The organism is Methylobacterium sp. P3_A11, from assembly GCF_056403155.1.
Genome location: NZ_JBFUGA010000054.1, coordinates 18,855 through 59,642, shown reverse-complemented (window position 1 = coordinate 59,642; position 40,788 = coordinate 18,855). Strand labels below are relative to the sequence as shown.

The window sequence follows — 40,788 nt, the reverse complement described above, 5'->3', positions numbered from 1 at the left end:
TCCTCGCGCAGGCCGATGCCCGCGACGCCGAGCGCGAGGCGCAGGCCGTCGAGGTGGCGATGCTCATCGCCCGCAAGGTGGCGGGCGACGCCCTGGACGCCGCCCCGCTCGCCGGCATCGGCGAGGCGGCCCGGGCGGCGCTCCAGCACCTGCGGGGCGTGCCCCACTTGGTGGTGCGGGTGCACGATAGCCTCGTCGAGGCGGCCGAAACCCTGGTGAAGCGCCTCGCGCGCGAGCGCGGCTACGAGGGCCGCCTCGTGGTGCTCGGCGATCCCGAGATGCCGGCGGGCGACGCCCGCATCGAATGGGCCGACGGCGGCATCGTGCGGGAGCGCGCCCGCATCGAGGCGGCGGTCCTGGACGCCCTCGGCCTGCAGACGCGCCCGTAGAGGAACCCGGATGTCCGACGATTTCAGCCTGCCCCAGCTCGGCGAGCACGACACCGACTACGCGGCGAACTCGATCCGCGACGCGCCCACGACGCCGAAGACCGCCGCGGACCTCGAGCAGCTGTTCGACGTGCCCGTGATGGTCTCGGCGGTGCTCGGCTCCGCCCGGATGCCGATCGGCGACCTGCTCCGGCTGGCGCCGGGCGCCGTCCTCGAACTCGACCGGAAGGTTGGCGAGGCGATCGACGTCTTCGTCAACAACCGGCTCGTCGCCCGCGGTGAGGTGGTCCTCGTCGAGGATCGGCTTGGCGTGACGATGACCGAGATCGTCAAGGGCGAGTGATCGGGGCGCATGACCCCGACGCGTGAGATTTTCGCGGAGGCGCCGGTGACGGCGGCCCGCTCCGGGATGCTTGAAAGGGACGAACCATGCGGCTCCTGATGATCGGGCGGCTCAACGGAGAGCTGATCACCGCCTCGAAGATCGCCATGCAGCGGGGCGCGTCCGTGACGCAGGCCGATGCCGTGCCGCAGGGTCTCAACGTCCTGCGCGCCCGGGGCGCCGACCTGATCATGATCGATGTCGGCCTGCCGATCCGCGACCTCGTCTCGGCCCTGGAGGCGGAGCGAATCCGCACCCCTGTGGTCGCCTGCGGGGTCTCGGCCGACGCGCAGACCGCCGTGGCGGCAATCCGGGCCGGTGCCAAGGAATACATCCCGCTCCCACCCGATCCCGAGATGATCGCCGCGGTGCTGGAGGCGGTCGCCACCGACCGCGCCGCCTTCGTCTGGCGCGATCCGTCCATGGAGCGGGTGGTCAAGCTCGCCGAGCAGGTCGCCCGGTCCGAGGCCTCGGTGCTGATCACCGGCGAGAGCGGCACCGGCAAGGAGGTTCTGGCCCGCCACGTCCACCAGAAGTCCAACCGGGCGGGCAAGCCGTTCGTGTCGGTCAACTGTGCGGCGATCCCCGAGGCTCTGCTCGAATCCGAGCTGTTCGGCCACGAGAAGGGCGCGTTCACGGGCGCGGTCGCCCGGCGGATCGGCCGGTTCGAGGAGGCCAACGGCGGCACGCTGCTCCTCGACGAGATCTCCGAGATGGACGTGCGCCTGCAGGCGAAGCTGCTGCGCGCCCTCCAGGAGCGCGTGATCGACCGGGTCGGCGGCACCGCCCCGGTGCGGGTCGATATCCGCGTGCTCGCCACCTCGAACCGCAACCTCGCCGAGGAGGTCCGCAAGGGCACGTTCCGCGAGGACCTGCTGTACCGGCTCAACGTCGTCGCCCTGCGGCTCCCGCCCCTGCGCGAGCGCCCGGCCGACATCCTGGAACTCGCGACCCATTTCGCCCGGAAATACGCGGCGGTGAACGGTGTGCCGGTGCGCCCGCTCTCCGCGGAAGCCCAGGCGCTGGTGGTGAAGAACCCGTGGCGCGGCAACGTCCGCGAACTGGAGAACACCCTGCACCGGGCGGTGTTGCTCGCTTCCGGCGACACGATCGGCCCGGAGGCGATCCTCTCGCCGGACGGAGAGACCTTCGCCGCCGAGGGGCCGGCGGCGCGCGCCGCGCAGGTCGCGGAGGCCGCCACCCGCGGCTTGGTGGGACGGACCGTGGCGCAGGTCGAGTGCGACCTGATCCTCGACACCCTCGATCATTGCCTCGGCAACCGCACGCACGCGGCCAAGATCCTGGGCATCTCGATCCGGACCCTGCGCAACAAGCTCAACGAGTACGTCTCGGCGGGCCTCGACGTGGCCGAGCCAGGCGGCGTCCGGGCGAACGTCGCCTGCGGCTGACGCGATCGGTCGGGCGCCCCTCACGGGCGCTCGCACCCGGCCCCGTCGCGTGGCGCTGCCTGGACGAGTCAGAACGTCATCCCGGAATGTCATCCGCCCCGGGCACCCGCGAGGGCGGCGCTCGGTGGACGCCGCTCAGCGCCGCCCGCTCTGGGCCGCCTTGTGGGCCTCGGTCTGGGCCGCGAAGGCGGCGTCCAGCTTGCGCAGCGACTCGAAGCGGGCAACGTCGCCTTCGACGTCGCGGATCGTCTCCTCGACGAGGTGACGCTGGAGGGCGACGCGCGGATCGTCCGGCGGAAACGCCTCCCGCTCCTGCAGCCGGAGCACGGCCTGCCGCACCACCGTGTAGACCGCCTCGCGCTCCTCACGGGTCATCGACGGCTGGATCGCCTTCGCGACGAGATCGGAAAAATCCGACATGGATCGTTAGACTTCGCTCATCCCGGGGCGCCCGGTTCGCCGGGCCGCCTCCCTCTACAGACCGCGCCGCGCGGGATCCAGATCCCGGGGACTGCGGCTACATCCTCTGGTCGCGGATGCCCGCGATCAGCAGCGCGGACGAACTCCAGATCACCAGGAAGCAGAAGAACGCCACCAGCAGGCTGTGGCCGCGCTCGGGATAGAGACTGTCCGTGGGCAGGACCGGCGGCACGAAGGTGGCCAGGAAGATGTGCTGCTTGCTGGCCGAGACCCGGGCGCGGTCCAGCAGGGTATGGGCGGATTCCTCCAGCTTCTCGGCGATGGTCCGCTCCACGAGCAGACCCTCGTACTGGAGCAGCGCCTCGGTCAGGTTCTGGCCGCCCGAACCCGCCGTGGCGCTCGTCAGTTCGTCCTGGAGCGTCTTCATCTGCTGGTCGATGGCCGCGATGTTGGCCACCAGCGTCTGGATCGAGCGCGAGCGCTCGTCCAGGTTGGAGCTGCGCAGGACCTGCAGGTCGTTCTCGGCCTTGAGCTTGTCCTTCCGCAGGAGCGTCAGTGTTGTCAGCGTCCCCTCGGCTGTCTTGATGGGATCGATCACCCCCCACTGATTGCGGAAGGATTGCAGGCCGAGATGCGCCTTGCGCAGACGGTCCTGCGCGACCTTGGCGTCGGTCTCGGCCTGGGCGACCATGTCGGACTGGGCGCGCTTCGAAATGTCGTTGATCAGCGCCTCCGAGCGCCTGACCACCTCGTTGGCGATGGTCAGAGCGTCCTGCGGCGTGAAGGCGCGCACGGACAGGCGGATCACGCCCGAGATCGAGTCGATATGCGCCTCGACGTGCTTGCGCCAGTATTTGGTCAGGTCCTCGATCGGGTCTGAAGGATCGAAGCGCGCCCAGAAATCCGCCTCGGTCCGGGAGAACATCTTGGAGATGCCGATGCTCTTCTCGAGGGCCTCAACTAGAGTCTGGCTGCTGATGTAGTCGCGGACGATGAAGCTGTCCTGGCTGTTGTGCTTCTGGATCAGGTTCGTGTACTGGCCGAGCGAGATGTTCTCCATCGGCTCGACGTTGCCGCGGACCGCGAACTGGGCCTCCGCGACGTACTGGTTGGACGCGAACGCGAACAGGTACAGGCCGACCACGAGGGTCGGCAGCAGCACGAAGAAGCTGACGCGGCGGATGATGCGGCCGCCATAGCTCGACGTGTCCTCCTCGCGCGGGCGCAGGCCCGGCAGCCGGGTCCAGTCCAGGCGCTCGCGGACCGAGGCGACCAGCGCCCGGCTCGTGCGCTTCTCCGGGACCGGCCGAATGGTCTCGGCGCTCCGCCGCAGCTCGGTCATCGTCGGTGCGGCGAACGTCACGATCTCGCCTTCGCGCGTGTCGTCCTTGACCTCGTCGAAGCTCATCCGCTCATTGTTCCTGGGTCTGCGCCGGTTCCGCTGCCGCGGCGCCGGCCGATGGGCGGCCCGTGCGCGGCTTCGGGAATCCCGTTCTTTTAGGCCCTTTTTATGGCGCCCCACCCGGACGCCCGCCGGCTGCTGCGCCGCGACGACGGGCGGCGTGGCGCCGAACGGGTATCGCGTCCTACAGTCTCTGAATGATGACAGAAGCGCGTGTCCTGGGCGGCGACGACCGCCCGACCGGCCGTTCGGCCAAGACGAACTCGGCCAAGACGAGTTCGGCCAAGACCAAGCTGACCGACATCGTGGTCGTGTGCTCCAAATGCGCCAAGCGGCAGGGGCTGCGCGGGCGCGACCTGCGCGGCCTGCTGAAGAAGGGCGCCAAGCAGGTCGCGCGGGATGGGGGGGCCGGCCGACGGCGGAAGCTCTGCATCGTCGAATCGGGCTGCCTCGGCCCCTGCCCGAAGCGGGCGGTGGCGATCGCCACCGGGGCGAGCCTTGCCGCGGGCCGCGTCGTCCTGCTCGATCCCGCCGCCGGACCGGCCGAGGCTCTCGCCGCCGTGCTCGATCCGGTCCTGTCCCGCCGTCGCCCCCCGAATTCGGCCCCAATAGCACTCTAGCCGCGGAGCCACCCGACGAATCGCCGCCGGCACGCTGACCGGCCCAACCTGGAGCGCGCTCTTGCCCGCCTCTCGACGCGAGGCCCGCACACCGTGACCGGCGACCGCGTTTCCCGGAAGCGGCGTATGGCCCAGGCCGTGCTGCGTCGCCTGCCCCTGTTCGGCACACTGATCGGCCTGGGCCTCGCGGTCTGGCTCGTGGCGACCAACGATCTCGCCGCCGTGGCCGCGGCCTTCGGGCGGATCGGCGTCGCGGGCTTCGCCGGCGTGACCCTGGTGCGGATCCTGGTGGTCCTGATCTGCGGCCTCGCCTGGGCGCGCATCCTCGACGGGCTGATGCCGGGGACGGCCGCGGCCTGCCTGATCCTGCGCTTCGTCCGCGAAGGCATCAACGTGCTGCTGCCCGTGGCGTCGGTGGGCGGGGACGTCCTCGGGGCGCGCCTCCTGACCTTCTGGGGCGTGGCCGGCTCCCTGGCGGCGGCCTCCGTCCTGGCCGACATGCTGTTCCAGGTCGGAACGCTCGCCCTCTTCGCCGGCCTCGGTGCCGGTCTCCTGAGCCGGGTCGACGGCGCCGAGGCGGCGGCCCTCGCCAGCTGGACGCTGCGGACGCTCGCAGTGGCCGGACTGGCGGTGGCGGCGTTCTTCGCCCTCCAGCGCACCGGCATCGTGCGGCAGATCGAGGCGCGGCTCGCCGCCCTCGGCCGGCGCTTCGTGCGCGAGACCGAGGCACGCCCCGAGCCGACCCCACGGATCCAGGGTGCCCTCGACACGGTCTGGGCATCGAGCCGCCGGGGACACCTCGGCCAATCCCTCGCGCTGCACGCGCTGGCCTGGCTGCTCGGCACGGCCGAGGTCGCCGTCGTCCTCGCCTGCATCGGCGTGGATCATGTCGGCCTGGCGGACATCCTGGTGATCGAGGCGCTCAGTCAGGCGATCAAGGCCGCCGCCTTCCTGGTTCCGAGCGGCCTCGGCGTCCAGGAAGGCGGCCTCGTCCTGGTCTGCGGCCTGTTCGGCATCGACGCCGGCACCGCGCTCGCCCTCTCGCTGGCCCGCCGCGTGCCCGACGTGGTGCTCGGCCTGCCGGCTCTCCTCGTCTGGCAGAATCTCGAGGCGCGCCGGGCCGGCGTCAGCCCGGCCACCCCCAGCTGCGACCGCCCGTGACCCGAACGCATCCCGCGCCGACCCGCCCGACGGGCATCGTCCCGAAGCTGCCTCTCCGGCGGCTCGCCCTCTCCGGACTCGCCGGCACGCTCCTCGCCGCCGGTCCGGCACTCGCCCAGAGCGTCACCCTGGATCTCGGAGCCGGGGGCACCACCGAGCGCGCCCTGCAGCTCGTCGCGCTGATCACCGTCCTGGCGGTGGCCCCGTCCGTGCTGGTCATGGCCACGGCCTTCACCCGCATCGTGGTGGTGCTGTCGATCCTGCGTTCGGCCCTGGGAACCCAGACGGCCCCGCCGACCGCGGTGCTCGTCAGCCTCGCCCTGTTCCTGACCGCCTTCGTGATGGCCCCGACGGGCCGCGCCGCCTACAGCGCCGGGATCGAGCCGCTGATCGCCGGCCGGATCACGCAGGCGCAGGCGTTCGAGCGTGCCTCGGCACCGTTCAAGACCTTCATGCTGCGCAATGTGCGTGAGAAGGATCTGAAGCTGTTCCTCGACCTCGCCAAGGTGCCGGCGCCGAAAGGGCCGGAGGATGTCGGCCTCGAGATCGTGACCCCGGCCTTCATGATCTCGGAACTGCGCAGGGCCTTCGAGATCGGCTTCCTGCTGTTCATCCCGTTCCTGATCATCGACCTCGTAGTCGCCTCGGTGCTGATGGCCGTCGGCATGATGATGGTCCCGCCGGCGACGGTGGCGCTGCCGTTCAAGCTGATCTTCTTCGTGCTGGTCGATGGCTGGACCCTGGTCGCCGGCTCCCTGGTCCAGAGCTACGGCGGATGATCGCGGCCCGGTTGCGGGCCGGCGTGGGACGTCGCATCGACGATCCGGACCTCCGCGAAGCCTTCCGCGCACGACGGCGGCTCGAACAGGTGCTCGACGGAGCGGATGCTGGCCTCGGGAACCTGCCGGTCGGCGGGGCGGCGCCGGTTCCGTTCGACGGCAACCGCGAGCGGCGCGCGGATCCAGACGGCTTCTGCGGGGACGCCGCAGGATCGCGCGATGGCGAGGATCGGTGCGCGGTGCCGCCGGCCGGGCAAAGCGGCATCGACGTAGACGTGGCCGGCCTGCGGCCGCTGCCGGGCAATCCAAGTGGACTTGCCACCGCCCTGCAGGCCGCACACGAGCACGAGCCGCTTGGCCGATGGCGCGGTGAGCGCAGCGCGCAGCGCCGCGAAGGCCAGGCGCCACGCCTCGGCATTCCGGTCGGGCGTCCAGACGCGGCCCGTCTCGGTCTCGAGGAAGGCGTCCGGATCGATGACGACCGGCCCGCTCACCCCGGAGGCGTGCCGGGGGTTTCGGCGCTGCTCTGCTGCTGACCACCCTGCGGCGCCTCGCCATTCGTGCCCGGCGCCACGGGCCGGCCACGATCGGGTGCGGCGGCGTCCGGGTACCGCTTGCGATACTCGGCCAGGAAGGCCGATAGGGTCTGGGCCTTCGTGGCGCGGGCGGCGATGTCCCGGAAGCCGGGCGTCCGGGTCGGGTCCGTGCCCGTGAGGAGGGCGAAGGTGCGGGCGTCCGGGCTCGCCGCCATCGCCTCGGAGAACTTCGCCTTCAGCCGCTCGAGGCCGATCGCCTCACGGGCGAGGTCGTAGGCGATCGCCGCGCGCACGACGTCGGCGCGCGCCTGATCGTCCAGGGGCTGGCCGGATCGCCACGCCTCGCCGAGCAGGCCCTCGTGGGCTTCGCCGGCCTCGCGCCAGCGGCGGGCACCCCAGTAGATGTCGGCCCGCAGGCGCTCGATATCCGGGCCGCTCTCGCCCTCGATCGTCTCCAGGGCGAGGTCGGTGCGCGTCAGGTCCGACAGGGCACGGGCTCGGATGAGGCCCCGGGCGCGCTTGAGTTCGCCCGGGAGTTCGGGGAGATCGGTGGCGTCGAGGACCTTCAGCGCCTCCATCGGCTTGTCGTCCATCAGCCGCACGGTGGCGAGGCGCGCGGCCACAGCCGAGCGTGCCGGGCCGGTGAGGCGGTTGTCGATCTGGTACTGCAGGAGGTCGGCTGCGGAATCGAGGAGGTCGAGACCCACGAGGCGGTCGGCCAGCCGGCGCACCACCTCGTCGCCGCGCCGCCCGATCGGGCTCAACTCGCGGAAATCGAAGAAGAGGGCGACGGCCTCGACCCCGGACAGCGCATCCCCCTTGTCGGTGAGGTAGAGATTCTCGAAGGCGGCTTGCGCGTCCCGGGCCAGGGCCGCCGTCGCGGGAGCGTTGGGCGCGAAGGCGTTGGCCCGGCGCACCGCCGTGAAGGCATCGCGCCACCGGCCGGCTCCGAGGTAGAGGCGCGCGAGTCCGACCGTGATGCCGTCCTCGACCGGGCCGCCGTGCCAGGTCAGCGCCAGCCGCTCGAGCCGCTCCATCGCGGCGTCGGCGGTCATCTTGCCGGCGGCCCGGGCGAGGAGAGCGCCCCTGAGGGCGGCCTCGGCCGAGACCGGCCGCACCGCCGACTGGTCCAGGCGGGCATAGGCGTCCAGGGCCGCCTCGATCTGGCCGGTCGCCTCGGCCACCCGGGCACGGACCAGGGCCAGCCGGTCGCGGATCCAGGGCTGCAGATCGCGCTCGGCCTCCGCCCGGGCGGCGGCGGTCTCGGCATCACCGTTCTCGATCGCCGATTCCGCCGCGCTGGCGCGGATCGTCTGCGCCAGATCCGCGGGATAGCCTTTGGCCAGCGGCAGGACCTTGAGAAAGCCGGCCTCCGCCACCTTCCAGTCGCCCGACCCGGCCGCCGCCATCGCCCGCCACAGGGCGGCCTCGGGATCGTCGGTGAGGAGCGGCACGCTGAGGGCCTTCAGCGCCTCGGCGCTCCGGCCGATCCGCACCAGAGCCATGCCCCGGAGAAGGGCGGTGTCGCGCTGCGCGGCGAGGAGCGGATCGTCGCTGGCCGCGGTCTCGAGCGCCGTCAGGCCCTCGTAATCCAGGCCGTTGGCGAGATCCGCGCGGGCCAGGGCCAGCCGTGCCGGCCCGCGCTCGGAGGGCGTCGCGGCGACCACCGCGGCGAAGAGGCCGCGCAGGGTGTCGCGCACGTTCCCCATCCGGGCGCGCTCCCAGGATTCCTTCGCGATCGCGAGGGCACCCGCCTCGGCGAGCACCGCGTCCGGCTTGCGGGCCGCCACAGAGGCCGCGAGACCGCCCTCGCGGCCGATCGAGACGGCCTCCAGTTCGGGGCGCACCGCCAGGTCGTCGGCGCCGGCGAGCACCGCGAGGCCGTGCCGGCTCGGCAGGATCTCGAAATCGACGAAGCGGCGGCTCTTCGGATTGCCGACCGGGCGCTGCGCGGTCGAGGTGACCACCGCGATCCGCTCGTCATCGAGGGTGAGCCACGTCGCCGAACCGGGATGCGGCAGGGCCAGCGCCACGGCGATGCGACCGGACGGATCGGGCTTGCGGACCGGATCCAGGATGTCGCTCGGGCTCAGGGCGTCGCCCGCCGAGAGTTCCCAGGCCGGGCCGGCGTCGGTGGTGACGGCGTTGAGATCGACGAGGCGGCCGGGCGGGATCGGAAAGCGCAGGACCGTAAGCGGTCCCGTGCGGGCCGGCGGTCCCATCGGCGCGAGCCCCTGGCGCTCCGACGGTATGGCCACCGGCTCTGCGGTCTCGAAGGCCAGCGTGGCGACGCCGCCGCGCTCGAACAGGACCGCCGGCGGCAAGGACTGGAACGGAAAGACCAAGCCGGCGCCGGCGTGGCGCCGCGGCGGCACCTCGGGCGGACGCGCCTGGGCGGCCGGCGCCTCGGCAGGGCGCGGCGACACCGGCAGCGACGGCGGCGGCTGGGCAACGGCGGGGCCCGGCACGTCGACGGCGGCCGTCGCCGGCTCCGGCGGCTTCCGCCGGACGACGTCCACGAACAGGGCTCCGTCCTCGCGCTCGGTGCCGATGGCGAAGCCGTCCTCGGGCGTGACGAGGAGGCTCGCCGAGGTCGCGTCGACCTCCGTCGCCAGCTTGGCGATGCCGGGCCGCGGCCGGCCGCGGGTTTCACCCGCATCGATCGTCCAGGCGCCGATCACCCGCACCCGGGTCGCGGGGCCTTCTGCAGTCACGGTGGTGACGGCCTCCGCGGGCAGGCGCAGCGACAGCCGCGTGAGCGTCGGCAGCCGCGCGAGTTCGAGCGGGAGGGGCCGGCGGACCGGGACCGGCAGGCGCGCCTTGAGTGCCTCCTCGGCGGCCCGGGCTCGGCGAGCGAGGTCGGCGACCACCTCGGCCGGAAGCGGCGGCGGCAGGCCGGACCAGCCCTCCGGCAGCAGGTCGACGAACACGCGCTCCCCGGCCGACTGGACGTTGATCCGATAGGGCCGCTGCAGGGCAAGCCGAAGGCCGGTGCCGTCGGGATCGCGGCGCACGCTGGCGACGAAGGCCGGCATCTCGTCGGCCAAATGCTCGGGTCCGGGCGCGATCCGCTCGCCGTAACCGACGAGGAGCACGCCGCCGGCGAGCTTGGCCTTGACCGCGACCGGCTTGTCGAAGGTGAGCACGATCCGGCCGTAGCCGCCGGCGCCGCCGCCGATCTCGTTGCCCTTCGCGCCGATCAGCCGGGCGGCCAGGGCCGGATCGACCGCCGCCAGAAAGGCGAGCAGCGCCAGCGGCGCGGCCAGCAGCCGCGCACAACGCCCTCGACCGACCCGGGGTCGCCCGCCCACCGATCCCATCGCCTCGCCGATCCGAACCCGGCGCGCGGCCCGGACGGGGCCGCGGCGCGCGGCGCCACATCTCGGCGGGATCCTGGGGCAGCGCGGCTAACGCTGGCTTAACCGTAACCGGAAAAGGCCGCCGACCGCCGCAGGCCTCAGCCGCTGAGGGCGACGGCCCGGTCGAAGGCCTGCGGAAAGCCCGTCAGGGGAACGGTGATCGTGGCCGGATCCGTACCGCCGGTCTTCTGGCCGGTGACGGTCAGCGTCTTGGCGTTGCGCATCCCGTCGAGTGCGAGCGTCGGGAAGCTGATCGGAACGATGCAGCCCTCGGCGCTGCAGGTCATGTAGGGCGCACCCTTGCCGAGGGTCTGCTCGTCGAGCTTGAAGGACACACCCGGCTCGATGGCGAGGCCGAAGGGCATCAGCACGACCCCCTCGGAGCGGCCGTTCGCGGGCGTCTGCAGCTCGAAGCCGAACTTGCGCCGACCGGTCTGCGAATCGCCCTGCGCCTGGGCCACGATGCAGGTGACCTTGTCGTTCGGTCGGGTGCAGGTCATCGTCCAGTCGCCGTAGCTCTCGCTGACGGTGCTGGCGCCGGCAGGCCAGACGGCGTGGGCCGGCGTCGCCGGGTGCGCGTCGCTGTCCGCCGACTTTGCTGCCTCCGCGGGTTTGGCAGCCTTGGGCGCGGCCGGCTTCGGCCGAGGCTTCGGCTTGGCCTTGGAGGGCACCTCGGTGGCCGGAGCGGCCTCGGGCTCCGCATCCTGGGCGCGCGATGCCGGGATCGGGACCGCCAGAAGCGCCGTCGCGATCAGGCTGAGTCGCAGGAGCGCGCGAAGTGTCGGCATGGAATCACGAGTCCCCGAGGCCATCAGACGGGAATGCCGCCTAAAGCCCTAGCCGGGGCGACGCAATCGCCCGGCACGCCGCCGTGCGACGAGGCTGCCCTCAGAACGGATTCGGCCCGCCGACGGCGCGGGCGAGCGCGCAGCGGCGCGCGAAGGAGGTCTCGACACCATTCCGCAGGGCGCGGCTGACGGCGAAGACGAGGGTGAGGAAGCCGGGATCACGGTCGGCGGTCTCGACGACCGGGCCGGGGATCCGGGAGGTGATGAGCGCGAGCATGGTGGACTCCGAGGGCGAGATCCCGGGCGTTCCGACGCTCCCCAGTTTTCACAGCCGTCTCCGCGGCCTTGCTGCAGCGCACTATGAGCCCTGCGCCGAAGGCCTGCCACTTGCGTCGAGACAGGGGCCGCATGCGCCAGGATCATACTTGGGCGTGTTTTCGCGCAAGGGTGTGTTAAGGAAGGTTCCGACAGGCGCGGTTGACCGGCGACGGTCGAGCCGCCATTGAGCGCGTTTCCGGCGACTCGGCCCCCGGACCGCACCGGCACCGCACCCACGGCGCGGGCCTGTCGCCGCACTGTCACACGCGCGCCATAACCCGCCCGCGAGCCAGACGCGCGGACGCTCCCGGCATCCGCCCTACTGAGGATCTCCCGCATGACCGATCAGCCGACCCGTCACCCGATCCATGGCCGCATCACCGGCCCTATCGTGATGATCGGCTTCGGCTCGATCGGCCGGGGCACCCTGCCCCTCATCGAGCGTCACTTCGAGTACGACCGCGCCCGCTTCACCGTGATCGACCCGGTCGACACCCATCGGGCGCTCGCCGAGAAGCACGGCCTGCGCTTCGAGAAGGTCGCGCTGACCCAGGAGAACTATCGCGACGTGCTGACCCCGCTCCTCACCGAGGGTGGCGGACAGGGCTTCTGCGTCAACCTCTCGGTCGACACCTCCTCGCGCGCCATCCTGGAACTCTGCCGCGAACTGGGCGCCCTCTACATCGACACGGTGGCGGAGCCCTGGCCGGGCTTCTATTTCGACAAGACCAAGAGCCAGGGCGACCGCACCAACTACGCGCTCCGCCAGGACATCCTCGACGCCCGCGCACAGAAGCCCGGCGGCACCACGGCGGTCTCCTGCTGCGGCGCCAATCCCGGCATGGTGTCATGGTTCGTCAAGCAGGCACTCCTGAACATCGCGCAAGATACCGGCCTGCAGCGGCCGGAGCCCAAGACCAAGGCCGAGTGGGCCGCGCTGATGAAGGATCTGGGCGTGAAGGGTGTCCACATCGCCGAGCGGGACACCCAGCGCGCCAAGACCCCGAAGCCGCGCGGCGTCTTCGTCAACACCTGGTCGGTGGAGGGCTTCGTCTCCGAGGGCAACCAGCCGGCGGAGCTGGGCTGGGGCACGCACGAGACCTGGAAGCCCGCCAATGCCCGCGAGCAGGAGAAGGGCTCGCGCTGCGCGATCTACCTGCTGCAGCCGGGGGCCGATACCCGGGTGCGCACCTGGGTGCCGACCGCCGGCGCGCAGTTCGGCTTCCTCGTGACCCACAACGAGGCGGTCTCGATCGCCGACTACTACACGGTGCGCGAAGGCGACGAGCCGGTCTTCCGGCCGACCTGTCACTACGCCTACCACCCGGCCGACGACGCGGTTCTGTCGCTCCACGAGATGTTCGGCAACGCCGCCAAGGTCCAGGAGCAGCAGCACATCCTCGACGAGACCGAGATCGTCGACGGCATCGACGAGTTGGGCGTGCTGGTCTACGGCCACGCGAAGAACGCCTACTGGTACGGCTCGCAGCTGTCCATCGAGGAGACCCGGCGGATCGCCCCCTACCAGAACGCCACCGGCCTGCAGGTAACCTCGGCGGTGCTCGCCGGCATGGTCTGGGCGCTGGAGAACCCGGAGGCGGGCATCGTCGAGGCCGACGAGATGGATTTCCGCCGCTGCCTGGAGGTCCAGACCCCGTATCTCGGCCCGGTCGTGGGCGTGTACACCGACTGGACGCCGCTGACCGACCGCCCGGGCCTATTCCCGGAGGACATCGACACCAGCGATCCCTGGCAGTTCCGCAACGTGCTGGTGCACGGCTGAGGCGCCGGCGCGGCCCGGCGAGCTCGCATCCCCCATCGGGGCGGCGAGCAGCGCCGATGGGGGAGGCCCCGCGGCGACGGGCTACTCGGCCTGCCGCCGGGTCACGAGGGTGCGGTTCGGCTCGACCTCGCCCTTGTCCTGGTACAGCGGGACGATGGCGCGCAGCCAGCCGCGGACCTCGCGGCCGCCGTAATTGCGCTCGACCACGTCGCGCGTGACGTAGGCCTGCAGGTTAACGGGACCGAAATTGTACCCGACGAGGCCGCCCACCGCGATCTGGCCCTGGGGCCGGCCGCTCGCCACCGCGGTCGGCAGGTCGCTCGACCCGAACGCGACCGCGCCGACCTGCCACCTGCCGAACTTCTTCGTCATGGTCAGGTCGAGATTCAGGTAATCCGGATACAGGACACCGGACGGCGAGCGCGTGTCGAGGAAGACGCCGTGGAGCAGGTTCGCCGTGAGGTTCCAGTCCTGGCCCGTGTAGCTCACCGCGAAGCGGTGCGTCAGCGAGGCGGACTGGGTCAGGAAGCGCGTCTGGATCGGCAGGTAGCCGCCGAACAGGTAGCTGACGCCCACGTCGTGTCCGAGATCCCAGGCGAGCTGGGCGGCCAGCAATTGCTGGCCGACGCCGCTCTGATAGGGCGCTCCCTGGCTTCTCGCCGCCGCGATCGGCTGCGTGAAGAAGAACTGGAGGCGCCCGCCCGCGACGTCCCAGGGGGTCGCCCAGGCGAAGGTCGGCAGGTTGACGTTCGTCGCCGAGTCGCGGGGTCGCGTCCCGCGGACGCCGAAGCTCGACAGGTTCACGAAGTACAATCCGACAGGCAGCTGCGCGCCGACCGGCAGACCGACCGTCTGGCCGGGCTGGGCCGCGGACGCCGCCCGCGCGGTCGTCGCCGCCGAGGTGACGGCGATGGGAATGGTGACGGCGAGAGACGCCGCCGCGACCCCGCGTGACGTCAGGCTGAATCCGACCATGGGAACCCCGAACCGAGGCCCCGGGATCCGGGGCCGATCGAGATGGGACGGGTGTTCGCGCGGCCGGCATCCCGCCCTCAGGGCCAAGTCGTGTGCAACAGCACGGAGCCGATGGTTCGAGGCCTGCGAGCCGGGATTGGATCAGGGGCCGGCGACGTCCAGGACCAGATCACTGCGATAGGTCGTCCCCTCCACCGGGTTCGAGACCCAGCGGCAACGCCCGACCGCCATGTCGTGGCCCGCGTGGAAATGGCCCGAAATCCACAGCTCCGGCCGCTCGGGATCGGCGAGATCGTCGAGGGCGGTGCTGGCGTAGAAGGCCGGCACCCACCAGGGGACGCCGGGCGCGTCCCGGAACCGGTCCGCCGCCAGCGGGCTCGCCGGGTGATGGGTCACCACGACGGTCGGACCGTCGTGCGGGATCCGGAGCGCCGCGTGCAGGGCCGCCCGCTCGATCCGGTGCTCCGCCATCGCGTCCGCGGGCTGCCAGGAGCTGCCGTCGGCCTTGCGGATCGCGCCGAGATACTCCCGCGAGCCCGTCACCGGATCGGTCATGCGGGCGGCCGCATAGGCCACCGGATCGGCGGGGCGGTCCGGTGCGTCGGGCGCGAGCCAGCGCCCGGCGAGGGTCCAGTCGCTCCACAGGGTCGTGCCGACGAAGCGCACGCCGTCGATGACGCGGCTCTGCGACCGCTGGAGCAGGTGGATCCGGGCGCCGAGCGCGTTCAACCGCGCGACCTCGGCTTCCAGGGCGGCCAGGAGTTCCACGGCGGTCCGCCCGTCTCCAGTCGGGGCGTAGCGCTCGTGGTTGCCCGGCACCAGCACGACGGGCCGGGCCTGTGCGAGGTGCAGCAGGGCCGCGAGCCCCCGCTCGGGATGCCCCTCGTGGAGGTCGCCGGGGCAGACGAGCAGGTCGAACGGTGCCGCGGGCGGCGCGATCAGGTCGAGCCGGCGCCGCTCCAGGTGCAGGTCCGAGACCGGGAAGATGCGCATGGCTGTCGCTGCTCGGAGGGCCGTTATCGCGCGGCTCTGCGCTCGGCCGCCGCGGCCCGGAGGATGTCGGCGGCCGCGTCGGCGTTGAGGATCGCGATTCCCGCCGCCACGACGAGGTCCGGCCAGGGGGATGGATCGAGCGCGGTCACGAGACCGGCGGCGATGATCGCCAGATTGGCGACGGCATCGTTGCGCGCCGAGAGATAGGCGGCCCGGGTCAGGCTGCCGGACCCGGAGCGATGCTTGGCGAGCATGAGCGCGCAGGTCAGGTTGACGGCGAGCGCCCCGAGGCCCGCGAGGGTCAGCGGCAGCGCGGCGGGGGCGGTGAAGTCGGCGATCTTGCCGTAGGCCGCCCAGGCACCCGCGAACGCCGGCAGGAGCAGGATGCCGGCCATGGCGGTCCCCAGGCGTGCGCGGTTGCGCGCGCTCCAGCCGAGACCCGCGAAGATCAACAGGTTGATCGCCGCGTCCTCCAGGAAATCGAGGCTGTCGGCGATCAGCGCCACCGAGCCGATGGCGAGCGCCACCGCGATCTCGATGCCGAAATAGCCGAGGTTCAGCGCCGCCACGCGGGCGACGACCGAACGGAGGGCGGGCGGCGCGGGCCTGGGCGTTTCATCGGCGATCACGGGACGCCTCATCGCCGACACGCGGGTCGCTGTCGAGCGGCTGTTGAGAAATCCATGGCCGCGGCTCAAGAAAGTTCGACGGCCTTACGCCTTTGTCCGGGTGGATTCGGCGCCGCGATCGTGCGACGCCGTTGTCGGAGCCGGCCGCACCCGATGAGAGACCGGCCGGAACCGGAGGTCTGCCGCGTCATGCTGCCCGAACTGCGCGTGCTCTATTTCGAGGATCTCGAGGTCGGACTGTCGGAGACACTGTCGAAGACCATCGCCTCCTCCGACGTGGTGGGCTTCGCCGAGATCACAGGCGACCGCAACCCGATCCATCTCTCCGAGCACTTCGCCGCGCGCACGCCGTTCGGCACCCGCATCGCCCACGGCCTGTACACCGCCGGGCTGATCTCCGCGGTGCTCGGCACCCGCCTGCCCGGGCCGGGCGCCGTCTACATCTCGCAGACCCTGAACTTCCGTGCCCCGGTGCGGATCGGCGACGTCGTCGACGTCACCGTGACGGTGGCCGAACTGATGCCCGAGCGGCGACGCGCGCGCCTCGCCTGCCGGTGCTCCGTGGGCGGCGAGACCGTCCTCGACGGCGAGGCGCTGGTGAAGGTCCCGACCAAGGCCGAGGCCGACCCGCTCGTGAGCCGCACCGAGCGGTCCCAGGGCTGAGGTGATCCCGGAACCGGAAACCCTCACCGACCCGGACGACCCCCGCCTCGAGCCCTACACCCGGATGCGCGAGCGCGATCTCGTCGGCCGCGCCGGGTGCTTCATCGTCGAGGGAGAGGTGACCCTGCGGCTGCTCCTCGGCCGCCGCAGCCGGTTCCGCGCCGCATCGATCCTGATCGCGCCGGAGCGCTGGCCGGGTCTGGCCTCCGCCGTCGCCGCCTGTCCGGAACCGCCGCCGGTGTTTCGCGCCGGCAAGGGCGTGATGAGCGCGGTTGCCGGCTTTCCGATCCATCGCGGCGTCCTCGCGGTCGGCCTGCGCGGCGCGGAGCCCGATCCCGCCGGGCTCGTCCCGCCCTCGCCCGCGCCGGCCATGGTGCTCGGGCTCGCAGGCCTCACCAACCACGACAATGTCGGCGCCGCCTTCCGCAACGCCGCCGCCTTCGGGTCCGATGCGGTGCTGCTGGACGGGGCGAGCTGCGATCCGCTCTACCGCAAGAGCATCCGGGTCTCGGCCGGGGCCGCCCTGATCCAGCCCTTCGCCCGGCTCCCGGCGGCGCAGGATTGGCTGCAATGCGCAGAGGCCCTCGACCTTCAGCCGTTGGCCTTCAGCCCGGGGGCGAGCGAGACCCTGGATGCACTCGCCGTCCCGAAGCGGGCGCTCCTGATCCTCGGCACCGAGGGGCCCGGCCTCGACGCGGCGACCCTGACCCGGGCACGGCCGATCCGCATCGCGATGGCCGCCGGCTTCGACTCGCTGAACGTCGCCACGGCCGCGGGCATCGCCCTGCACGCCATCGCCCGCGGTCAGGGACGGCTCGGCCTGGCGTGACGGTTGCTGGGCCGTGCAGCCGGAACCGGTCGCACGGCTTCCGAGCGCGTCCTGCCCGTGCGTCCTGCCCGTGCGTCCTGCCCGTGCGTCCTGCCGCCTGCGTCCCGCACGCGATACCGGCCGGCCCCCGGTGGGGCCGGCATGGCGCGGACATCAATCATCGCAGTGCCGGCGCCGGGGAATAGGCGCCCTCCGCACTGTTCCGCATGCATAACGCCAACCGATCGACGTTTCGCGCACGCGCCTTTCAAGTAGGATCGATGGATCCGCAGGACGGACGCTGCGCTGCACCGCATGTCGATCATTCCGACCCTTCACTTCAACACGGATACGCTCGATCCGGCGCAGGCCTTCGCGGCCTGGCGCGATCTGATGGCGCCGATCATCCGCGTCGAGCAGGTCCCGGATGGCCCAACGCCGCGAGGAAACCTGTCCTGCACGATGCTGGGCGACATCCTCGCCAGCCGGATGGTCTTCTCCGCCCAGCGCATGATCCGCGACCGCCGCCATGCTGCGGCGACCCCGGATCACTTCACCTTCATGCTGTACGTCTCCGGGGGGCTGTCCGGGGAGATCGCGGGCTGCACGGTGGTGCAGCAGAGAAACCGGATCATGGCGGCCAACATGGGGCGCGAACTCGATGCCCATGGCGTGCGGTCCAGCGCGATCGGGTTGACGATCCCGCGTCGCTTGCTGGACGACCTCGTGATCGAGCGCATCCCGACCTTCCTGGACCGGGAGAGGAACCGGCTGCTGATCGCCCGGCTGCACGCCCTCTATCGCCGGCTTCCGACGACGGGGGCCGACGAGGAGCAAGCGCTTGCGCGGGAGCTGACGGCCTTCGTCCGACGCCTGTTCGACCCGTCCTCCGCCCCGGACGTGCTGCACGGTCCGGAACTCGATGTCGGCCTCATCGCCCTGGCCGAACGCGTCATGGACCTCCATCTCGGCGCGCCCGACCTCTCGCCGCAATGGCTGGCCGATGGCACGGGCGTCTCACGCACGGTGCTGTACCGGGCGTTCCGTGACACGGGCGGCGTGATGCATCGCGTCTGGGAGAAGCGGCTGGAGGCGACGCGGCTCGCTTTGGAGGATCCGCTCGAGACCCGGCCGCTGACGCGCCTGGCGAGCGAACACGGCTTCAGGACGCCGGCGCATCTGAGCCACGCGTTCCGAGCCCGGTTCGGCGTGGCGCCGCGGGAGTGGCGCCGGATCCATGCATCGCCCTCCGCCCGGCGGTTCGAACCATCGCCGGCCCAAGCCCACGCTTGGTACGAGCGGCTCGGTCAGCGATGATCGGTCAGCGATGACTTGCCCCCGGTCTCGACGGCCGCGCGCAGGCCGCCGATCCGGATGCGTGGCCGGCGGGCTCGACCTACCACCGCCCGCCGAGCGCGCACGAACCTTGCGATCACGTTTCGACGGCAGGATCGGGTATGGTGTTCTGCGCGCGACAAACGGCTGCAATTGCCTCGCGCGGTTGCCAAGCTAGCTTGGCCGCATGGGGTATTGGGATTCTGTGAGGAGTCGAGGACGTTGCTTCAGTCAGGGGATGGGTTGCGGGCGCTGACCGGACGCCGGGTGGCCGTGGTCGGGGCCGGTCCAGGTGGACTCGCGGCCGCACTTCTACTGGCGCGGGCTGGCATCCACGTCACCGTCTTCGAGAAGGATGCGCAGGTCGGCGGCCGGACCAAGACCGTGGAGGCGCCGGGCGGGTATCGGTTCGATATCGGCCCCACCTTCTTCCTGTATCCACAGATTCTCGCCGACATCTTCGCGAGCTGCGGCGAGCGCCTCGAAGACCACGTCACGCTCGAACGCCTCGATCCGCAATATCACCTCGTCTTCGAGGGGAAGAACGGCATCTCGGGGACGATCCGCGCAACCGGCGACGTCGAGCGCCTGGAGCGCGAGATCGCCAGCGTCGCACCGGACGACGCCAAGAACGTCAAAGCCTTCTTCGCGGAGAACCGGACGAAGCTGCGCTACTTCAAGCCGGTGCTCGAACAGGCCTTCCATACCCTGCGCAGCATGGCGAGCCCCGCGATGCTGGCGGCCCTGCCCTACCTGCATCCCGGCCGGAGCGTGGACCGCGACCTCAAGCGCCATTTCGCCGACCCGCGGGTGCGCCTCGCCTTCTCGTTTCAGACGAAGTACCTGGGCATGTCGCCGTTCCGGTGCCCGAGCCTGTTCACGATCCTGTCGTTCCTTGAATACGAGCACGGGGTCTACCACCCGGTCGGCGGCTGCGGCGCAGTGTCGGACGCCATGGCCGGGCTCGCCGGCCGCATGGGCGTCGATCTCCGGCTCAACACCAACGTCGAGCGGGTGCTGTTCGAGGGCAAGCGCGCGAGCGGGGTGGTGGCGAACGGCGAGACGTTCAACGCCGACGCGGTGCTGATCAACGGCGACTTCGCCAAGGTCGTGCGTGCCCTCGTGCCGGAACGCCAGAGGCCGCGCTGGCGCGATGCCAAGATCGCCAAGGCCCGGCTCTCGTGCTCGACCTTCATGCTCTATCTCGGCATCGACGGAAAAATGCCCGACAGCCTCGGGCACCACACCATCCTGCTGGCGGACGGCTACGAGAAGAACATCCAGGAGATCACCGAGGGGACGCTGCCGATGCAGCCCTCCCTCTACGTGCAGCATGCCGGCTACACGGATGGCGGCATGGCGCCGCCAGGCCAGACCGCCCTCTACGTGCTGGTGCCGGTGCCGAACCTGAAGGCCGGCATCGACTGGCCGTCGACGCGGGCGACCTACCGCGCCCTGATCCTGGAACGGCTGAAGCTCCTCGGGCTCGGCGATATCGAATCCCGGATCCGGTACGAGCGGATCATCGATCCCACGCAGTGGGAAGAGGATTTCGCCGTCCACGAAGGCGCCACCTTCAACCTCTCCCACGACCTGATGCAGATGCTCTACTTCCGGCCGCATAACCGGTTCGGTCCCGGTCTCTACATCGTCGGCGGCGGCACCCATCCGGGCTCGGGCCTGCCGGTGATCTACGAGGGCGCCCGCATCTCCGCCCGGCTGCTGATCGAGGAGTTGGCCGGCGCTCGCGCCGCCGCCTCGGCGGGGATCCCCGAGACGGCCCCCCTGGCCACCTCCGGCGAGGCCTCGTGAGCGGGGCGCCGAACCGGAGACGCGGCCGCCGCCACACGGGCCGCGGTCCGATCGCGCTGGCGACCTGGCTCTGCCTCATCACCCTGCCCGCCTCGGCCGCAACCGTGCAGGTCGAGGTCGACGGGATCGAGCCGGGGGGCGGCCAGGTGCGCGTCGCCCTGTGCCAAGGGGGGCTCTCCGAGGGGTCGTGCGTCCGGGGCGACGATGCCCCGGCCTCCGCCGATCGGGGGCTGTTCACTTTCCCGGGCGTGAGCCCGGGAACCTACGCGGTGGCGGCCTACCAGGATGCCAACGGCAACGGCCGCCTGGACCGCACCGGCCTCGGCCTTCCGCTGGAGCCCTACGGCTTCTCGGGCGCCGCCGGGCGTCGGGAACGGCCCGACTTCACCGCGGCTGCCTTCGTGCTGCGAGAACCCGGTGCCGCCGTGCGGGTACGCCTCGCCCGCGCGCTTCCGAGGCGGTGAAGCGATGGACGATCCCCTCGTCCGGATCGCGGATGTCGGCCTCGACCTCCGCGGACGGCGGGTCTTGGATCGGGTCGACCTCGACCTCGCGGCCGGCGAGACCCTGGCGCTGCTCGGGCCGAACGGAGCCGGCAAGTCCTCGCTGATGCGCCTCGTGGCCGGACGGCTCAACCCGAGCGCGGGGTCGGTACGCGTGGCCGGAGCGGACCCCTACCGCGAAGGACGCGTCCGCCGCGCCATCGGCTGGGTGCCGCAGGAGATCGCCCTCTACCCACGGCTGACCGTTTCGGAGAATCTCGGCGTGTTTGGCCAGCTGGCCGGCGTGTCCCGGCGCGATCGGAGGGCTGCCGTCGACGCGGCCCTGGCGATGGCCGACATCGCCGACGTGGCCCGGCGCCCGGTCGGGGTCCTGTCGGGGGGGTACCGCCGCCGGGTCAACATCGCGGCGAGCCTCATGAACCGTCCCAGGCTGGTGCTCCTCGATGAGCCGACCAGCGGCGTCGACCTCGCCGCCCGGGCGGCGATCCACGGTGTCCTCGATCGGCTGAAGTCCGCCGGGACCGCGATCCTGATCGCCACCCACGATTTTGCCGAAGCGGAGCGTCTGGCCACCCAGGTGGCGTTCCTGGCGCAGGGCCACATCGTGCGGGCCGGCCGGCTCGGCGATCTGCTGGCGCAGTTGCGCACAGGCGCCCCCGAACGGGAACTCAGCCTCGCCGTTCCGGTGGCGGGCCAGGCCGAGGGTGTGCTGCGCCGAGCCGGCTTCGCGCCGGCCGAGCCGGGCGGTCTGGTCTGGCGCTCGGTGGAGCGATCGGGGCTCGACGGCGCGGCTCTGCTCGGCGCCCTGCGTGCCCAGGGTGTTCCGGTGGCCGAGATCCGGGTTCGGGCGCCGCGGCTCGAGACGCTCTATCTCGATGCGCTCCGCCCGCGCGGCGTGGCGGATCCCGAGCCCCCTCCGCTCCGGGCTGGAGCGGCCGGATGATCGGCGCCGCGTTCCGCGTGATGCTCCTCACGCTCCTGCGCGACCGGGCCGCGCTGGTGATGGCCTTCGTGCTGCCGACTGTGATCTTCTCGATCTTCGCGGCGATCTTTTCCGGTGCGGTCGGCGACCGGATCCGGATCCATCTCGGCTTGGCGGATCTCGCCCGCACCGCGGCCACCGAGCGGCTCGCCGATGCCCTCGCGGCCGATGCCTCCCTGCGGGTCACGCGGCTCCCCGCGACCGACATCGCGACCGTGGCGCAGGCGGTGCGGTCGGGCGAGGTCGACGTGGCGCTGGTCCTGCGCGGCGACCTGATCGCCGCGCCTTCGGACGGTGCGCCCGGCCCCGCCGATCAGCCGGTGGTGCTGGTGGAGAACCCCGCAAAGGCGCTCGCGACCCCGATCGCCCTCGGGCAGCTCCAACGGGTACTGAACGAGGCGCTGCCCGACGTCATCCTGTCGCGGGTCGTCGCCGACGTGGAGCGCACCGGAAAGATCAGTCCCGACGAGCGCCGCTTCCTCGACGAGGCCTTCGCCGAGCAGCGGGCCAAGAAGGAGCCCTTCAGTTTCGCCTCGCTGGTGGAGCACCGCAGCACCGCGGCCGGGACGGCGAATGCCAGGGTGAGCTACTACGCCGGTGCGATCACCGCCGTCTTCCTGCTCTTCGCGGCCATGCAGGGGGCCATGTCCCTGGTGGAGGAGCGCGAGACGGGCCTGGCCGAGCGGCTGATGGCCGGGCCGGGCGGCTTACCGGTGGTGGTACTCGGCAAATTCGGCTTCCTCACGCTGCAGGGTCTCGTCCAGGCCGGTCTGATCTTCCTGGCCGCCGCCCTGCTGTACGGGGTCGAGATCGGGCCGCACTGGCCGGCCTTCCTGGCCACCTGCCTCCTGGTCTCCGCGATGGCGGCGGGGCTGGCCCTGGCCGCCTGTGCCCTCGCGGCCTCCCGCCAGCAGGCGCACCTCGCCTCGACCTTCGGGGTGCTGCTGCTCTCGGCGGTGGGCGGCTCGATGGTTCCGCGGTTCCTGATGCCGCCCTGGCTGCAGCAGGCCGGCTGGCTCACCCCCAACGCCTGGGCGATCGAGGCCTATCAGAGCGCGCTGGGCGAAGGATTTGGCGCGGCCGTACCGGCCCTGGGCGTGCTGGGGGCGCTCACCCTCTTCGGGCTGGGCGTGGCGCTCGCCCTGGCGGCGCGGCGGACGGTCTGACCTGCGCGGCGATTCAAGGCCGCGACGATCCGCGCCGGTCGTGCGACCAGCCGCGCGCGGACAGAGGGGGCGCCGATCGGGCAGGGTCCGCCCCGTCGCGCAACGAAGGACCTCCATGCTCCGCCTGCTCATCGCCGACGGCAACGATCGCGCGGCCCGCGACCGGCACGTGGCCGCCACGGGGCGCACCTCGGCCCAGTCCTACGCGGCGGTGGTGCGCGCCCTCGCCCCGGACGCGACCTGCACCCTCATGAGCCCGGCCGATGCCGACGCGGCCCTGCCGATCCCATTCTCGGAGGCCGACGGGCTGATCTTCACCGGCTCGACCCTCAAGGTGTCCGATGCCACGCCCGCGGTCACCCGGCAGTTCGACCTCATGCGCGCCGCCCTGGCGGCCGGCCTGCCGGTATTCGGATCGTGCTGGGGCATGCAGGTCGCCGCCGTCGTGACCGGCGGCAGGGTCGCGGACAATCCGCGGGGGCCGGAATACGGCTTCGCCCGGGCGATCACCCCGACCGAAGAGGGCCGCACCCACCCGTTGCTCGCGGGGCGCCCGGCCGCCTGGGACGCCCCGGCGATCCATTCCGATGCCGTGCTGGAGCCGCCGCCGGGCGCCCGCGTGCTGGCCGGCAACCGGATCCTCGGCATCCAGGTGCTGGAGATCCGCCACGGCGCCGGCTGGTTCTGGGGCACGCAATATCACCCCGAACTGGATCTCGACGAACTCGCCGCGATGCTGCGCCTCTGCGACACGGCGATCGTCGAGGCGGGGCTCGCGGCGGATCGCGCGGCTGTGGCCGCCTACGCCGACGAGGTCGCCGCGCTGGAGCATCGCGCCGACGCGGCGTCGGCCCGCTTGGCGTGGCGCCACGGACTCGGCCCGGAGGTGCTGGAGGCCGCGCTGCGCCGCCGGGAAATCGGCAACTTCCTGGCACGGCTTTCCACAGGCGCGGCCTGATCATGACCCACCGCGACCGGGTGGCGCGTTGACCCGCCCGGTCGCACGTCTAGCTTCGCTGTCGTGGGCCACACCATCGTCGGCCCGGGGAGCGACCCAGCAGGATGAGCCAGGATTCCACGGTCGCCGTCATCGGCAGCGGGCTCGGCGGACTCGCGGCCGCGTGCGTCGCCGCCGCGCGGGGCCACCGCGTGACGGTCTACGACAAGAACGGCTGGCTCGGCGGCAAGGCGGCGGTGCTCCACGAGGGCGGCTTCCGCTTCGACATGGGTCCGACCATCCTGACGGTGCCCCGGGTTCTGGAGCGGATCTTCGCGGAGGCCGGCCGCTCGGTCCACGACTACATGGATCTGCGCCGCCTCGATCCGCAATGGCGCTGCTTCTTCGACGACGGCACCCACATCGACCTGATGCAGGACGTCGAGCGGATGGCGGGCGACATGGAGCGCTTCGCCCCCGGCACCGGCGAAGGCTACAAGAAGTTCCTCGCCATCTCCGAGCACCTTCACGAGGTCTCCGAGAAGTTCTTCTTCTGGAAGCCGGTGGAGGACCTGTTCGACACGATCAACATCCGGGCCAACATGAATCCCGGCACGCTGCGCGACGTGCTGTCCCTGCGCATGCATGCCTCCGTGGCCTCGACGATCCGCGGCAAGGTCAAGGACGCCCGGCTCGCGCAGATGCTCGACCACTTCGTCCAGTATGTCGGGTCCTCGCCCTACGGCGCACCGGCGGTGCTCTGCGCCATCGCCCACATGCAGACCGCCGACGGGGTCTGGTATCCGATGGGCGGCACCCGCGCGGTGGCCGAGGGGCTGGCCAAGCTAGCCCAGGAACTCGGGGCGACCTGCAGGACCGACACCGAAGTGACCGGCATCGAGACCGCCAACGGCGCCGTCCGTGGCGTGCGCACGGCCGCGGGGATGACGCCCTTCGACGCGGTGATCTCCAACATGGATTCGGTCCGCACCTACCGGGAACTGGTCGGCGGCGAGGCGGCCAAGACCTACGCCAAGAAGAACCCCGAGCCGGCCTGCTCCGGCGTGGTGCTCTATCTCGGCCTGAACAGGCGCTACGAGCACCTCAACCACCACGATTTCGTCTTCTCCCGGGACCCCGAGGAGGAGTTCGACTACATCTACAACAAGGGCGAGCCCGCCCCCGACCCGACCGCCTACCTCGCGGCCCCCTCCTCCACCGATCCGAGCGTGGCGCCGGAGGGCGGCGAGGCCCTGTACGTCCTCGTGCACACGCCGTATCTGCGCCCGCACCACGACTGGCGCCCGGACGGGCCGCTGTTCCAGAACTACCGCCGGACGATCCTCGACAAGCTGAAGCGCACCGGCGGCATGCCGGACCTGGAGGAGCGCATCGTCGTCGAGCGCCACCTGACCCCGCAGGACATCCACGAGCGCTACAGGGTGCTCAACGGCGCGATCTACGGCCTCGCCTCGCACGGGCGGGTGATGGGTGCGTTCAAGCCCGGCAACCGCTCGCGGCAGGTGCGCGGCCTCTACCTCGCGGGCGGTGCCGCCCATCCGGGTCCAGGCATGCCGATGGTGATGATGTCCGGCTGGATCGCCGCCGACGCGCACGACCAGGACGCGCGCGGCGCCCTGCGCGCCTCGGCGTGACACCGGCGCCGCCATCCCCTCCCCCCGTGGCGGGGGGCGGGCGAGGCACACGCGGCGCGCCCCTGCCCCATGTCTCGCCCCGGATCCGCCGGTTCATGGTGGCCTGGTTCGAGCGCTACCTGCACCGCCATCTCGACGCACTCCGCCTGCCGCTCTGGAGCACGCCGCCTGCCGCGAGCCATCCCGGCCCGATCGTGGTCTACTGCAACCATCCGGCCTGGTGGGACGCCGCCCTGATCATCGTGCTGGCGGGCCGCCTCTATCCGGACCGCATAAGCCGCGCGCCCTTCGACGCCGCGATGCTGGCCCGCTACCGGATCTTCGAGCGGATCGGCGCCTTCGGCGTCGATCTCGACAGCCCCCGGGGGGCTGCGCAGTTCCTGGCGGCCGCCCGGACGATCCTGGGGGCGCCCGACGGCATGCTCTGGATCACCGCGCAGGGCCGCTTCGCCGATGCCCGCGCACGGCCGCTGGCCCTCAGGCCCGGCGTGGCGCGGCTCGCCGAGATCGCCCCCGATGCCCTCTTCGTCCCGCTCGCCGTGGAGTACGCGTTCTGGGACGAGCGGGGCGCCGTGGCCTTCGCGGCTTTCGGGCCGGCGATCGGCGGATCCGAACTCGCGGCGCTCCCGCGCGACAGGCGACTGGCCCGGCTGGAATCCGATCTCATCGCGATCCTCGACCGTCTCAGCGCCGACGTCATCAGCCGGGAGCCCGGGCGCTTCCGCGCCCTCGTCTCCGGTCGGAAGGGCGTCGGCGGCTTCTACGATCTGTGGCGGCGGTTCGCGGCCAGGCTCTCCGGACGGCGCTTCGATCCGGCACACCGCGCGACGGGCAGGCAGGATCGCACCGGATGAAACCCTCCGCTCTCGCCCCGCGCCGTGCGATCCCGGGTCCTGGCGCGACAGCACCGCGGCGCGGGCCATGACCGACTCCTTCCTCACCGGCCTGGCCCTGCTCTGCCTGCTCGCCGCCCTCCTGCCGGCCGGGCTGGCGGCGGTGAACCTCGCGGTCCTGCGCCGGCCGAAGCCCGGGTCGGAGACCGGGCTCGTCTCGATCCTGATCCCGGCGCGCAATGAAGCCGGCAACATCGACGCCACCGTCCGCGCGGCCCTCGCCAGTACGGGGGTCCCGGTGGAGGTGATCGTCGGCGACGACCATTCCACGGACGCGACACCCGAGATCGTGCGCGCCATCGGCGACCCGCGTCTCCGCCTCGTTCCGGTCCCGCCCCTGCCCGACGGCTGGACGGGCAAAAACCACGCCTGCAGCCACATGGTCGGCCAAGCGCGCGGCGAACGCCTGCTGTTCATCGACGCCGACGTACGCCTGGAGGCCGGGGCCGCCGCCGCTCTGGCGACCGAGGCCCGTCGCACCGGCGCGGCCCTCGTCAGCGGGGTGCCCCGCCAGCGCACGGACACGCTCGGCGAGATGCTGACAGTGCCGATGATCGACTTCCTGCTGGTGGGCTACCTGCCGGTGCCGCTCATGCGCCGCCTGCCCGATCCGTCGCTCGGCGCCGCCTGCGGACAACTGATCCTGGTCGAGCGGGCGGCCTACACCGCCACCGGCGGCCACGGCGCGATCCGCGCCTGCCTGCACGACGGCGTGCGCCTGTCGCGGCTGTTCCGTGCCGCGGGCTACCGGACGGATCTCGTGGCGGCCGCGGCACTGGCGACCTGCCGGATGTATGACGGCTTCGCACAGGCCTGGGCCGGCTTCTCCAAGAACGCCCACGAGGGCATGGCCACGCCCCGCGCCCTCCCCGTCTGGACCGTCCTGCTCGGGTGCGGCCAGTGCCTGCCGCCCCTCCTCGTCCTGGCTGGGCTGCTCGGCCTGATGCCGACGGCCGCACTGATCCTGGCCATCGTGGCCTTCGGCCTGTCGCTGGCGACCCGGACCGCCATCACCGTGGCCGTCCGAGCGCCGTGGGCGACGATCCCGCTCCACCCGGTCGCGGTCGCGGTCGCCCTGGCGATCCAGTGGAACGTGCTCCTGCGCCGCGAGCGGGCCGGCGCCGCCACCTGGAAGGGCCGCAGCTACCCGGTGAGCGGGGCCTGACTGGCCGAGGCGGGGCGGGGTCGGTGTCCAGCCTCCGCTGGCCTCTCGTCAGCCCGGCCTACCGATCACTGTGGGGTTGGCTGACACGGATCGGTCGAGCGTGCCTTCCCCGTGCGCTCCTTCAGCGAGACGATCAGTTGCACGTTCGGCACGTCGCCGACCTGCCGGGTCAGGTGCCCGACATGGCCATCCGGACCCTGGGGCGTTGAACCGATGTCGGCGTTGAACTCCACCTCGCCCGGGCCTTGCTCCAACACCGAGCCGTCCGTCGCCTCCACCGACCAACGGCCCGACAGAGTGATCACCCATTGCGGTCCCGGAGCCGTGTGCCACGTGCCGACATAACCGACAGGAAGCACCGCGTACTTGATCGATTTCACCGCGCCCGGGGGAAAGCCGACGTATTGCGGCGCGGCGGGGGGCGCGTAGCTCTTAAAGACAAAATTCTTGAGGTCACAATATTGGACATGACTGTGCCCCGTATCGTCGGCGTACAAAGCACCGTACCGCAGGACAGGTGGATCGGTCGCGGCGAGACCTGCAGGACCGGCGGGCGCCGGCTCGATGGTCATCAGTGGCTCTCTCGCCGGCCTGCCGGCCGCCAGGGCACTCGGCTCGCGCACACCCGAAGCCAACAGGACCAAGGCCACACAACCCGCACGTCTGGACAGACCCATGACGCCAGCACCCCTACTTGAATGATTCAACGAGTCATTCGCAATATTTTAGCTGCGCTCGGCCGCAAAAATCAAACCTATGCATTCGCGTATCTTGGATCAACGGAGATAAATATTCCAATCTCGGAATAAACTTCGTGATTTTGCTAAATCGATAGGCATTGAAGCGGATCGATTTTCACAAGGCTTGCCGGATCAGCCAGTGCCGCCGGTGAAGCGATCCTATCCACAGGGGTTTAGCGCTGTCCCCGGCCACGTCGAAGGCGGTGCATCCGGCGTCGTGCTCGGCGCGTATCCTTGGGCGCATGCGGGAGAAGGAACGCGTGACGCCATTCAGACCGAGGATGCCGGACCTGTCGCAAGGTGTCTGGTGCGGGTCCGAACCTCGATGGCGGCAACCTGACAGGGTCGGTTGGACGGTCGCGGTGCGCCGCCCGGCTCGGATCGCGGACCGGCGTTCGGCCTCGTCGATCAGGCGGTGTGAGGCGGGCTCCCCGCCGTTCCGCCGGGTTGCGTCTCCGCCTGGATCCAGGCCGCCGTGTCGGCATCCGCGCCGGCGACCGGCAGGTGCAGGATGATCGGCGTGTCGTAGGGATGGCGCGCCTTAAGGGCCGCTGCCAGCGCATCCGCCAAGCCCTCGCGGCTCTTGAGGAGGGCGGCGACCTCCGTGCCGCGCTCCACCGCGCCGTTCCAGCTGTAGACGGACTGCATGCCCGGAAGCACGTTGATGCAGGCGATGAGACGCTCGCGGACCAGGGCCTCGCCGATGTTGAGCGCCGACGCGAGGTCGGGAAAGGTGGTGTAGACGAGGAGCGGACGCTCCATGCTATGCCTCCGGTTGCGCGTGTGCCCGCGGAAGTGAGGCGCATGCCGGCCTGGGACGTCAACCGGGCGGTTCGCTCAGCAGATTGGAGCCGTGACGTGAACCCAGACCGGACCCCGACGCGCCCGCGTGGCTGCACCTGATCGATGCAACGCTTCAACAAGATCGCCTTCGTGGCGAGCCCGACCGGCTATGCCCGCGAGGCCGCCGCCGCGCTGATGCGGCGCTACGACCACGTCCCGCCCGAGGAGGCGGACGTGGTGGTGGCGCTCGGCGGCGACGGCCTGATGCTGCAGGTGCTGCACCGCTTCATGGACAATCCGAAGCCGATCTACGGGATGAACCGCGGGACGGTCGGCTTCCTGATGAACGAGTTCCGCGACGATGACCTCCTGGAGCATCTTGAGGCGGCCCAGCGCAGCGTCATCCATCCGCTGGTGATGGACGTGCTCGACACCGAGGGCCGCTCCCACCGGGCGCGGGCGATCAACGAGGTCTACCTGCTGCGCCAGACGCACCAGACCGCCAAGCTGAAGATCGCCGTCGACGGCAACGTCCGGCTCGACCTGCTGATCGCCGATGGCGTGCTGGTCGCCACCGCGGCGGGCTCCACCGCCTACAATCTGTCGGTGGGCGGTCCGATCCTGCCCCTCGACGCGAAGCTGCTGGCGCTGACGCCGATCTCGGCCTTCCGTCCGCGGCGCTGGCGCGGTGCGCTCCTGCCCGACTACGCTCGGATCCGCATCGACGTGCTCGACGCACCGCACCGACCGGTGGCGGCCGTCGCCGACCACACCGAGTTTCGTCGGGTCTGCACCGTGGAGACGTCCCTCGACCGCGCCACCGAACTCGTGCTGCTGCACGATCCCGGCCACAGTCTCGACGAGCGCATCCTGCGGGAGCAATTCGGTTGAGCCTGACGATCCGGGCCGCCGACGCGACCGACCATGCGGCGATCCTCCGCATCATCATGCCGACCATTCGGGCCGGCGAGACCTACGCCCTCGACCCCGACCTGAGCCAGGGCGAAGCCCTGGCCTACTGGACCGGCGCGGACCGCGAGACCTTCGTGGCCGAAGCGGAGGGGACGGTGCGCGGCACCTATTACCTACGGGCCAATCAGGCGGGCGGGGGCGCCCACGTCGCCAATTGCGGCTTCATGACCGACACGGCCGCCTCGGGCCGCGGGGTCGCCCGGGCCATGTGCACGCACGCCCTCGACTGGGCTCGGGCGCGGGGCTTCTCGGCGATGCAGTTCAACTTCGTGGTGAGCACGAACGTCCGCGCCGTGCGGCTCTGGGAGAGCTTCGGCTTCGCCGTCGTCGGGCGGCTCCCGGACGCCTTCCGGCACCCGAAGCTCGGCACGGTCGATGCACTGGTGATGTTCCGGACGCTGTGAAGCGGTCCGGATCAGGGCTGGGGCGCCTCGACGAGGTCGCTCTCGCGGATCGCCCGCTCGCCGGTCTGCGTCCGGATCCGGTAGCTCGGCTCCCCGGTCTGGTCCTCCGGCATGAGCCGCAGGATCTCGAAGATCTCGCTCTCCCCCTTGTCGCCGGGGAGGCCGAGCCGGGGTCGGCAGACGCGTTGGCCGATCTTGAACTTGTGTGACATGTCGGCCTCGCGGAACGGGATTCGATGCAGCCGCGGCTCAGCGCCGCTTCTGGGCCTTCGCCTTGCGGGCGATGTAGCGCGCGTCGCGCTGGGCCTTCTGCTCGGCCTGCAGCGCCTTGGCGCGCTCCTGGGCCGCCAGCTGCTCGGCGTGCTTGCGCTCGATCTCGGCGAGCCGCTCGGCCTCGGCCATCGCGGCGGCGCGCTCGATCTCGGCCTGGCGCTGGGCGGCGCGTTCGGCGGCACGGGCCTCACGGGCATCCACCACGGCGCGGCGGGCGGATTGGCGGGCCAGGACGGCCGGGTCGTCAGCGGACGGGCGGGCTCGGAACCGGGCCAGCATCTCGGAGCGCGCCTTGGCGGCGGTCTCGAGGCGATCGACGACACCTTGCTTGTTCAGAAAGCTCACAGACACTCCTGGATCGGGCGCGGCGGAGGCCGTCGCCCAGAGAGGGAAGGCAGAGATGGGAGGGTGGATACGAAGAAGCCGCTCCGAGGGGAGCGGCTTCGCGGAACACGCTTCGGACGGCGATCAGGCCGTCTGGAGCTGACCGGCGGACTGCTTGCCGCTGCGACGATCGGTTTCCAGCTCGTAGGAGACCTTCTGGCCCTCGTTCAAGCTGCGCAGGCCGGCGCGCTCGACGGCCGAGATGTGGACGAACACGTCCTTGCCGCCGTCATCCGGCTGGATGAAGCCGTAGCCCTTGGTCTCGTTGAACCACTTGACGGTTCCGGTGCTCATGGAAGTCCTTGATCTTCGCAGGCATAGTGAGAGAGGGCACCCACCCATGCGAGAGGGTGCCGGTATCGACCGATAGCGATAGGAAAGTCAGAACCGCCCTGCGAAGGCGTAACGGTCCAAGATATCCGGACACGTGCCGATGCGGTTGAAATAAACCGGGCGCGGTTTTTTGGCAAGCGCAGGGAAATATTTCTGTCGGCAACCGGGCCTGCGATCCGGGAAACTCTGTCCGGACATTCCCGCTCGGCAGCGTCAGAACGGCTGCTTGAACAGCGGGATAGCCCCGTACAACCGAGCGCCGGCGCACGAGATCTGCGGTCCGGGCGCACGATTTGCCGCAACCGGCGCCCCCGCGACGAACAAAACCGCTCACGCCGGAACGAGGCGCAGAACGCCCTCGCCCCGCCGGTGGCCGACGGATGTCACGGCGACCTCGCGGGCACCGCCGCTGGCGAGCAGGGCCGCGGCGAGCGCCGCGCCGAACGGGGCCGCCACTTCGAGCCCGTGCCCGATCACGTCCCCGAGGGCGCGCAGGCGCGCCTCCGGCGCAAGTCGCGCCAGCGCAGCGCGCTCGTCCGCGGTGACCGGCGCGACCCCGGTGGCGCCGGAGAGGACATGATCGGGGGCCGAGAGGCCGGCCTGCCGCCAGAGCGTCTCGAGGCTGCCCGCGACGCTGCCGGGCGCGCGCCGGGTCCGATCGCTGGCCACCGGCTCCAGCCGGGCGAGCGCGCGGGCGCCGCGGGCGGCGGCATGGGCGTCGGATTCGAGCATCAGGAAGGCCGCGCAGCTACCGAGGATGAAGCCCCCGGCATCGCCGCGCGCGAAGACCGGCCGGTAGGCGTCGCGGACGAGGTAGCCGCCCATTTCGTGGATCACCAGCACGTCCGGCCGCTCGGCGCTGTAGGAGCCGCCGACCAAGACCGCGTCGATCTGGCCCGACGCGATCCGTGCCTGGGCGATCCGCAGGGCGTCGACCCCGGCGGATTCCTCGCCCATGAAGGTGCGCGATGCGCCCGTCACCCCATGGACGATGGCGATGTTGCCGGCGAGCAGGTTCGAGAGCTGAGCCAGGAACAGCGTCGGGCGGAGGTCGTTCTGCAGGCGTTCGTTCAGGTAGGCACCCGGATCGGCGGCGTCGCGCAGGCCGGTCAGGATCGCCCCGTCCGCCGCATAGTCACGCTCGCCGCCGCCCGCCGCCACCACGAGGTGCAGCACTTGCTTGAAAGGGGCATCGTCCTTCACGCCCGCGGCATCGAGGGCGAGGCCGGCGGCATAGACGCCGAGCCGCTGCCACGCCTCCATCTGACGCTGGTCGCTGCGCTTGGGGATCTGGCCGTCCCAAGTGATCGCCGGTGCGGGATGAACCGGGTAGGGCGCAAAGGTCGCGCTGTCCGTGCGCGGCGCGGCCCCCCCGTCGAGAGCGGCCAAGTGCGCCTCGACGCCCTCGCCCGCACAGGAGACGAGGCCGAGGCCGGTGACGACGACGGGGCGGCTCATGGCGATTCAGGGCTCGCGTTCGGGCTGGGCCGGATCGGGAAAGAGGCCGATCGTCCGCGCCCGCTCGCGCATCGGCGTGTCGAGGCCATCCGGGAACGGCATGGTGCGGAAGCGCAGCTCCGCGTCGCACAGCGCCTTGCCGGCGTGGCTGATCGCAGCCCTCGTCACCGCATAGCCCGAGCCGTCGTGCTCCAGGTTCGCCGTGACCAGAAGGTCGGCTCCGGGTCCCACGAAGGATCGGAAGCGGGCCTTGTCGACTCCGGTAAGGAACGGCATCCGGGTGAAATCGAGATGGGCCAGCACGAGATAGCCGGAGGCCTGCGCCATCGTCTCCGTGAGAAGGACCCCCGGCACCAGGGGATGGCCGGGAAAGTGACCCTCGAAGACCGGGCTGGCCATCGGCACCCGGGCGAGCGCCTCGATTCGGCCGGCGGCCCGGTCGAGGAGCCGCACGGAGTCGATCATCTCGAAATATTCGAGGCGCATGACGAGTCGGATCGGCCTTGGTTCAGACCTTGGCGGCCTTCTCGGCCACGAGGCCGTCGATGCGCGCGCAGAGGTTCTTGAGGACGAAATACTCCTCGGCCGGCACCTTGCCCTCGTTGACCTCCTGGGTCCAGCGCTCGAGGGGCAGCTTGATCCCGAAGGCCTTGTCCACCGCGAAGGCGATATCGAGGAAGGCGAGACTGTCGATGCCGAGGTCGTCGATGGCGTGGCTCTCGGGGGTGATCTTGTCCCGCGGGATGTCGGCGGTCTCGGCTATGATGTCGGCCACGCGCTCGAAGGTGGCGCTGCCGTGGGCGGGCTCGTCGGACATGTCTTCTCGCGGGCTGTTCGAATTCCGGGTCGGTGGTGCGGGAGCCCCCTCGCCGCCGGGCGGCCCGGCGCAGACGCCCCGCGCGGCCACCCTAGGCCTACAGAGGCCCTGGTACGCGGCCCCATCGAATGGCGGCGACCTCTACACGAGGGGGTTAGAGGCGGCAACCGCGGCCGTCCCCCGGCGTTTCAGCGCCTGTCCACACGCGCGCGATCGTGTGTGCGGATGCGCGTACCCCGCCGATGCGCCGGCCCCAGCTTGACGGCGAGAGGACCGCGCGTCCTCAGGAGACCAGACGGATGCCACCGATCACCAAGCCCGCCGCCGCACCAGCGCGAATCGAGACGCCGCCCCAGCCGCCACAGGAGCGGGCGCGCTCGCAGGGGGCAGCCCGCGTCCTCATGGTCCTGACGCTGTCCGCCCTGGGCCTCTGGATCCTGCACGGCTTCCTGCCGGCGCTGGCCTGGGCGGTCGTGCTCGCCATCGCCCTGTGGCCGCTCTACGCCCGGCTCGAGCATCGCTTCCCGCCGGGCAAGCACAACATCCTCCTGCCCACGCTCATGACGACGGCCGTGGCGCTGATCTTCCTGGCGCCGCTGGCGATCCTCGGCATCCAGGCCGCCCGCGAGGCCCACGACGTGGCCGAGTTCGTCCGCAACGCCGAGGCGAGCGGCATCCCGGCGCCCGACTTCCTACAGCACCTGCCCTACGGCGCCGCGCAGGCCACCGCGTGGTGGAACGACAATCTCGGCCACGCGCAGGCGGGCACCGACCTGCTGCACCGGTTCGAGAACAACTCGGTCCTCGGCGCCTCGCGCAACGTCGGACGCGAGGTGGTGCACCGGATCGTGCTGTTCGGCTTCAGCCTGGTGGCCCTGTTCTTCCTCTTCCGCGACTGGCGAACGGTGCGGGACGAGTCGCTCACCGCCTGCCACCGCCTGTTCGGCCCGCGCGGCGAGCGCGTCGCCCGTCAGATGGTCGCCTCCGTGCACGGCACCGTCGACGGGCTCGTGCTGGTCGGCCTCGGCGAGGGCTTCATACTCGGGGTCGTCTACTACTTCGCGGGGGTACCCCATCCCGTGCTGCTCGGCGCGTTCACGGCCGTGGCGGCCATGATCCCGTTCGGGGCGGCCGTGGCCATCGCCATCGCGGCGCTCCTCCTGGTTGCGGCCGGCTCGGCGAAGGCAGCGCTGGTGGTGGCGGCCGCGGGCCTGGTCGTGACCTTCGTGGCCGACCACTTCATCCGGCCGGCGCTGATCGGCGGCACGACGAAGCTGCCCTTCCTGTGGGTGCTTCTCGGCATCCTCGGCGGGGTCGAGACGTTCGGGCTGCTCGGCCTGTTCGTCGGGCCGGCGGTGATGGCCGCCCTGGTCCTGCTGTGGCGGGACTTCACCGAGGGTCAGGACGCGGCGGCTTGAGCCGCCGCTGCCGCGATCAATCGGCCGCGCTCGTTCCGGCCGAGGCCTCGACCCGGCTGCGGTCCTGGCGCCAGTCGGCCGGCTTCTCGAAGGTGCCGGCCCAGATGCCGCGGCGGGTCGCCCAGGCATGGCCTTCCTGGCGGGTGTAGGCCGGCGTCGCTTGGCGGCTGGCCAGCGCCAACCCCTCACCGACCATCCAGGCGGAGAGATCCTCGCCGTTCACGTGGCAGGTTCCGGAGACGCGGCCGGCGACGGCGCCCTCCTGACGCTCGCAGGTGACGAGGCCACCACCGATCCGCGCGCGCAGCGCCCGTGCGGCCTTGCGGCCGCAGCGATATTCCAGACCCTTGTCGGTCTCGCAGCGCTGCGCCGACTCGGGGGCGTCGATGCCGTAGAGGTGGATGCGCGTGTCCTGCACCTCGATCGTGTCGCCATCGATCACGGTCGCCGGCCCGCTGATCGTCCCGGCCGCCGCGGCAGGGCCGCAGAGGAGAAGCACGGCGAGCATCGATCTGATCATTACGGGGTGTCCGAGCGTGGGCGGGGCGTCTGATAGGCGGTCCGTCGAGGGCGCCACGGTGCGCCGCCAATGTGGCGGTTTTGCCGGCCGGACGGGCGGGACCACCCGGCCCCGACCATCGCGCGCGGTGGTTGCGAATGTGTTTTGAATGGCGGGCCAAGCTGCGCAGCGGAACACCGGCTCACGGGTCGTCGTTAAGCCTCGATGAGCCTTCTCAAGACCCTGCTGGCCGGCATGGCCCTGTGCGCGGCGCTCCTCGTCTGGGCCGACGTCGCCATCGGGCCGGAACGACCGGCCGGCCGAGCCGCCACCGGCCTCACCACCGCGGCGATCCTGGCGAGCGACGGGATGGCACCTGACGGAAGGACGGGCGAGGCCGCCCTGGATCGCGCGGCGCTCGGCCGCCTCGCCGGGGCCGCTTCCGACGATGGCAAGCAAGCGGCCGCGGCACCCGCCGGCTGAGGCGTTCTGATCGTCCGCTCGGTGGCCCTGCGCGAAGCGCAGAGCCTCACGTGGGTACCCTTTTCGTGGCCGGGGCGAGGGCTGGATCGTCCATCCGCGCCGATGCCACCCGTCTCAACAACAAGTGGAGGCCGATCAGGTCCGATACTTGCCGTTGCGCTTGACGAGGACGCGGGTCCCGACCGGCACGCGCTCGAAGAGGTCAGCAATATCCTCGTTCAGCATCCGGACGCAGCCCGACGACAGCTGCTCGCCGATGCTCCAGGGCTCGTTGGTGCCGTGGATGCGGAACAGGATGTCGCGGTTGCCCTGATAGAGATAGAGCGCGCGGGCCCCCAGGGGGTTGTCGAGGCCGCCCTTGCGGGTCCGCGGCAGATCGGGATTGAGCGAGACCATCGTGGTCGTCGGGCTCCAGTCGGGCCAGACGCCCTTGCGTCCGACCCGGGCCTCGCCCTTCCATGAAAAGCCCGCCTTGCCGACGCCGACCCCGTACTGCATCGCCATCCCGTCGGCCTGGACCAGGACGAGCTGGCGCTTGTCGATGTCGACCACGATGGTGCCGGGCTGCTCGGGACCGGCGTAGCTGACCTGCTGCCGCCGGTATTTCGGATCGAGCCRCTGGGTGTCGACGAGCGGAATGTCGAAGGGCTTGTCGGGCTTGGTGCCGACATACCAGGCCGAATCGTCGTCCTGCGCGAGCTGGACCGGACGGGTCTGACAGGCGGCCAGGGGCGCGATGGCCATCACGGCGAGCAGGATCCGCGAGAGAACGATGCGGTGCAGGCGGCTCCAGGCCGAGGGAAACGAGGCGATCATAGGTCCTGTCGTGCGGGATACGGTCGTCCCACCCTGCCTACCGTCTCCCCGCCGGTGACGATGTAGCTTTTCCGCCGCAGCGGTCCGTGCGCGGCCCGCTCCCTCGGCCACGGTTGCGCCCTAATTCTGAATCGGTGCGAGGCTCTATTGCGGCCTCCGCGGAGGTGAACGATGCCCGAGACCGAAACTCTTTCCGAGGATGCGACCGTCGTGGCCGATGTGCCGCTCAGTCCGGCAATCCACATCGATCATTGCGTGATCCACGTCAGCGACTGGGCGCGTTCCAACGCCTTCTATCGGGACGTGGTCGGGGCCGAGATCATCGAGCGGGGTTCGGGCTTCGCCTACAGGTTCGGCGGCGTTCAGCTCAACTGCCATGGTCCGGGCGTCGTGGCAGAGCCGGTGGCGGCGAAACCGGTCCAGCCCGGCAACAGCGACCTCTGCTTCCGCTGGTCGGGCTCGATCGAGGCGGCGATCGCCCATCTCGAAGCCGCCGGCATCCCCGTGGAACTCGGCCCCGTGGAGCGGCACGGTGCCGCGGGTTCCGGCCTGAGCGTCTATTTCAGGGATCCGGACGGCTCGCTGCTGGAGTTCATCACCTACGCGACGACGTGATCAGCCCCGGCTCTCGGCCAGCGCCTGATTGGTCTGCTCCAGCCGCAGCGCCAGGACGCGCATCAGGGCGATGCTGATCTGTGGAAACTGTGCCAGCAGTTCCAGGAACACGCCGCGGTCGATCCGCAGGGCGGTCACCGCGGACTCCGCCGTCACGGTGGCGGACCGGGGCTGCTCCGCCAGGATGCCCATCTCGCCGACGAGGGCATCCTGTCCCAGCAGCGCCAGCCGTACCGGGCCGGCGGTGCCATCGATGCTGACTTCCGCGGTGCCCGACAGGATCACGTAGGCCGCATCCGCGACATCACCCCGGGCGAAGAAGCGCTGCCCGGGCTCGAAATGCACCCGCTCGCTGGTGAAGGCCAGCAGCTTCAGGCGCGCCGGTTCCACCTCGCGGAACAGCGGGACCTGCTTCAGGGAGGAAACCTCGGTGTCGAGGGTCATTCGGGGGCTCCGCGACGGGTCTCATGCCCAGGACGGCGGGGCCGGACGGGCCGACATATCCATGCGGTTCGTCAGGCACTTGTCCAGCCCCGCGCCTGACGCCGGCCGGGGATGCGCTCTCGGCGCCCTCCTGGCTCTGGGTCTCGTCCTGGGCTCGGAGCCCGCCGCCGCCCGCTTGGTTCAGGCTGATCTCGCCCGCGTCGCCCTCGCGCCGCCCCCCGGCGCCCGCGCCCCGCTGGACCTCGTCGTCACCGATGCGCGCACGGGGGGGGTCACGACCTTCGGGCAGGCGCTCGGCGGCCGGCCGGCCCTGCTGCTGCCGGTGGATTACACCTGCGGAAACGTGTGCGATCCGATGGTCTCGATGTCGGCGGACGCGCTGGCGGCGACCGGCCTCCCGGCGAAGGACTACGCCTTCGTCCTCGTCGGGATCGACCCGCGCGACGACGCCGCGGCGGCGCGTCGCATGCTTGCGGACACCCTCGGTGACCGGGCTCTGTCGGCAGGCCCCCGGGCGTTGATCGCCTCGGACCGCGCCCTCGCACGTCTCACGGGCGCCCTCGGCTACACCGCCGTCTTCGATGCCGGCACCGACAGCTTCGCCCACCCGGCGGCCGCTATCCTGCTCGGCGGCGACGGCCGGGTCGCCCGCGTGCTCTCGCCGCTGGCACTCACCGGGCACGACCTCCGCCTCGCCCTGACCGAGGCCGGCGAGGGTCGGATCGGTGGACTGGCCGACCGCCTCACCCTGCTGTGCTACGGCTACGACGCCGCGCGCGGCATCTACACGCCGCTCATTCAGCGGATCCTGACGGCGGCCGGGCTCGTGACCGTCCTGGCGATCGCCCTCCTGATCGCCGCCCTGACCCGCCTCGCGCGCAGGCCGGCTCCCTGAGCCACGCCGCGTCTCATCGCTTGGTGGAGAGCCCCTCCCTGCCGGGGACGGGTGCCTCGCGCTTCAGGCTGGCATTCAGATGCGGCGAGTCGATCGGGTCCTCGCGCGTGGTCGGGGTCGCGGCATCCTCCGGCGCCGGCATCGGCGGCAGCGGCGGCGTGTTCGGACGTACCGTCGGCGCGCCGTCGGCGGCATCCTTGACCATGTTGCGGTTCGTCATGCGCCAAAGCCCTTCTCTCGTTCTGGACGGCCCCGCCGGCCGGCCGCGGCAAGTCAGCGGGCCTTCAAGGGGGTGCGCCGGATGCTGCTGCGGACGTTCACCGCGGTCCAATGTCGACCAACGCCGCAGACGAGGCCCAGGTTGCTGCCAAGCTTAGCTGGCGGAAGCTTGAGCATGTCTCGGGACAGGAACCTTGGTTATTGCTGAAGGTTGTTGCGGGGTGAAGCGAAGCCTGAGGAGGAACTGATGGCGTCCGGAAATTCGACCTCGAAGCGGGGCTTTGCCTCGATGAACCTGGAGCGGCAGCGCGAGATCGCCAGCAAGGGTGGCCGCAGCGTGCCGGCCGAGAAGCGCTCGTTCTCCCAGGACCGCGAACTCGCCTCGTCCGCCGGTCGCAAGGGCGGCCAGTCCACGGGGACCGGCCGCGCCGAGTGAGGCGAAGGCTGAATTGTGTCGCGTAGCGGCGCCGCGTCCCCCAGGACCGGCGCCGTTTTCATGTCGGGCTCGTCCCGAACGACAAAAGGCCCCGCCGGATCGGCGGGGCCTTTTGTCGTATCTTCTCCAGGGACAGGAGATCAGGAGATGCAGCGGCCGGGGGTCATGCGGCGCGCCTCGGGGCCGACCAGGGAACTGAGCGCTGTTTCGCAGCCTTCGCGCACCAAGCGACGCGGCGGCTGTCGCAGGATCGGCTTGATGTCCAACCCTTGCGCCTCGCCGGCCACCGGGGCGGTCTGGCTCTCGGTACGCTGAACGCCCGCGACCCGTGTCGGGCTGATCACGAGGGACGCCGGGCGCATTCCCGGAAGCGGCGCCTGAATGATCTGCGCCGTGGGAGCCGGCGGTGTCCAACGATCCGCCGTCTCGCGCACGACCGGCTGGACGAGGATGGTGAGAAGCGCGGCGGGAGCACTCACGCCCAGAATGAAACCAGACCGCAGCATTGCCCYGACCTCGTCGCGAGAGCTTGACAGGATGTACATACAACGCGCCCTGCAAACGCAGGTTCCTAGACTGTTTCGCGCTTATGCAGACTGAGTATTCGATCGCAGATTGGCCGCTGGTGCGCGGGCGCACGCCTTCCGTCCACAGCCATACCGTGTAGCAAAAAAATCACGATCACCGAAAAAGAGCGCCCGCCGGAACCTCAGGGGCCGACATCCGTTCTCTCAGCACCCGGCCACCTGGTCCTCCCCGCATTCCCCTTGTGCATCGGCCGGAACCTTCTCGACGGGCTGGAGCGTTCTCCGGCCCGTTTTTTTGCGCGGCTCTCTGGGAGACATCCCCGCCAGCGCGACGGCCGACAACAAAAAACCCCGGCTCGCGCCGGGGTTTTTGGTGATCAGGCTCAGGTTGGACGCGGCGGACCCCGCCG

The 40,788-nt window shown here is 71.2% G+C and carries 48 protein-coding genes; 25 read left to right on the top strand and 23 right to left on the bottom strand.

What is annotated here, in order from left to right:
• The 3 genes from AC1DXK_RS17760 to flbD all read left to right on the top strand — a co-directional run.
• A partial coding sequence (locus tag AC1DXK_RS17760; RefSeq protein WP_477298512.1) for a FliH/SctL family protein occupies nucleotides 1–389 on the top strand: 389 nt, incomplete at its 5' end.
• 10 nt (nucleotides 390–399) lie between these two features.
• On the top strand, nucleotides 400–732 hold the full coding sequence (gene fliN / locus AC1DXK_RS17755; protein ID WP_457108760.1) for a flagellar motor switch protein FliN: 333 nt from the start codon (nucleotides 400–402) through the stop codon (nucleotides 730–732).
• 86 nt (nucleotides 733–818) lie between these two features.
• Nucleotides 819–2,180, top strand: a complete 1,362-nt coding sequence (gene flbD / locus AC1DXK_RS17750) for a sigma-54-dependent transcriptional regulator FlbD (RefSeq protein WP_457108759.1) — start codon at nucleotides 819–821, stop codon at nucleotides 2,178–2,180.
• A 135-nt stretch (nucleotides 2,181–2,315) separates the two neighbouring features.
• Here flbD and AC1DXK_RS17745 read toward each other — a convergent pair whose 3' ends face one another.
• Nucleotides 2,316–2,600 (bottom strand): hypothetical protein, encoded by a 285-nt coding sequence (locus tag AC1DXK_RS17745; protein ID WP_457108758.1) that lies wholly within the window; start codon nucleotides 2,598–2,600, stop codon nucleotides 2,316–2,318.
• A gap of 97 nt (nucleotides 2,601–2,697) precedes the next feature.
• Nucleotides 2,698–4,008: a KpsE/RkpR family capsule polysaccharide export protein gene (locus tag AC1DXK_RS17740; protein WP_457108757.1), complete on the bottom strand. Its 1,311-nt coding sequence runs from the start codon at nucleotides 4,006–4,008 to the stop codon at nucleotides 2,698–2,700.
• 191 nt (nucleotides 4,009–4,199) lie between these two features.
• Here AC1DXK_RS17740 and AC1DXK_RS17735 point away from each other — a divergent pair, with 191 nt between their 5' ends.
• From AC1DXK_RS17735 to fliP, 3 genes are all read left to right on the top strand, one after another.
• Nucleotides 4,200–4,622, top strand: a complete 423-nt coding sequence (locus tag AC1DXK_RS17735) for a hypothetical protein (RefSeq protein WP_457108756.1) — start codon at nucleotides 4,200–4,202, stop codon at nucleotides 4,620–4,622.
• Between the two features lie 93 nt (nucleotides 4,623–4,715).
• Nucleotides 4,716–5,783, top strand: coding sequence for a lysylphosphatidylglycerol synthase domain-containing protein (locus AC1DXK_RS17730; protein ID WP_457108755.1), 1,068 nt, complete (start codon nucleotides 4,716–4,718; stop codon nucleotides 5,781–5,783).
• Nucleotides 5,780–6,562, top strand: a complete 783-nt coding sequence (gene fliP / locus AC1DXK_RS17725) for a flagellar type III secretion system pore protein FliP (protein ID WP_457108754.1) — start codon at nucleotides 5,780–5,782, stop codon at nucleotides 6,560–6,562. Before AC1DXK_RS17730 ends, fliP begins: the two co-directional genes overlap by 4 nt.
• Here fliP and AC1DXK_RS17720 read toward each other — a convergent pair.
• The 4 genes from AC1DXK_RS17720 to AC1DXK_RS17705 all read right to left on the bottom strand — a co-directional run bounded on the left by AC1DXK_RS17720 (nucleotide 6,550) and on the right by AC1DXK_RS17705 (nucleotide 11,522).
• Entirely contained in the window at nucleotides 6,550–7,056 is a 507-nt protein-coding gene (locus AC1DXK_RS17720) for an AAA family ATPase (protein WP_457108753.1), read from the bottom strand. The two genes, fliP and AC1DXK_RS17720, sit on opposite strands and share 13 nt — an antisense overlap.
• Nucleotides 7,053–10,418, bottom strand: a complete 3,366-nt coding sequence (locus AC1DXK_RS17715) for a hypothetical protein (RefSeq protein ID WP_477298508.1) — start codon at nucleotides 10,416–10,418, stop codon at nucleotides 7,053–7,055. The genes AC1DXK_RS17720 and AC1DXK_RS17715 overlap by 4 nt, the downstream gene beginning before the upstream one ends.
• A gap of 137 nt (nucleotides 10,419–10,555) precedes the next feature.
• Entirely contained in the window at nucleotides 10,556–11,245 is a 690-nt protein-coding gene (locus AC1DXK_RS17710; RefSeq protein ID WP_457107063.1) for an invasion associated locus B family protein, read from the bottom strand.
• Nucleotides 11,246–11,345: 100 nt separating this feature from the next.
• A complete protein-coding gene (locus AC1DXK_RS17705) occupies nucleotides 11,346–11,522 on the bottom strand; it encodes a hypothetical protein (RefSeq protein WP_457107062.1) in 177 nt (58 codons plus the stop codon).
• A 378-nt stretch (nucleotides 11,523–11,900) separates the two neighbouring features.
• On the opposite strand from AC1DXK_RS17705, the gene AC1DXK_RS17700 reads away from it, so the two are divergent.
• Nucleotides 11,901–13,346 carry a homospermidine synthase gene (locus AC1DXK_RS17700; RefSeq protein WP_457107061.1) on the top strand — a complete coding sequence of 482 codons (1,446 nt, stop codon included), beginning with the start codon at nucleotides 11,901–11,903 and terminating at the stop codon, nucleotides 13,344–13,346.
• 81 nt (nucleotides 13,347–13,427) lie between these two features.
• Here the strand turns inward: AC1DXK_RS17700 and AC1DXK_RS17695 are convergent, their stop codons facing one another.
• The 3 genes from AC1DXK_RS17695 to AC1DXK_RS17685 form a co-directional block, all read right to left on the bottom strand.
• On the bottom strand, nucleotides 13,428–14,321 hold the full coding sequence (locus AC1DXK_RS17695) for a transporter (protein WP_457107060.1): 894 nt from the start codon (nucleotides 14,319–14,321) through the stop codon (nucleotides 13,428–13,430).
• Nucleotides 14,322–14,462: 141 nt separating this feature from the next.
• Nucleotides 14,463–15,314, bottom strand: a complete 852-nt coding sequence (locus tag AC1DXK_RS17690) for a metallophosphoesterase (protein WP_457107059.1) — start codon at nucleotides 15,312–15,314, stop codon at nucleotides 14,463–14,465.
• A gap of 23 nt (nucleotides 15,315–15,337) precedes the next feature.
• The gene (locus tag AC1DXK_RS17685) at nucleotides 15,338–15,955 is read right to left on the bottom strand and encodes a cation efflux transmembrane domain-containing protein (RefSeq protein WP_457107058.1); all 618 of its coding nucleotides are present in this window, start codon (nucleotides 15,953–15,955) and stop codon (nucleotides 15,338–15,340) included.
• A gap of 177 nt (nucleotides 15,956–16,132) precedes the next feature.
• Between AC1DXK_RS17685 and croR the strand changes: the two genes are divergently transcribed.
• The 11 genes from croR to AC1DXK_RS17630 all read left to right on the top strand — a co-directional run bounded on the left by croR (nucleotide 16,133) and on the right by AC1DXK_RS17630 (nucleotide 27,862).
• Complete coding sequence (gene croR / locus AC1DXK_RS17680) at nucleotides 16,133–16,606, top strand: 3-hydroxybutyryl-CoA dehydratase (RefSeq protein ID WP_457107068.1); 474 nt, start codon at nucleotides 16,133–16,135, stop codon at nucleotides 16,604–16,606.
• A 4-nt stretch (nucleotides 16,607–16,610) separates the two neighbouring features.
• Nucleotides 16,611–17,435, top strand: coding sequence for a TrmH family RNA methyltransferase (locus AC1DXK_RS17675; protein ID WP_477298515.1), 825 nt, complete (start codon nucleotides 16,611–16,613; stop codon nucleotides 17,433–17,435).
• Between the two features lie 294 nt (nucleotides 17,436–17,729).
• Entirely contained in the window at nucleotides 17,730–18,731 is a 1,002-nt protein-coding gene (locus tag AC1DXK_RS17670; protein ID WP_457107057.1) for a helix-turn-helix domain-containing protein, read from the top strand.
• A 240-nt stretch (nucleotides 18,732–18,971) separates the two neighbouring features.
• Entirely contained in the window at nucleotides 18,972–20,561 is a 1,590-nt protein-coding gene (locus AC1DXK_RS17665; RefSeq protein ID WP_457107056.1) for a phytoene desaturase family protein, read from the top strand.
• Nucleotides 20,562–20,617: 56 nt separating this feature from the next.
• A complete protein-coding gene (locus tag AC1DXK_RS17660; protein WP_457107066.1) occupies nucleotides 20,618–21,025 on the top strand; it encodes a DUF2141 domain-containing protein in 408 nt (135 codons plus the stop codon).
• A gap of 4 nt (nucleotides 21,026–21,029) precedes the next feature.
• Nucleotides 21,030–22,007, top strand: a complete 978-nt coding sequence (locus AC1DXK_RS17655; RefSeq protein ID WP_457107055.1) for an ABC transporter ATP-binding protein — start codon at nucleotides 21,030–21,032, stop codon at nucleotides 22,005–22,007.
• Entirely contained in the window at nucleotides 22,004–23,212 is a 1,209-nt protein-coding gene (locus tag AC1DXK_RS17650) for an ABC transporter permease (RefSeq protein WP_457107054.1), read from the top strand. Before AC1DXK_RS17655 ends, AC1DXK_RS17650 begins: the two co-directional genes overlap by 4 nt.
• Before the next feature lie 115 nt (nucleotides 23,213–23,327).
• Nucleotides 23,328–24,170: a type 1 glutamine amidotransferase gene (locus AC1DXK_RS17645; protein WP_457107053.1), complete on the top strand. Its 843-nt coding sequence runs from the start codon at nucleotides 23,328–23,330 to the stop codon at nucleotides 24,168–24,170.
• Between the two features lie 104 nt (nucleotides 24,171–24,274).
• The gene (locus AC1DXK_RS17640; RefSeq protein ID WP_457107052.1) at nucleotides 24,275–25,804 is read left to right on the top strand and encodes a phytoene desaturase family protein; all 1,530 of its coding nucleotides are present in this window, start codon (nucleotides 24,275–24,277) and stop codon (nucleotides 25,802–25,804) included.
• Nucleotides 25,805–25,899: 95 nt separating this feature from the next.
• Nucleotides 25,900–26,658, top strand: coding sequence for a lysophospholipid acyltransferase family protein (locus AC1DXK_RS17635; protein WP_477298502.1), 759 nt, complete (start codon nucleotides 25,900–25,902; stop codon nucleotides 26,656–26,658).
• Nucleotides 26,659–26,725: 67 nt separating this feature from the next.
• Complete coding sequence (locus AC1DXK_RS17630; RefSeq protein ID WP_457107050.1) at nucleotides 26,726–27,862, top strand: glycosyltransferase family 2 protein; 1,137 nt, start codon at nucleotides 26,726–26,728, stop codon at nucleotides 27,860–27,862.
• Nucleotides 27,863–27,927: 65 nt separating this feature from the next.
• Here AC1DXK_RS17630 and AC1DXK_RS17625 read toward each other — a convergent pair whose 3' ends face one another.
• Both AC1DXK_RS17625 and cutA read right to left on the bottom strand, forming a co-directional pair.
• Entirely contained in the window at nucleotides 27,928–28,434 is a 507-nt protein-coding gene (locus AC1DXK_RS17625; protein WP_457107049.1) for a cupin domain-containing protein, read from the bottom strand.
• A gap of 576 nt (nucleotides 28,435–29,010) precedes the next feature.
• Nucleotides 29,011–29,364: a divalent-cation tolerance protein CutA gene (cutA, locus tag AC1DXK_RS17620; protein WP_457107048.1), complete on the bottom strand. Its 354-nt coding sequence runs from the start codon at nucleotides 29,362–29,364 to the stop codon at nucleotides 29,011–29,013.
• Nucleotides 29,365–29,508: 144 nt separating this feature from the next.
• Between cutA and AC1DXK_RS17615 the strand changes: the two genes are divergently transcribed.
• Together AC1DXK_RS17615 and AC1DXK_RS17610 are read left to right on the top strand one after the other, a co-directional pair.
• Entirely contained in the window at nucleotides 29,509–30,276 is a 768-nt protein-coding gene (locus tag AC1DXK_RS17615) for an NAD kinase (protein ID WP_457107047.1), read from the top strand.
• A 2-nt stretch (nucleotides 30,277–30,278) separates the two neighbouring features.
• Nucleotides 30,279–30,761 carry a GNAT family N-acetyltransferase gene (locus AC1DXK_RS17610; protein WP_457107065.1) on the top strand — a complete coding sequence of 161 codons (483 nt, stop codon included), beginning with the start codon at nucleotides 30,279–30,281 and terminating at the stop codon, nucleotides 30,759–30,761.
• Between the two features lie 11 nt (nucleotides 30,762–30,772).
• Here the strand turns inward: AC1DXK_RS17610 and AC1DXK_RS17605 are convergent, their stop codons facing one another.
• From AC1DXK_RS17605 to AC1DXK_RS17580, 6 genes are all read right to left on the bottom strand, one after another.
• Nucleotides 30,773–30,973 carry a hypothetical protein gene (locus AC1DXK_RS17605; RefSeq protein WP_457107046.1) on the bottom strand — a complete coding sequence of 67 codons (201 nt, stop codon included), beginning with the start codon at nucleotides 30,971–30,973 and terminating at the stop codon, nucleotides 30,773–30,775.
• 37 nt (nucleotides 30,974–31,010) lie between these two features.
• Nucleotides 31,011–31,379, bottom strand: coding sequence for a DUF6481 family protein (locus AC1DXK_RS17600; protein WP_457107045.1), 369 nt, complete (start codon nucleotides 31,377–31,379; stop codon nucleotides 31,011–31,013).
• A gap of 123 nt (nucleotides 31,380–31,502) precedes the next feature.
• Complete coding sequence (locus tag AC1DXK_RS17595; protein WP_010683690.1) at nucleotides 31,503–31,712, bottom strand: cold-shock protein; 210 nt, start codon at nucleotides 31,710–31,712, stop codon at nucleotides 31,503–31,505.
• Between the two features lie 369 nt (nucleotides 31,713–32,081).
• A complete protein-coding gene (locus AC1DXK_RS17590; protein WP_457107044.1) occupies nucleotides 32,082–33,209 on the bottom strand; it encodes a beta-ketoacyl-ACP synthase in 1,128 nt (375 codons plus the stop codon).
• Nucleotides 33,210–33,215: 6 nt separating this feature from the next.
• Entirely contained in the window at nucleotides 33,216–33,695 is a 480-nt protein-coding gene (locus tag AC1DXK_RS17585) for a 3-hydroxyacyl-ACP dehydratase FabZ family protein (protein ID WP_457107043.1), read from the bottom strand.
• A gap of 22 nt (nucleotides 33,696–33,717) precedes the next feature.
• The gene (locus AC1DXK_RS17580) at nucleotides 33,718–34,026 is read right to left on the bottom strand and encodes an acyl carrier protein (RefSeq protein ID WP_010683687.1); all 309 of its coding nucleotides are present in this window, start codon (nucleotides 34,024–34,026) and stop codon (nucleotides 33,718–33,720) included.
• 299 nt (nucleotides 34,027–34,325) lie between these two features.
• Between AC1DXK_RS17580 and AC1DXK_RS17575 the strand changes: the two genes are divergently transcribed.
• The gene (locus AC1DXK_RS17575; protein ID WP_457107042.1) at nucleotides 34,326–35,444 is read left to right on the top strand and encodes an AI-2E family transporter; all 1,119 of its coding nucleotides are present in this window, start codon (nucleotides 34,326–34,328) and stop codon (nucleotides 35,442–35,444) included.
• Between the two features lie 16 nt (nucleotides 35,445–35,460).
• On the opposite strand, the gene AC1DXK_RS17570 is transcribed toward AC1DXK_RS17575, so the two are convergent.
• Nucleotides 35,461–35,964, bottom strand: coding sequence for a thermonuclease family protein (locus AC1DXK_RS17570; RefSeq protein WP_457107041.1), 504 nt, complete (start codon nucleotides 35,962–35,964; stop codon nucleotides 35,461–35,463).
• A gap of 204 nt (nucleotides 35,965–36,168) precedes the next feature.
• Here AC1DXK_RS17570 and AC1DXK_RS17565 point away from each other — a divergent pair, with 204 nt between their 5' ends.
• Nucleotides 36,169–36,426: a hypothetical protein gene (locus tag AC1DXK_RS17565; RefSeq protein ID WP_457107040.1), complete on the top strand. Its 258-nt coding sequence runs from the start codon at nucleotides 36,169–36,171 to the stop codon at nucleotides 36,424–36,426.
• A gap of 135 nt (nucleotides 36,427–36,561) precedes the next feature.
• Here AC1DXK_RS17565 and AC1DXK_RS17560 read toward each other — a convergent pair whose 3' ends face one another.
• Entirely contained in the window at nucleotides 36,562–37,242 is a 681-nt protein-coding gene (locus AC1DXK_RS17560; protein WP_477298496.1) for a L,D-transpeptidase, read from the bottom strand.
• Nucleotides 37,243–37,413: 171 nt separating this feature from the next.
• Here AC1DXK_RS17560 and AC1DXK_RS17555 point away from each other — a divergent pair, with 171 nt between their 5' ends.
• Nucleotides 37,414–37,857 (top strand): VOC family protein, encoded by a 444-nt coding sequence (locus tag AC1DXK_RS17555; protein ID WP_457107038.1) that lies wholly within the window; start codon nucleotides 37,414–37,416, stop codon nucleotides 37,855–37,857.
• On the opposite strand, the gene AC1DXK_RS17550 is transcribed toward AC1DXK_RS17555, so the two are convergent.
• The gene (locus AC1DXK_RS17550; protein WP_457107037.1) at nucleotides 37,858–38,301 is read right to left on the bottom strand and encodes a cyclic nucleotide-binding domain-containing protein; all 444 of its coding nucleotides are present in this window, start codon (nucleotides 38,299–38,301) and stop codon (nucleotides 37,858–37,860) included.
• Nucleotides 38,302–38,362: 61 nt separating this feature from the next.
• Between AC1DXK_RS17550 and AC1DXK_RS17545 the strand changes: the two genes are divergently transcribed.
• Nucleotides 38,363–39,196: a thioredoxin domain-containing protein gene (locus AC1DXK_RS17545; protein WP_457107036.1), complete on the top strand. Its 834-nt coding sequence runs from the start codon at nucleotides 38,363–38,365 to the stop codon at nucleotides 39,194–39,196.
• A 13-nt stretch (nucleotides 39,197–39,209) separates the two neighbouring features.
• Here the strand turns inward: AC1DXK_RS17545 and AC1DXK_RS17540 are convergent, their stop codons facing one another.
• Nucleotides 39,210–39,416, bottom strand: a complete 207-nt coding sequence (locus AC1DXK_RS17540; RefSeq protein WP_457107035.1) for a hypothetical protein — start codon at nucleotides 39,414–39,416, stop codon at nucleotides 39,210–39,212.
• Between the two features lie 246 nt (nucleotides 39,417–39,662).
• Between AC1DXK_RS17540 and AC1DXK_RS17535 the strand changes: the two genes are divergently transcribed.
• Nucleotides 39,663–39,851: a con-10 family general stress protein gene (locus tag AC1DXK_RS17535; RefSeq protein WP_043349455.1), complete on the top strand. Its 189-nt coding sequence runs from the start codon at nucleotides 39,663–39,665 to the stop codon at nucleotides 39,849–39,851.
• 140 nt (nucleotides 39,852–39,991) lie between these two features.
• On the opposite strand, the gene AC1DXK_RS17530 is transcribed toward AC1DXK_RS17535, so the two are convergent.
• Entirely contained in the window at nucleotides 39,992–40,357 is a 366-nt protein-coding gene (locus AC1DXK_RS17530; RefSeq protein WP_477298492.1) for a hypothetical protein, read from the bottom strand.
• A 225-nt stretch (nucleotides 40,358–40,582) separates the two neighbouring features.
• The coding region (locus AC1DXK_RS17525) for a hypothetical protein (RefSeq protein WP_477298490.1) at nucleotides 40,583–40,788 on the bottom strand (206 nt) is incomplete at its 5' end.

What these genes read in the sequence shown, in the direction of transcription:
- fliN (WP_457108760.1), top strand. Translation starts at nt 400, where the DNA reads ATGTCCGACGATTTCAGCCTGCCCCAGCTCGGCGAGCACGACACCGAC.
- flbD (WP_457108759.1), top strand. Translation starts at nt 819, where the DNA reads ATGCGGCTCCTGATGATCGGGCGGCTCAACGGAGAGCTGATCACCGCC.
- AC1DXK_RS17745 (WP_457108758.1), bottom strand. Translation starts at nt 2,600, where the DNA reads ATGTCGGATTTTTCCGATCTCGTCGCGAAGGCGATCCAGCCGTCGATG.
- AC1DXK_RS17740 (WP_457108757.1), bottom strand. Translation starts at nt 4,008, where the DNA reads ATGAGCTTCGACGAGGTCAAGGACGACACGCGCGAAGGCGAGATCGTG.
- AC1DXK_RS17735 (WP_457108756.1), top strand. Translation starts at nt 4,200, where the DNA reads ATGATGACAGAAGCGCGTGTCCTGGGCGGCGACGACCGCCCGACCGGC.
- AC1DXK_RS17715 (WP_477298508.1), bottom strand. Translation starts at nt 10,418, where the DNA reads ATGGGATCGGTGGGCGGGCGACCCCGGGTCGGTCGAGGGCGTTGTGCG.
- AC1DXK_RS17710 (WP_457107063.1), bottom strand. Translation starts at nt 11,245, where the DNA reads ATGCCGACACTTCGCGCGCTCCTGCGACTCAGCCTGATCGCGACGGCG.
- AC1DXK_RS17705 (WP_457107062.1), bottom strand. Translation starts at nt 11,522, where the DNA reads ATGCTCGCGCTCATCACCTCCCGGATCCCCGGCCCGGTCGTCGAGACC.
- AC1DXK_RS17700 (WP_457107061.1), top strand. Translation starts at nt 11,901, where the DNA reads ATGACCGATCAGCCGACCCGTCACCCGATCCATGGCCGCATCACCGGC.
- AC1DXK_RS17695 (WP_457107060.1), bottom strand. Translation starts at nt 14,321, where the DNA reads ATGGTCGGATTCAGCCTGACGTCACGCGGGGTCGCGGCGGCGTCTCTC.
- AC1DXK_RS17690 (WP_457107059.1), bottom strand. Translation starts at nt 15,314, where the DNA reads ATGCGCATCTTCCCGGTCTCGGACCTGCACCTGGAGCGGCGCCGGCTC.
- AC1DXK_RS17685 (WP_457107058.1), bottom strand. Translation starts at nt 15,955, where the DNA reads ATGAGGCGTCCCGTGATCGCCGATGAAACGCCCAGGCCCGCGCCGCCC.
- croR (WP_457107068.1), top strand. Translation starts at nt 16,133, where the DNA reads ATGCTGCCCGAACTGCGCGTGCTCTATTTCGAGGATCTCGAGGTCGGA.
- AC1DXK_RS17670 (WP_457107057.1), top strand. Translation starts at nt 17,730, where the DNA reads ATGTCGATCATTCCGACCCTTCACTTCAACACGGATACGCTCGATCCG.
- AC1DXK_RS17655 (WP_457107055.1), top strand. Translation starts at nt 21,030, where the DNA reads ATGGACGATCCCCTCGTCCGGATCGCGGATGTCGGCCTCGACCTCCGC.
- AC1DXK_RS17650 (WP_457107054.1), top strand. Translation starts at nt 22,004, where the DNA reads ATGATCGGCGCCGCGTTCCGCGTGATGCTCCTCACGCTCCTGCGCGAC.
- AC1DXK_RS17645 (WP_457107053.1), top strand. Translation starts at nt 23,328, where the DNA reads ATGCTCCGCCTGCTCATCGCCGACGGCAACGATCGCGCGGCCCGCGAC.
- AC1DXK_RS17640 (WP_457107052.1), top strand. Translation starts at nt 24,275, where the DNA reads ATGAGCCAGGATTCCACGGTCGCCGTCATCGGCAGCGGGCTCGGCGGA.
- AC1DXK_RS17635 (WP_477298502.1), top strand. Translation starts at nt 25,900, where the DNA reads ATGGTGGCCTGGTTCGAGCGCTACCTGCACCGCCATCTCGACGCACTC.
- AC1DXK_RS17630 (WP_457107050.1), top strand. Translation starts at nt 26,726, where the DNA reads ATGACCGACTCCTTCCTCACCGGCCTGGCCCTGCTCTGCCTGCTCGCC.
- AC1DXK_RS17625 (WP_457107049.1), bottom strand. Translation starts at nt 28,434, where the DNA reads ATGACCATCGAGCCGGCGCCCGCCGGTCCTGCAGGTCTCGCCGCGACC.
- cutA (WP_457107048.1), bottom strand. Translation starts at nt 29,364, where the DNA reads ATGGAGCGTCCGCTCCTCGTCTACACCACCTTTCCCGACCTCGCGTCG.
- AC1DXK_RS17615 (WP_457107047.1), top strand. Translation starts at nt 29,509, where the DNA reads ATGCAACGCTTCAACAAGATCGCCTTCGTGGCGAGCCCGACCGGCTAT.
- AC1DXK_RS17605 (WP_457107046.1), bottom strand. Translation starts at nt 30,973, where the DNA reads ATGTCACACAAGTTCAAGATCGGCCAACGCGTCTGCCGACCCCGGCTC.
- AC1DXK_RS17595 (WP_010683690.1), bottom strand. Translation starts at nt 31,712, where the DNA reads ATGAGCACCGGAACCGTCAAGTGGTTCAACGAGACCAAGGGCTACGGC.
- AC1DXK_RS17590 (WP_457107044.1), bottom strand. Translation starts at nt 33,209, where the DNA reads ATGAGCCGCCCCGTCGTCGTCACCGGCCTCGGCCTCGTCTCCTGTGCG.
- AC1DXK_RS17585 (WP_457107043.1), bottom strand. Translation starts at nt 33,695, where the DNA reads ATGCGCCTCGAATATTTCGAGATGATCGACTCCGTGCGGCTCCTCGAC.
- AC1DXK_RS17580 (WP_010683687.1), bottom strand. Translation starts at nt 34,026, where the DNA reads ATGTCCGACGAGCCCGCCCACGGCAGCGCCACCTTCGAGCGCGTGGCC.
- AC1DXK_RS17575 (WP_457107042.1), top strand. Translation starts at nt 34,326, where the DNA reads ATGCCACCGATCACCAAGCCCGCCGCCGCACCAGCGCGAATCGAGACG.
- AC1DXK_RS17570 (WP_457107041.1), bottom strand. Translation starts at nt 35,964, where the DNA reads ATGATCAGATCGATGCTCGCCGTGCTTCTCCTCTGCGGCCCTGCCGCG.
- AC1DXK_RS17565 (WP_457107040.1), top strand. Translation starts at nt 36,169, where the DNA reads ATGAGCCTTCTCAAGACCCTGCTGGCCGGCATGGCCCTGTGCGCGGCG.
- AC1DXK_RS17555 (WP_457107038.1), top strand. Translation starts at nt 37,414, where the DNA reads ATGCCCGAGACCGAAACTCTTTCCGAGGATGCGACCGTCGTGGCCGAT.
- AC1DXK_RS17550 (WP_457107037.1), bottom strand. Translation starts at nt 38,301, where the DNA reads ATGACCCTCGACACCGAGGTTTCCTCCCTGAAGCAGGTCCCGCTGTTC.
- AC1DXK_RS17545 (WP_457107036.1), top strand. Translation starts at nt 38,363, where the DNA reads ATGCGGTTCGTCAGGCACTTGTCCAGCCCCGCGCCTGACGCCGGCCGG.
- AC1DXK_RS17540 (WP_457107035.1), bottom strand. Translation starts at nt 39,416, where the DNA reads ATGACGAACCGCAACATGGTCAAGGATGCCGCCGACGGCGCGCCGACG.
- AC1DXK_RS17535 (WP_043349455.1), top strand. Translation starts at nt 39,663, where the DNA reads ATGGCGTCCGGAAATTCGACCTCGAAGCGGGGCTTTGCCTCGATGAAC.
- AC1DXK_RS17530 (WP_477298492.1), bottom strand. Translation starts at nt 40,357, where the DNA reads ATGCTGCGGTCTGGTTTCATTCTGGGCGTGAGTGCTCCCGCCGCGCTT.